Origin of the sequence: Mycobacterium sp. D16Q16, from assembly GCF_002013745.1 — a bacterium.
Classification (GTDB): Bacteria; Actinomycetota; Actinomycetes; order Mycobacteriales; family Mycobacteriaceae; genus Mycobacterium.
Genome location: NZ_MAEY01000009.1, coordinates 1 through 56,040, shown reverse-complemented (window position 1 = coordinate 56,040; position 56,040 = coordinate 1). Strand labels below are relative to the sequence as shown.

Annotated in this window: 61 protein-coding genes, 1 tRNA gene and 1 pseudogene (1 of these 63 only partly in view); 20 read left to right on the top strand and 43 right to left on the bottom strand. The window is 63.4% G+C overall.

The window, feature by feature from the left end; genetic code table 11:
- The 10 genes from B4394_RS10660 to B4394_RS10615 all read right to left on the bottom strand — a co-directional run.
- Positions 1-75: the 5' end (the start) of an SMI1/KNR4 family protein gene (locus B4394_RS10660; RefSeq protein ID WP_078314996.1), read on the bottom strand. The gene continues 1,122 nt to the left of window position 1, outside the view; the window shows 75 of its 1,197 coding nt (coding positions 1-75); its start codon is at positions 73-75; its stop codon lies off the left edge, out of view.
- 117 nt (positions 76-192) lie between these two features.
- Positions 193-657 (bottom strand): DUF805 domain-containing protein, encoded by a 465-nt coding sequence (locus B4394_RS10655; protein WP_078314995.1) that lies wholly within the window; start codon positions 655-657, stop codon positions 193-195.
- An 88-nt stretch (positions 658-745) separates the two neighbouring features.
- On the bottom strand, positions 746-1,162 hold the full coding sequence (locus tag B4394_RS10650) for a DUF2628 domain-containing protein (RefSeq protein ID WP_078314994.1): 417 nt from the start codon (positions 1,160-1,162) through the stop codon (positions 746-748).
- Between the two features lie 157 nt (positions 1,163-1,319).
- On the bottom strand, positions 1,320-1,730 hold the full coding sequence (locus B4394_RS10645) for a hypothetical protein (RefSeq protein ID WP_078314993.1): 411 nt from the start codon (positions 1,728-1,730) through the stop codon (positions 1,320-1,322).
- A complete protein-coding gene (locus B4394_RS10640; protein WP_078314992.1) occupies positions 1,720-2,325 on the bottom strand; it encodes a hypothetical protein in 606 nt (201 codons plus the stop codon). The genes B4394_RS10645 and B4394_RS10640 overlap by 11 nt, the downstream gene beginning before the upstream one ends.
- Positions 2,307-5,696 carry a methyl-accepting chemotaxis protein gene (locus tag B4394_RS10635; protein WP_286142028.1) on the bottom strand — a complete coding sequence of 1,130 codons (3,390 nt, stop codon included), beginning with the start codon at positions 5,694-5,696 and terminating at the stop codon, positions 2,307-2,309. Before B4394_RS10635 ends, B4394_RS10640 begins: the two co-directional genes overlap by 19 nt.
- Before the next feature lie 400 nt (positions 5,697-6,096).
- Entirely contained in the window at positions 6,097-8,178 is a 2,082-nt protein-coding gene (gene nrdE, locus B4394_RS10630) for a class 1b ribonucleoside-diphosphate reductase subunit alpha (protein WP_286142032.1), read from the bottom strand.
- Between the two features lie 53 nt (positions 8,179-8,231).
- Entirely contained in the window at positions 8,232-8,672 is a 441-nt protein-coding gene (gene nrdI / locus B4394_RS10625) for a class Ib ribonucleoside-diphosphate reductase assembly flavoprotein NrdI (RefSeq protein ID WP_078294033.1), read from the bottom strand.
- 28 nt (positions 8,673-8,700) lie between these two features.
- Positions 8,701-8,943, bottom strand: coding sequence for a redoxin NrdH (locus B4394_RS10620; RefSeq protein ID WP_078314991.1), 243 nt, complete (start codon positions 8,941-8,943; stop codon positions 8,701-8,703).
- Positions 8,944-9,390: 447 nt separating this feature from the next.
- Positions 9,391-10,191, bottom strand: coding sequence for an SDR family oxidoreductase (locus tag B4394_RS10615; protein WP_176138298.1), 801 nt, complete (start codon positions 10,189-10,191; stop codon positions 9,391-9,393).
- 118 nt (positions 10,192-10,309) lie between these two features.
- Here B4394_RS10615 and B4394_RS10610 point away from each other — a divergent pair, with 118 nt between their 5' ends.
- On the top strand, positions 10,310-11,626 hold the full coding sequence (locus B4394_RS10610) for an MFS transporter (protein ID WP_078314990.1): 1,317 nt from the start codon (positions 10,310-10,312) through the stop codon (positions 11,624-11,626).
- Between the two features lie 55 nt (positions 11,627-11,681).
- Here the strand turns inward: B4394_RS10610 and B4394_RS10605 are convergent, their stop codons facing one another.
- Positions 11,682-12,239: an NADPH-dependent FMN reductase gene (locus B4394_RS10605; RefSeq protein WP_078308833.1), complete on the bottom strand. Its 558-nt coding sequence runs from the start codon at positions 12,237-12,239 to the stop codon at positions 11,682-11,684.
- Positions 12,240-12,355: 116 nt separating this feature from the next.
- On the opposite strand from B4394_RS10605, the gene B4394_RS10600 reads away from it, so the two are divergent.
- Both B4394_RS10600 and nadE read left to right on the top strand, forming a co-directional pair.
- Entirely contained in the window at positions 12,356-12,970 is a 615-nt protein-coding gene (locus tag B4394_RS10600) for a TetR/AcrR family transcriptional regulator (protein WP_078308832.1), read from the top strand.
- 22 nt (positions 12,971-12,992) lie between these two features.
- Positions 12,993-13,814: an NAD(+) synthase gene (gene nadE / locus B4394_RS10595; RefSeq protein ID WP_078314989.1), complete on the top strand. Its 822-nt coding sequence runs from the start codon at positions 12,993-12,995 to the stop codon at positions 13,812-13,814.
- Here nadE and B4394_RS10590 read toward each other — a convergent pair.
- Entirely contained in the window at positions 13,811-14,695 is an 885-nt protein-coding gene (locus tag B4394_RS10590; RefSeq protein ID WP_078314988.1) for an SDR family oxidoreductase, read from the bottom strand. The genes nadE and B4394_RS10590 overlap by 4 nt on opposite strands.
- Before the next feature lie 137 nt (positions 14,696-14,832).
- On the opposite strand from B4394_RS10590, the gene B4394_RS10585 reads away from it, so the two are divergent.
- A complete protein-coding gene (locus tag B4394_RS10585) occupies positions 14,833-15,708 on the top strand; it encodes a DUF4349 domain-containing protein (protein WP_502688368.1) in 876 nt (291 codons plus the stop codon).
- Here B4394_RS10585 and B4394_RS10580 read toward each other — a convergent pair.
- Positions 15,679-16,302 carry a TetR/AcrR family transcriptional regulator gene (locus tag B4394_RS10580; RefSeq protein ID WP_078309012.1) on the bottom strand — a complete coding sequence of 208 codons (624 nt, stop codon included), beginning with the start codon at positions 16,300-16,302 and terminating at the stop codon, positions 15,679-15,681. The genes B4394_RS10585 and B4394_RS10580 overlap by 30 nt on opposite strands.
- Positions 16,303-16,418: 116 nt before the next feature.
- On the opposite strand from B4394_RS10580, the gene B4394_RS10575 reads away from it, so the two are divergent.
- Positions 16,419-17,897 carry a cytochrome P450 gene (locus B4394_RS10575; protein WP_078314987.1) on the top strand — a complete coding sequence of 493 codons (1,479 nt, stop codon included), beginning with the start codon at positions 16,419-16,421 and terminating at the stop codon, positions 17,895-17,897.
- Positions 17,898-17,907: 10 nt separating this feature from the next.
- On the opposite strand, the gene B4394_RS10570 is transcribed toward B4394_RS10575, so the two are convergent.
- The 3 genes from B4394_RS10570 to B4394_RS10560 form a co-directional block, all read right to left on the bottom strand.
- The gene (locus tag B4394_RS10570; protein ID WP_078314986.1) at positions 17,908-18,357 is read right to left on the bottom strand and encodes a 2-isopropylmalate synthase; all 450 of its coding nucleotides are present in this window, start codon (positions 18,355-18,357) and stop codon (positions 17,908-17,910) included.
- A gap of 145 nt (positions 18,358-18,502) precedes the next feature.
- Entirely contained in the window at positions 18,503-19,495 is a 993-nt protein-coding gene (locus B4394_RS10565; protein WP_078308826.1) for a CobW family GTP-binding protein, read from the bottom strand.
- Positions 19,496-19,547: 52 nt separating this feature from the next.
- A complete protein-coding gene (locus tag B4394_RS10560) occupies positions 19,548-20,357 on the bottom strand; it encodes an SDR family oxidoreductase (RefSeq protein WP_078309011.1) in 810 nt (269 codons plus the stop codon).
- A gap of 176 nt (positions 20,358-20,533) precedes the next feature.
- On the opposite strand from B4394_RS10560, the gene B4394_RS10555 reads away from it, so the two are divergent.
- Positions 20,534-21,196, top strand: a complete 663-nt coding sequence (locus tag B4394_RS10555; RefSeq protein ID WP_078308825.1) for an NAD(P)H-binding protein — start codon at positions 20,534-20,536, stop codon at positions 21,194-21,196.
- Here B4394_RS10555 and B4394_RS10550 read toward each other — a convergent pair.
- On the bottom strand, positions 21,193-22,209 hold the full coding sequence (locus B4394_RS10550; protein ID WP_078315039.1) for an LLM class flavin-dependent oxidoreductase: 1,017 nt from the start codon (positions 22,207-22,209) through the stop codon (positions 21,193-21,195). The genes B4394_RS10555 and B4394_RS10550 overlap by 4 nt on opposite strands.
- A gap of 32 nt (positions 22,210-22,241) precedes the next feature.
- On the opposite strand from B4394_RS10550, the gene B4394_RS10545 reads away from it, so the two are divergent.
- Entirely contained in the window at positions 22,242-22,733 is a 492-nt protein-coding gene (locus B4394_RS10545; RefSeq protein WP_078308824.1) for an SRPBCC family protein, read from the top strand.
- On the opposite strand, the gene sigC is transcribed toward B4394_RS10545, so the two are convergent.
- Positions 22,730-23,281, bottom strand: a complete 552-nt coding sequence (sigC, locus tag B4394_RS10540; protein ID WP_078308823.1) for an RNA polymerase sigma factor SigC — start codon at positions 23,279-23,281, stop codon at positions 22,730-22,732. The genes B4394_RS10545 and sigC overlap by 4 nt on opposite strands.
- A gap of 76 nt (positions 23,282-23,357) precedes the next feature.
- On the opposite strand from sigC, the gene B4394_RS10535 reads away from it, so the two are divergent.
- Positions 23,358-24,767 (top strand): PepSY-associated TM helix domain-containing protein, encoded by a 1,410-nt coding sequence (locus tag B4394_RS10535; RefSeq protein WP_078314985.1) that lies wholly within the window; start codon positions 23,358-23,360, stop codon positions 24,765-24,767.
- On the opposite strand, the gene B4394_RS10530 is transcribed toward B4394_RS10535, so the two are convergent.
- The 5 genes from B4394_RS10530 to B4394_RS25165 form a co-directional block, all read right to left on the bottom strand.
- On the bottom strand, positions 24,756-25,475 hold the full coding sequence (locus B4394_RS10530) for a DUF2275 domain-containing protein (protein ID WP_078294326.1): 720 nt from the start codon (positions 25,473-25,475) through the stop codon (positions 24,756-24,758). The two genes, B4394_RS10535 and B4394_RS10530, sit on opposite strands and share 12 nt — an antisense overlap.
- Positions 25,476-25,489: 14 nt before the next feature.
- A complete protein-coding gene (biuH, locus tag B4394_RS10525) occupies positions 25,490-26,212 on the bottom strand; it encodes a biuret amidohydrolase (RefSeq protein ID WP_078314984.1) in 723 nt (240 codons plus the stop codon).
- Positions 26,209-27,534 carry a cytosine permease gene (locus B4394_RS10520; protein ID WP_078314983.1) on the bottom strand — a complete coding sequence of 442 codons (1,326 nt, stop codon included), beginning with the start codon at positions 27,532-27,534 and terminating at the stop codon, positions 26,209-26,211. Before B4394_RS10520 ends, biuH begins: the two co-directional genes overlap by 4 nt.
- Positions 27,535-27,624: 90 nt before the next feature.
- Positions 27,625-28,755 carry a YeiH family protein gene (locus tag B4394_RS10515; protein WP_078314982.1) on the bottom strand — a complete coding sequence of 377 codons (1,131 nt, stop codon included), beginning with the start codon at positions 28,753-28,755 and terminating at the stop codon, positions 27,625-27,627.
- Between the two features lie 4 nt (positions 28,756-28,759).
- Positions 28,760-28,915, bottom strand: coding sequence for a hypothetical protein (locus B4394_RS25165; protein ID WP_139360106.1), 156 nt, complete (start codon positions 28,913-28,915; stop codon positions 28,760-28,762).
- Positions 28,916-29,058: 143 nt separating this feature from the next.
- On the opposite strand from B4394_RS25165, the gene B4394_RS10510 reads away from it, so the two are divergent.
- The 4 genes from B4394_RS10510 (at position 29,059) to B4394_RS10495 (ending at position 32,549) form a co-directional block, all read left to right on the top strand.
- On the top strand, positions 29,059-30,597 hold the full coding sequence (locus B4394_RS10510) for an acyl-CoA synthetase (RefSeq protein ID WP_078314981.1): 1,539 nt from the start codon (positions 29,059-29,061) through the stop codon (positions 30,595-30,597).
- A 110-nt stretch (positions 30,598-30,707) separates the two neighbouring features.
- Entirely contained in the window at positions 30,708-30,899 is a 192-nt protein-coding gene (locus B4394_RS25370) for a PASTA domain-containing protein (protein ID WP_078309009.1), read from the top strand.
- 256 nt (positions 30,900-31,155) lie between these two features.
- Positions 31,156-32,043, top strand: a complete 888-nt coding sequence (locus B4394_RS10500) for an SDR family NAD(P)-dependent oxidoreductase (RefSeq protein ID WP_078308817.1) — start codon at positions 31,156-31,158, stop codon at positions 32,041-32,043.
- A 56-nt stretch (positions 32,044-32,099) separates the two neighbouring features.
- Positions 32,100-32,549: a pyrimidine dimer DNA glycosylase/endonuclease V gene (locus tag B4394_RS10495; protein WP_078308816.1), complete on the top strand. Its 450-nt coding sequence runs from the start codon at positions 32,100-32,102 to the stop codon at positions 32,547-32,549.
- 4 nt (positions 32,550-32,553) lie between these two features.
- Here the strand turns inward: B4394_RS10495 and B4394_RS10490 are convergent, their stop codons facing one another.
- The 3 genes from B4394_RS10490 to B4394_RS10480 all read right to left on the bottom strand — a co-directional run bounded on the left by B4394_RS10490 (position 32,554) and on the right by B4394_RS10480 (position 35,330).
- Entirely contained in the window at positions 32,554-33,471 is a 918-nt protein-coding gene (locus B4394_RS10490) for an SDR family NAD(P)-dependent oxidoreductase (RefSeq protein ID WP_078308815.1), read from the bottom strand.
- 209 nt (positions 33,472-33,680) lie between these two features.
- Complete coding sequence (locus tag B4394_RS10485; RefSeq protein ID WP_078314980.1) at positions 33,681-34,553, bottom strand: P1 family peptidase; 873 nt, start codon at positions 34,551-34,553, stop codon at positions 33,681-33,683.
- Between the two features lie 27 nt (positions 34,554-34,580).
- Positions 34,581-35,330, bottom strand: coding sequence for an SIR2 family NAD-dependent protein deacylase (locus B4394_RS10480; RefSeq protein WP_078314979.1), 750 nt, complete (start codon positions 35,328-35,330; stop codon positions 34,581-34,583).
- Between the two features lie 299 nt (positions 35,331-35,629).
- On the opposite strand from B4394_RS10480, the gene B4394_RS10475 reads away from it, so the two are divergent.
- The 4 genes from B4394_RS10475 to B4394_RS10460 all read left to right on the top strand — a co-directional run bounded on the left by B4394_RS10475 (position 35,630) and on the right by B4394_RS10460 (position 38,811).
- Positions 35,630-36,673 (top strand): acyltransferase family protein, encoded by a 1,044-nt coding sequence (locus tag B4394_RS10475; RefSeq protein WP_078314978.1) that lies wholly within the window; start codon positions 35,630-35,632, stop codon positions 36,671-36,673.
- A gap of 120 nt (positions 36,674-36,793) precedes the next feature.
- Positions 36,794-37,708, top strand: a complete 915-nt coding sequence (locus tag B4394_RS10470) for an MBL fold metallo-hydrolase (protein ID WP_078314977.1) — start codon at positions 36,794-36,796, stop codon at positions 37,706-37,708.
- A gap of 51 nt (positions 37,709-37,759) precedes the next feature.
- Positions 37,760-38,128 carry a SpoIIAA family protein gene (locus tag B4394_RS10465; RefSeq protein WP_078309008.1) on the top strand — a complete coding sequence of 123 codons (369 nt, stop codon included), beginning with the start codon at positions 37,760-37,762 and terminating at the stop codon, positions 38,126-38,128.
- 158 nt (positions 38,129-38,286) lie between these two features.
- A complete protein-coding gene (locus B4394_RS10460) occupies positions 38,287-38,811 on the top strand; it encodes a hypothetical protein (RefSeq protein WP_078314976.1) in 525 nt (174 codons plus the stop codon).
- Here B4394_RS10460 and B4394_RS10455 read toward each other — a convergent pair whose 3' ends face one another.
- Positions 38,812-39,282 carry a MarR family winged helix-turn-helix transcriptional regulator gene (locus tag B4394_RS10455; RefSeq protein WP_170914899.1) on the bottom strand — a complete coding sequence of 157 codons (471 nt, stop codon included), beginning with the start codon at positions 39,280-39,282 and terminating at the stop codon, positions 38,812-38,814.
- A gap of 83 nt (positions 39,283-39,365) precedes the next feature.
- On the opposite strand from B4394_RS10455, the gene B4394_RS10450 reads away from it, so the two are divergent.
- Together B4394_RS10450 and B4394_RS25155 are read left to right on the top strand one after the other, a co-directional pair.
- Positions 39,366-40,022, top strand: a complete 657-nt coding sequence (locus tag B4394_RS10450) for an MspA family porin (protein WP_078314975.1) — start codon at positions 39,366-39,368, stop codon at positions 40,020-40,022.
- A 9-nt stretch (positions 40,023-40,031) separates the two neighbouring features.
- On the top strand, positions 40,032-40,352 hold the full coding sequence (locus B4394_RS25155; protein ID WP_139360104.1) for a hypothetical protein: 321 nt from the start codon (positions 40,032-40,034) through the stop codon (positions 40,350-40,352).
- Positions 40,353-40,377: 25 nt separating this feature from the next.
- Here the strand turns inward: B4394_RS25155 and B4394_RS10445 are convergent, their stop codons facing one another.
- The 3 genes from B4394_RS10445 to B4394_RS25365 all read right to left on the bottom strand — a co-directional run bounded on the left by B4394_RS10445 (position 40,378) and on the right by B4394_RS25365 (position 42,661).
- Positions 40,378-41,202, bottom strand: coding sequence for an N-acetylmuramoyl-L-alanine amidase-like domain-containing protein (locus B4394_RS10445; protein WP_502688521.1), 825 nt, complete (start codon positions 41,200-41,202; stop codon positions 40,378-40,380).
- Between the two features lie 169 nt (positions 41,203-41,371).
- Positions 41,372-42,418: a hypothetical protein gene (locus B4394_RS10440; RefSeq protein ID WP_139360103.1), complete on the bottom strand. Its 1,047-nt coding sequence runs from the start codon at positions 42,416-42,418 to the stop codon at positions 41,372-41,374.
- A 72-nt stretch (positions 42,419-42,490) separates the two neighbouring features.
- Positions 42,491-42,661, bottom strand: a complete 171-nt coding sequence (locus tag B4394_RS25365) for a hypothetical protein (RefSeq protein ID WP_176138297.1) — start codon at positions 42,659-42,661, stop codon at positions 42,491-42,493.
- A gap of 433 nt (positions 42,662-43,094) precedes the next feature.
- Between B4394_RS25365 and B4394_RS25150 the strand changes: the two genes are divergently transcribed.
- Positions 43,095-43,556, top strand: coding sequence for an Rv1352/Rv1906c domain-containing protein (locus tag B4394_RS25150; protein ID WP_139360102.1), 462 nt, complete (start codon positions 43,095-43,097; stop codon positions 43,554-43,556).
- A gap of 68 nt (positions 43,557-43,624) precedes the next feature.
- Here B4394_RS25150 and B4394_RS25725 read toward each other — a convergent pair whose 3' ends face one another.
- The 13 genes from B4394_RS25725 to B4394_RS10380 all read right to left on the bottom strand — a co-directional run bounded on the left by B4394_RS25725 (position 43,625) and on the right by B4394_RS10380 (position 55,379).
- Positions 43,625-44,143 (bottom strand): hypothetical protein, encoded by a 519-nt coding sequence (locus B4394_RS25725; protein WP_286142026.1) that lies wholly within the window; start codon positions 44,141-44,143, stop codon positions 43,625-43,627.
- Between the two features lie 10 nt (positions 44,144-44,153).
- Positions 44,154-44,288, bottom strand: a complete 135-nt coding sequence (locus tag B4394_RS25720) for a hypothetical protein (protein ID WP_286142025.1) — start codon at positions 44,286-44,288, stop codon at positions 44,154-44,156.
- A 275-nt stretch (positions 44,289-44,563) separates the two neighbouring features.
- Positions 44,564-45,118 (bottom strand): hypothetical protein, encoded by a 555-nt coding sequence (locus B4394_RS25715; RefSeq protein WP_286142024.1) that lies wholly within the window; start codon positions 45,116-45,118, stop codon positions 44,564-44,566.
- Positions 45,119-45,129: 11 nt separating this feature from the next.
- Positions 45,130-45,552, bottom strand: a complete 423-nt coding sequence (locus tag B4394_RS10425; protein WP_286142023.1) for a hypothetical protein — start codon at positions 45,550-45,552, stop codon at positions 45,130-45,132.
- A gap of 61 nt (positions 45,553-45,613) precedes the next feature.
- A complete protein-coding gene (locus B4394_RS10420) occupies positions 45,614-46,162 on the bottom strand; it encodes a hypothetical protein (protein WP_078314971.1) in 549 nt (182 codons plus the stop codon).
- Positions 46,159-48,306 carry a TNT domain-containing protein gene (locus B4394_RS10415; RefSeq protein ID WP_078314970.1) on the bottom strand — a complete coding sequence of 716 codons (2,148 nt, stop codon included), beginning with the start codon at positions 48,304-48,306 and terminating at the stop codon, positions 46,159-46,161. Before B4394_RS10415 ends, B4394_RS10420 begins: the two co-directional genes overlap by 4 nt.
- Positions 48,307-48,315: 9 nt before the next feature.
- A complete protein-coding gene (locus B4394_RS10410) occupies positions 48,316-48,636 on the bottom strand; it encodes a hypothetical protein (RefSeq protein ID WP_078314969.1) in 321 nt (106 codons plus the stop codon).
- A gap of 242 nt (positions 48,637-48,878) precedes the next feature.
- Positions 48,879-48,951 (bottom strand) — tRNA-Ala (locus tag B4394_RS10405).
- A 55-nt stretch (positions 48,952-49,006) separates the two neighbouring features.
- A complete protein-coding gene (locus tag B4394_RS10400; RefSeq protein WP_078308802.1) occupies positions 49,007-50,281 on the bottom strand; it encodes an MFS transporter in 1,275 nt (424 codons plus the stop codon).
- Positions 50,278-51,909: a phosphoglucomutase (alpha-D-glucose-1,6-bisphosphate-dependent) gene (gene pgm, locus B4394_RS10395; protein WP_078315037.1), complete on the bottom strand. Its 1,632-nt coding sequence runs from the start codon at positions 51,907-51,909 to the stop codon at positions 50,278-50,280. Before pgm ends, B4394_RS10400 begins: the two co-directional genes overlap by 4 nt.
- Before the next feature lie 49 nt (positions 51,910-51,958).
- On the bottom strand, positions 51,959-52,282 hold the full coding sequence (locus tag B4394_RS10390) for a YbjQ family protein (protein WP_078296386.1): 324 nt from the start codon (positions 52,280-52,282) through the stop codon (positions 51,959-51,961).
- A 26-nt stretch (positions 52,283-52,308) separates the two neighbouring features.
- On the bottom strand, positions 52,309-53,814 hold the full coding sequence (locus B4394_RS10385) for a carboxylesterase/lipase family protein (RefSeq protein WP_078314968.1): 1,506 nt from the start codon (positions 53,812-53,814) through the stop codon (positions 52,309-52,311).
- Positions 53,815-53,858: 44 nt separating this feature from the next.
- Positions 53,859-55,379: a carboxylesterase/lipase family protein gene (locus tag B4394_RS10380; RefSeq protein WP_078314967.1), complete on the bottom strand. Its 1,521-nt coding sequence runs from the start codon at positions 55,377-55,379 to the stop codon at positions 53,859-53,861.
- Positions 55,380-55,639: 260 nt separating this feature from the next.
- Here B4394_RS10380 and B4394_RS10375 point away from each other — a divergent pair.
- Positions 55,640-56,040: pseudogene (locus tag B4394_RS10375) on the top strand (DUF4185 domain-containing protein); the annotation flags it as partial.

Below are 56,040 nucleotides of genomic sequence, written 5' to 3'. Positions count from 1 at the left end.
ACTGACCTCAGCGTATCGCCGTGCTTCCACGACAAACGCATCGATCAACTCCTGCCACTGCTGCCTAGTCGCCATCGAACAATCCCCTTGCTAAGTCAAACCATTGGTCACTACTCATGTGCGTATGCAATACAGCAGGGCAGCATCCGGCGATGTCGCCAAAGCCGCTGCCACAGCCAGCACGCGCTGTCTTCAACGACGGTCGAAGCATTCTCCACGCGGCTTTGAGGGCAAGAAGCCGAAGATAATCGGCATCAGGGACCCTACGTAGGGCAAGACCGCCAGCAAGGCCATCCACCCCGAGAAGTCGGCATCGTGGAGCCTGCGGACCGTCAGTGCCCAGGCCCCGATCGCCCATACCAGAACGAATCCGATGAGCACTGTCACGCACGCAAGCGGGAGCGCGCTGTCTATGCCGAGGGCCACTCCCGACACAAGAAGGCCGGCGGCCACCATTTGCATCAGCATCACCCACCAGTACTCGCTGCGAGACGCGCGGCCAGAGAACCGGGCGTAACTACGGAAGAACCGCGATACTGCCTGGCCAAATGTTGCCCCATACAAGGGGAGAGTCAGATCGCGTGGATCGGTCGCGCCGAGGGGCTTGGAGACATGCTGGCGATTCGCCTCGGGCAGCGATGGTTCGGTGTGCGTCACGGGTGCCTCTGCTGGATTAGTCGGGGTTCATTGGACGGCATGCCCTCGTGGCGGAATCAGAATCGGCGCGGGCGAAGGCTTCCGGTTCTCACGTTGGCCGTTTCCGCCGCTTTACGCCCTCAAAGGGGTTCCATGACCGGCTGCCCTTGATCAGGTCAAGGTAGTAGGAGTAGTTCGCCGTCATCATCAGCACTCCTCCCAGTCCTGCGCTGGCGGCCTGATACATCGTCTCGGATGCATCGACCGCATATAGAACAGTGCCGATCGCCAACGTGAGTAACAGGACAGTTAAACCCTTGCGCCACATACCTTTAACAAAGAAGTAGATGGGCCCGAAGAAGAACGCCAGAATATTGCAGCCGAGCATTACTCTGGCACCGAAAGGCAGAGCCTTATATGCCGCCTGAGATTCAGGCGTAGAACCTGGGTGCCCGTACTGGTCATAAAATCCAAACCGCCACTGCCAAATCGAAACCGACTCGTCAGCTTCATCAGTCTGACTCATCTCGACCCCCTCGATCTAGACCACTGAAAATGCCACCAGCCCGATACATACAAATCCCGGGCCCTTACCGGTAGACAAACATGGGAAGAAAGCTAACCGCGCCCCCGAGCCTCCGACAGTCGAGTGCCAGCTGTTGGCGACAATCCGCAGTGGAGGACTAGTCGTTAGTAGCAACCCGCTGCGTCATTGCGATGCCATAGCTGTATGCCTCGACAGCCCTTTGCGTAGCGGCGGTTCTCTCTTCGATTTGTGGGTCATAGCCCGTTAGCCCGGTTTCGTGTTCGACAATCTTGGCGATTTCGTAGGCAGTCCGGATCACGGCATCGGGATCATCCTTGGGGCCGTAACTGATATGAATGACCACGCCATCACGGGTGTACCGGAGCTGGATACCCGTCGTGGCATCGGAGATTTCGTATCCTTCTGCCAGCGCCAAGACATCGGGTTCTTCCATGAGGTCCACTACTTGCTGGCGCAGGGTGCTCGAGGTCTTGAACGGGCGGTAGATGTTCGGATCATTCAGTCCTTGGGCGGGTTCGGTGCGCCAGAACTCGATGTCATAAGACACTAGGCATCTCCTGCTTCTGCATCTTGTTTCGCGCACCGGCCAATACGCCAACGAAAGTTGTTCGGCTGTTTCCTATCTCGCCCATAACGGCGCCCTGGCCGACGCCGGTGACAATTCCGTCGAGTTCGTAGCACGCGTTCGGCTGTATCTTGCCGAGCCCATAGGTGAAGCCGTGGATGACGTGGTTCTGGTAGCCCACGTATTTCGGATTACGCGGGATGAATAAGTGCCAGTACAGCCGTGGATCACGCTCGATCATGACATCGCCCAGGAAGGCGGCGATGTCGAACGCGACCGAGTACCACAGCCCGTCTAGCGCGCCTGCCATTTCAGGGTTCGGCTTGGGATTGGGCTCGACGTGATCAATAAACCAGTCGTTGAGCTGCTGGATCTTCTCATCGCTAGTGTCAAGCTGAAACCCGTTGAGTTCCAGCAGCCGATGCAGCTGCTCGATGCGCTGCGGCTTCTGCGCGATCCACTGGTCATAGTTCTTGCGGGCATCGGCGCGCGACAGCTGCTCGGGCAGCCCATAGACGGCAGGCTTGAAGATCTCGTAGTCACCCCAGTTGATCGAACTCATGACGCCATCCTCCACGGTATTCCTGCATTGCTCAACGCCTGGGCAAGTGCGGCATCCGGTCCGCCCTTGCCTGTGATCACACTCTTCATGAAGACCCACTCGGCACCATTGATGTCCCTGTTATTCATCAGCCAGATGTCTTTGGCAAGCTGGTCAGACACCTTGCTCAGAGACTGGGCGCCTACCTTGGACTCCACCGCAATCTTGTTGCCGGTCAAAATGTCGGCATACCGCGCCCCTGCGGGTGTATCGAAGAACACCTCGGTCTTGGCCCCTTGGTAGGACGTGCTGGCCAGCCAGTCGCGAGCAGCGTTGCCCATGGTGCGATTCGCCTGGATCTGAGACAGCCGAGCTCCAGACGCCGCAGCTGAGGCACGTGCGGTGGCCAGAGCACTGTTCATCGCCGTCTCCGCAGTCACACCACTGGCGGCGCGAGTGCCGAACAGGCGGATCAGTCCTGCGCCCCCGGAACGAAGCACCCCGCCAACGCCGGTTGCCATCATGAGCACGTCAGCTAGATCGTTGGTGGGGATCGCGCGCCCGTAGTCGGCGTTGTTGTAACCGGTAAAACCATTCTCGTTGTAGCTGAACGTCAGCAGACCCGTATCGGAGAAACCACGGTCCTGTACCGCGAGACCACTTCCGGTGCCACTGGCAGTGACTTCTCGGCTATTTCCGTTCTGATCAACAAAATTGAACGCAAACGACCCGTTGCCTTTCCATAGCACACTGCTCGGGTCGACGCTGGAATAGTCCGGAACCATTCCTAGCTCATCGAGCGCCTTGGTCAACTCGGATTGAGCGCCTTTCAGCGTGTCACTGGCCTGGTGGTACTGCTCCTGAGCAGCATCGCCGGCCTCGGTGTGGCCCTTCTTGAAATTCAGGTCAAGGCTGCGTTTCCGGGCCGCTTCAGTCTTAGCCTTGGCCTGGTCGACAGCCGATTGAGCCTGTTCGACCCGCGCATACCGCGGAGCGCGCGCCTCGTCGTTCCACTGATTGAGCTCCTGCAACGCCATCGCGCCTTCAGGCCGCGGCGGGCCACCCGAACCAGAGTCACCCCCGCTGGTCGCCGCCGCCGTGCCTGTCAGGTCATCCGTGCCCGGCACATCCTTGGGAGCGGGCCCGTTCTGGAACTCATACGGCAGCTTTTGCCCAAGGTCCGCCGGCACCTCTGTAGGACCCGAAGTTCCCATGCTGCTCACCGAATTCACCACGCCGGATACCTGGGAGATGCCGCTGGCGACCTGCCCGACACCTTCAGTGCCCTTCGACACGGTGTCATTGAGTTGCGTGAATTGCTCAGTCTGCGGTTTCAGCTGTGGGTTAGCATCGCCGACCACTTGGGCGACTTGATCAGCTTCTCCCTGCGCGGTTTTCACGATCTGACTGCCCGCGTTGATCGCGTCCGCCGTCCCCTGGATACCTTGCGAGACACCCTGAACCAAGGTGATGGCATCTTGCGGGTTCACCGCACCGGACTGCGCAGATGACGCCAGCGAAGCACCGGCCTGCGCAGCCGAGCCGAAGCCTTGAGCAGCCTGACCCGACGACTGTCCGATCTGTTGGCCGGACTGCACATAGGTCTGCACATCACCCGGAAGACCTTGCACCGCTTGGGATGCATCCTGACCGAGCGCCTGGGTATCCGGCCCCTGCTGCTGCTCGTCCTGCCTACGACGCCGCGTCGAGGCCGCACCCATCAACAGTGCGGTCAGATCATTGTCACCGGACTGCTTATCGCGGTCGTCCTGCTCGTCCTTGTCGTCCTTCTTCTTGTCCTTGGACGGGAACTTCGTCGACTGCTGTTGCTTCTGGTTCTGCTTGTTCTGCTGCAACTGCTTAGTCAGATCATCAGCACGCTGACGATCCTGACCGGACTGCTGCTGTTTCTCCTGCAACTGCCGTGTCAAATCATCGATCTTCTGCTGATCCGACGACTGGTTCGGCTGCTGATTAGGCTCCTGCCCGGTGTTGTTCTGCTGTGGCGGCTGATTCTGGGGCGCCTGCTGCGGCTGTTGCGCCGACTGATTCGGTTGACCGCCTTGCGATCCCGCATTGGTACCCGGGTTGGCCTGGCCGCCTTGGGATCCGGCGTTGTAGTCAGGGTTCGGCTTGCCCGGTCCTTGGGTATACGGCGTCGCGTTCTGATAATCCGGGATCTGAGTGCCGTGTGCGGGCTGATCCCACCCCTGCTGAGAACCCTGCTGCCCACTAGACCCGTTAGCACCGTTGTTGCTGATCGAGGGTGCCTGAGTGTTATAGATCGATATCGAGCCGTTTTGATCCATCGGCGGCTGATTAATACCGCCCTGATAATCAGGCATCTGCGGCCCACCCTGACTCGGCGGCTGAAACATCTGCCCACCCCCAGGCGGACCATCACTACCACCCGGACCACCACAATCCGGCGGGCACGCCGCCCGCGCCACCGGCACCGTCACCGGCGTAAACCACCCCAAACCCAAACCACTTGCCGAAAACATCAACACCGCAACAACACCCGCAGTCGCGCCAGCCTTCTGCGAGGCATCAGTAGCCCACTTGTAAAGCCCGCCAAGACCTTTCCACCACCCCAGATTCGAGCCGATCGCCCACAACAACACGAAGGCGATCGCGGCAATAGCGGGAAACACATCGGGGCCAGTGATCCACACATACAACCGCGGAGTGACCCCAGCAGATAGCAGCACCAACCCCAAACCACCGCCGATCAGTGCGGCTACCAGGCCCGGATGCCACAACCCTTCCGGTGCGCGGCGCTTACCGGTTGCCCGGTCACGCTCAATGAACAGACCCGAGTCAGCGAGAGCATCCTTGGCCAGGCCGGTCATATACCTGCCGCTGGTGAACAGTGCAGCGCCGGCAAGAACCGCCACCAGCATCTGGCCAATTCCCAGCGACAGCGACCACTGGCTCTCACTGGTGAGGTGCTGCCACCAGATGGCGTACCCACCGCGGAACGTCCACCACATGCCCAACGCGCCAACGATTACCGCAGCGGCCGCCATGACAGCGAGCAGCGGCTCGGACAGGCGCCCTTTCACCGCGTCAGACAGTGCGGCCGCTACCGGCCTGACGCCCCACATCGCGAGCTTGATCCCACCACCAAGCGCGGTCAAGGCCAGCAGCAACAGCCCGGCCCAGCCAATCAGCTCGGCGGCACTATCACCGCTGCGGTACAGGCGGTGCAACGCGGCCACCGAGCCAACCACCAGGGCACCTCCAGCAGCGAAAGCCGCTAGCCGACGACCGAAGCCACCTTCAACCCGGAGATGCGGTTCAAGATTCCGCGCAGGCAACTCTTGTGTAGCCGCAGCAGAATGTGCCAGATCACGGCAGTCCGTTACCGCTGTTAGCTGTTCAGTCGATCGATCGTTCCCCGCCACGCCGCCTCCGTCGAATCCCGCAAAGCCCTCAGGGACGTGACACTACGCCCCGATAGAGACACCTGTCCATGCGGATAGCAAACACTCTGCTTGCTGAAGAGAACCCATAGCGGGAAGCGAGCAGGGCCACGAAACGTGCAGATGCATCCCTCGACGCCGAGCTCGATCGGGCTCTCACCCGATCGCGTGGCCTCTACCGCACCGACACTATCGGCGACGGATACGTGCTGCGGACCGTCGAGGCTACACCCGCCGACGGCAGCCACGTATCCGGCTGATCAGGGTTAGGTGCAGGCGACCAGAGGCAGCTGGTTGAGCGGCGAAAGTAGATCGCCGTCGCCCAGATAAAGAAGCAGGCCAGGGAGCATTTCCCCTGGCCTGCAACCTATCTAGAACACTCCTACAGCATGCAGGAAACGCAGCCCTCGACCTCGGTGCCTTCCAGCGCCATCTGCCGTAGCCGGATGTAGTACAGCGTCTTGATTCCCTTGCGCCAGGCGTAAATCTGCGCCTTGTTCACGTCGCGTGTGCTGGCGGTGTCCTTGAAGAACAGCGTCAACGACAGGCCCTGATCCACGTGCTGAGTCGCCGCGGCATAGGTGTCGATGATCTTCTCGTAACCGATCTCGTACGCATCCTGGTAGTACTCCAGGTTGTCGTTGGTCAGGTACGGCGCCGGGTAGTACGCGCGCCCGATCTTGCCTTCCTTGCGGATCTCGATCTTCGAGGCCACCGGGTGGATCGATGACGTCGAGTGGTTGATGTAGGAGATCGACCCGGTCGGCGGCACCGCCTGCAGGTTCTGGTTGTAGATGCCGTGCTGCTGCACCGACTCCTTCAACCGCTGCCAATCATCCTGTGTCGGAATGCGAATCCCGGCATCGGCAAAGAGCTGCCGCACCTTGTCGGTCGCCGGTTCCCACACCTGCTCGGTGTACTTATCGAAGAACTCGCCGCTGGCGTACTTCGACCTCTCGAAGCCACCGAAGCTCTTGCCGCGCTCGATGGCAATACGATTCGACGCCTTCAGCGCGTGGTACAGCACCGTGTAGAAGTAGATGTTGGTGAAGTCCACGCCCTCTTCGGAGCCGTAGTAGATCCGCTCGCGAGCCAGGTAGCCGTGCAGGTTCATCTGCCCCAGGCCGATGGCGTGAGAGTCGTTGTTGCCCTGCTCGATCGAGGGCACCGACCAGATGTGCGTCTGATCCGACACCGCGGTCAGCGCGCGAATCGACACCTCGATGGTCTGCGCGAAATCCGGGGAGTCCATCGTCTTGGCGATGTTCAGCGAGCCTAGGTTGCACGAAATGTCCTTGCCCACCTTGGCGTACGACAAGTCATCGTTGAACAGCGAGGGCGTCGACACCTGCAGGATCTCCGAGCACAGGTTCGAATGGGTGATCTTGCCCTCGATGGGGTTGGCCCGGTTCACAGTGTCCTCGTACATGATGTACGGGTAACCCGACTCGAACTGCAGCTCGGCGAGGGTCTGGAAGAACTCGCGCGCCTTGATCTTCGTCTTGCGGATCTGGCCGTTATCGACCATCTCGTAATACTTTTCGGTGACGTTGATATCGGCGAACGGCACGCCGTACGTGCGCTCGACGTCGTACGGCGAGAACAGGTACATGTCCTCGTTCTTCTTCGCCAGCTCAAAGGTGATGTCCGGAATCACCACGCCCAGCGACAGCGTCTTGATACGGATCTTCTCATCGGCGTTCTCCCGCTTGGTATCCAAGAAACGAAAGATGTCCGGGTGATGCGCGTGCAGGTACACGGCCCCGGCGCCCTGACGAGCACCCAGCTGGTTGGCGTAAGAGAACGAGTCTTCCAGCAGTTTCATGATCGGGATGACACCCGAGCTCTGGTTCTCGATGTTCTTGATCGGCGCGCCGTGCTCGCGAATGTTGGTGAGCAGCAGGGCCACACCGCCACCGCGCTTGGACAGCTGCAGTGCCGAGTTGATGGAGCGCCCGATGGACTCCATGTTGTCTTCGATGCGCAGCAGGAAGCAGGACACCGGCTCGCCGCGCTGCTTCTTGCCCGAGTTGAGGAAGGTGGGGGTGGCCGGCTGGAAACGTCCGTCGATGATCTCGTCGACGAGCTTCTCGGCCAGCGTGGTGTCCCCCGAGGCCAGCGTCAGCGCCACCATGACCACACGGTCTTCGAAACGCTCCAGGTAGCGCTTTCCGTCAAAGGTCTTCAGCGTGTAAGAGGTGTAGTACTTGAAGGCGCCCAGGAAGGTCGGGAACCGGAACTTCTTGGCGAACGCCCGGTCCAGCAGCGACTTCACGAAGTTGCGCGAGTACTGATCAAGTACCTCGCGCTCGTAGTACTCCTTCTCGATCAGGTAGTCGAGCTTCTCGTCCTGATTGTGGAAGAAGACCGTGTTCTGGTTGACGTGCTGCAGGAAGTACTGCCGTGCCGCCGCGGCATCCATGTCGAACTGGATCTTGCCGTCTGCGTCATACAGATTGAGCATGGCGTTGAGGGCGTGATAGTCCAGCTCGCCGTGAGCCGAGCCGTGCGCAGAGGTCACAGGTTCTGCAGTTGTCGCGGTTGGCGCCACGGTGTGTCCTTCCAAAATTCGTCGAGTCCAGAGAGCACCTGCTGCACGTCTTCTACGGTGCCCATGAGTTCAAAGCGGTACAGATACGGCACGTCGCACTTGGCCGAGATGACCTTGCCGGCGTAGCAGTACTCCGCACCGAAATTGGTGTTCCCGGCCGCGATGACCCCGCGGATCAGGGACCGGTTGTGTTCGTTGTTGAGAAATTTCACGACCTGCTTGGGGACGTATCCCCCGGCCTGACCGGGAACTGGATGTCCACCGCCGTACGTCGGCACGACCAAGACATAGGGGTCGTCAACCTCGATGTCACCACGCAGCGGGATCCGGGTAGCGGGAACACCCAGCTTCTGAACGAAGCGGTGGGTGTTCTCCGACACGCTGGAGAAATAGACCAGATGGGCCATGCCCGGCTCCCGTACTACTTACTACTTATTAGGCAGAGACTGCGACTGCGCCAGCGAGCGCCTTGATGCGGTCCGGGCGGAAACCCGACCAGTGATCGTCACCGGTCACGACCACGGGCGCCTGCAGGTAGCCGAGCGCCATCACGTAATCGCGCGCCTCGGGAACCTCGGTGATGTCCACGACGCTGTACTCAATGCCCTGCTTGTCGAGGGCCTTGTACGTCGCGTTGCACTGTACGCAGGCGGGTTTGGTGTAGACGGTGATGCTCATGCGTAGCTCCTCAGCGAATCGATCGTGTACGTCTCAACAAAGTTTTCAGCAGTCCAGCACCCCGGAAAATTCCGTGTCGCCCGTGGTGGCTGAGCGCCAGGATCAGCCAGAAGATCTGGCGAGAATCCGGGCCGGGCGGCCCGGATTGATTCCCGGCCTTTCGGTGTTCCAGACACTACACCTAGTGTCCGACAATCGGAACCTATACAAGATGTTCTGAACAACATTCATGAAATTCCCTGGTCGTGAGACCTCTCACCCCTGAAATGTGGGCGTGTCGTATTCGCGGCGTGTCCGGGCCCCGGGCAGTGGCTGGACCACATGTGGTGTCCACCACCGGGCACCGATACCGGCTAGCAGATCACCCGCCACCGGGCAAACCTTGTAGCCCGGCAAGTCTGTGGAAACTGTGGAGTTCTGTGGACGAATCTGGGGACAGATTCCGATCTAGCGGAAGAGTCCCACGTTGTCGGCCACCCACCGCGCGAAAGTGGTACCCGGGTACCCGGTCAGATCGGCCACCAAGGTGTTCGCCGGCTGTTCGAAATCAGGGTCGGTCAGGGTCTCGATGTACCACTGGGCACGATCTCCCATCGTCGGCCTCAGCTCGCGTACCGCCTCTTCGGCTGAGCTGATCACGTAGCGCACATCCAGGCCCGCCACATCGGCGATGGTCTGCACCAGCTGCTGACGGGTCACCGTCTCGGGACCGGTAATCGGATACCTCTTACCCAGGTGCTCATCGCCCGAACAAAGAACCGCCGCGGCCACCCGCGCGATGTCATCCATGGCGATGGGCGATTGGGCCGCGTGGCGCTCCGGTTCGTGGACCGCGCCGGTGCGGTTGATCTGTTCGGCCCACATCGCATAGTTCTCCATGAACTCCCCCGGACCGAGCTGCGTCCAGCCGACGCCGCTGTTCTCGACGGCCGCGGCCTGCTCGGCCCACCACGACGCATCCCCCGCCAGCGCCACCACATGCCCCACCCCGGCGGCGTCCGCCAACTCCAGCACGGCCACGGCCGTGGACGGCAGCGGCGCCAAGTACATCCGTTCGACGCCGTCGAACACCCCCGCGAGACTCTCGGGATTGCCCAGATATCCGAGGACCGGCGTCACCCCCTCCGGCAGTGCCGCCTTCTCCGGCGAGGTGGTCAAGGCTCGAATATCGCCGACACCCAAGGCAACGAGATGATCCACGACCTTCCGGCCGATGTTCCCGGTGGCGCCAGTGACGAGAACGGTCATGCCCGGCAAGCTACCGGGCATGACCGACAGTCTCGCGCTCGTGAGACTCGTAGGTTCCCAGCACAACGGCAGTGCGCCCTAAGCTGCCACGCATGGAACCGAGTCAGATCGCCCCGCGATGACGTCCTCCCCCGCGGAGCCACAGCAGCACGTGACGGGCGGAGATGTCAGCCCCCGCAGAGTGTTCATGGCCAGCGCGGTCGGTTCTGCCATCGAGTTCTACGACTTCTATATCTATGGCACGGCGGCCGCACTCGTCTTCCCCGCTGTCTTCTTCCCGAATCTCAGCCATTCCCTGGCACTGTTCGCGTCCATCGCCACCTTCAGCACCGCATTTCTGGCCCGGCCGGTGGGCGCCGCCCTGTTCGGCCACTACGGGGATCGCTTCAGCCGCAAGGGCACCCTGGTGGTCACGCTGATCACCATGGGGCTCGCCACCATGGCGGTTGGCCTGGTTCCCGGCGCCGCCTCGATCGGGGCGGCCGCGCCGACGGCCATTGTCTTGCTACGACTCGTGCAAGGCATTGCGGTCGGCGGCGAATGGAGCGGAGCGGCACTGCTCTCCTCCGAGTACTCGCCAAGCCGCGTCCGCGGCCGCGCCGCGACGGCGGTGCCGATCGGGAGCTCGACCGGGCTCCTGCTCAGCAGTCTGGTCTTCCTCATCGTCAGCATCACGGTCGGGGAAGACAGCCCGGCATTCCTGTCGTGGGGATGGCGAGTGCCCTTCATCGCCAGCGGGCTCCTGGTGGCGGTCGGGCTGTACATCCGGCTCCACATCGCCGAGACACCAGAGTTCGCGCAGGCGAAAGCTCAGGACAGGCTGGTGAAATCGCCGCTGCGGCACGTGATGACGGAGAGCCCTCGCACCCTGGTGCTGACCTGCGGGACCATGCTGATCATCTTCACACTGTCCTTCATGACCAATACCTACTTCCCCGGATTCTCGAGATCGGAGTTGCACTTCTCCCGCGCGGCCATACTCACCGCCGGCGTGCTCGGGGCCGTGGTCCTCATGGTGTCCGCTGCTGTGGGCGGAATCCTCAGTGACCGACTAGGCCGGCGCCGGGTGATCTTGACCAGCATGGCGCTGATACTCCCGTGGACGCTGCTGGTCACCCCCCTGTTGGCCAGTGGCCCATTCTGGGCCTACCTGGCAGCCATGGTGCTCACCTATGTGCTGTTCGGGCTCGCATTCGGACCGATGGCGAGCTTCCTTCCAGAGTCCTATCCGGTGGGCACCCGTTACAGCGGCACCGGCGTGGCATTCAACGTGGCCGGGGTGTTCGGAGGCGCCATCCCGCCATTGATCGCCGGCCCGCTGCAGAGCACTCTGGGCAGCTGGGCCGTCGGCCTGATGCTGCTGGTGATTTGTGCCATCAGCGTCGCCTCGGTCTCTGCCATGAAAGAAACATGGGCCGGATCAACTAGCCAGTAACGAGAACGGTCATGCCCGGCAGGTGCGGGGCATGACCGTCCCTCGACCCTACAAATCAGCTGTGCGAAGCGGACGTCAACGCGTCCAGCGCCTTGGTCAGCTCGGCAACCGTCTCCGCGTGTTCCCGTGGGTGCTTGCCATCGAACGCCGAGGCCGGGACCGCGAGCTTGATGTCATCGAGGACGTTGGCCGTCGCGATGGAGGCCACCTTGCGGGTGTCGTCGATCGCCCAGATGCCGCCGTACCTACCAGCCGACGTTCCAATGACGACGGTGGGCTTGCCCTTGAACACGCTGCTGCCGAATGGGCGAGACAACCAGTCGAGTGCGTTCTTCAATGCGCTCGACACAGTGCCGTTGTTCTCGGGGCTGACCAGCAGGACCGCATCCGCACCGGCGACGGCGGCGCGCAGCGACTCCACCGGCGCGGGGGCGTTGTCGCCATCAATGTCCTCGTTGTAGTGCGGCAGTTCGGCCAGACCCTCAAAGATGTTCACGCTTACACCGGCCGGCGCGTTTTCCACGGCGGCCTCCGCGAGCTGCCGATTGAGCGATGCCTTACGCAGGCTTCCGACAATTGCCAGCACGTTCTTCTCTGCCACTTTCTCGGCCATGGGGAACACCTTTCATCAGAACGGCACGTTTGTCGCGCCTACGTCCTTCTTCTCTGTCACGTTCTACAATACGGACTGCGGTCCGTATATTTCCCCGGCGCTAGTATCGAGGTGTTATGCCTGGTCAAGAAATACCCCTGCTTTCTGTCGACCTTGCGCAGAATCCCACCCGGGAACGTGCCGTCGCCACGCGCAACCGCGTTCGCCTCTTGGAAGCCGCACGACAGATTCTCGACGAAGTCGGTCCGGACAACATGTCCATGGACGCCGTCGCCAACGCGGCAGGCGTGGGCAAGGGGACCCTCTTCCGCCGATTCGGCAGCCGCACCGGACTGCTGCTGGCACTGCTCGACCACGAAGAACACATTGAGCAGCAGGCATTCATGTTCGGGCCGGCGCCCCTGGGTCCCGATGCACCTCCGCTGACCCGGCTCATCGCATTCGGACGAGCCCGGCTCGCCTTCCTGGAACGGCACCTCGACCTGGCACGCGCCACCACCGCCGATGCCGACGCCTGGCACAACGCACCGCCCACCCTGCTCGTCCGCGCACACATCCGGATGCTGCTGGCCCAGCTCGAATGCACCGGCGACCTCGACGCACAGACCCATGCCCTGATGTCGATCATCGATCCCGGCTACGTGCACTTCGCCACCAACGCCAACGGCCAGACACTGACTGGGCTCGGCGACGCGTGGGAGGACCTGGTGTGCAAGGTGTGCGCACGCTGACCGAGCGTTCTACAGTCGGGCAATGAGCACCCTTCGCGAAGAGATCCGGTCCGCCCTCGACGTCTCTCCCACGATCGATCCGGCCGCCGAGGTGTCGCGACGGGTGGGGTTCCTCAAGGACTACCTAAGAGTCAGCGGGACAGCGGGATTCGTCCTCGGCATCTCCGGCGGACAAGACAGCGCCCTGGCCGGGCGGCTGTGCCAGCTGGCGGCGCAGGAGTCACGACTCGAAGGGACGGAGGCCGAGTTCATCGCGGTGCGGCTGCCCTACGGTGTACAGGCCGACGAGAACGATGCCCAAGTGGCCCTGAGGTTTATCGACCCCGACCGCTCCATCGTCATCAACGTCAAAGACGCCTCGGATGCCGCGGTGCATGCGGTGGCCGACGCACTCGGCGAGACACCGTCGGACTTCGTGCGCGGCAACATCAAGGCCCGGGAACGCATGGTCGTCCAATACGCCGTCGCCGGTCAGCACCGGCTGCTCGTGGTCGGCACCGACCACGCCGCCGAGGCCGTCACGGGATTCTTCACCAAGTTCGGCGATGGTGGCGTCGACGTCACCCCGCTCACGGGACTCACCAAACGTCAAGGTGCACAACTTCTTTCCCACCTGGGCGCTCCGGAGAGCATCTCACACAAGGTGCCCACCGCCGACCTGGAAGATGACCGGCCCGCGCTCCCCGACGAGGTCGCACTCGGCGTCACGTACGCACAGATCGACGATTACCTGGAGGGCAAGGCGGTCACCGTCGAGGCCGCCGACCGTATCGAACGCTGGTACCTGCAGACTCGGCACAAGCGCACCGTCCCGGTCACCCCGTTCGACGGCTGGTGGCGCTAAGAGTCCGTCGACGGCGGATTCGTCCCGGACTTCTGAAATCCGGGACGCAGCGCGTTGGTGAAGGCGTGATTGACGAGCCGCATCGCGACGCTGTACGGCCACCACAGCGTGCGTTTGAACAGATAGAGCGCGCGGATATCGACCCCCGTGTAGACGAGGTAACGGTTGTGGCGGATGCCGTGCAGGATCCGGTCGGCCACCTTCTCGGGCGAGGTGGCATGCCCCACGAACCGGTTCACCCACTTACTGACATCGGGGTTGTCGCGGTCCACGCCGGCGATGTCGACGGTGCGCACCAGCGGAGTGTTGACGGCGCCCGGCACCACCACGGTGACGCCGATCTTGTAACGAGCCAGATCGAAGCGCAGTACCTCTGAGACGCCACGCAGCCCGTACTTGCTGGCGCTGTAAGCGGCATGCCATGGCAGAGCCACCAGGCCCGCCGCCGACGACACGTTCACGATCTGACCACCGTTACGCGCCTTGATCATCGCGGGCACAAGACTCTCGATGACGTGGATGGGCCCCATCAGGTTGATATCGACCACCGAGCGCCACTGCTGATGGGAAAGCCTGTCTACGGATCCCCATACGGATATCCCCGCGATATTGAGCAGAACATCCATGCTCGGATGTGTCTCCAGGATGTCGGCCGCGAAGGCTGCGACGGCGTCATAATCGGAGATATCGAGCGCCCGGTAGGCGCTGACCGTCCCTCCGGCGGCCGTGATCTCCTCGACCACGGACTCGAGTCCGTCCGCGGCCCGATCGGTCAAAAACAGCTCGGCGCCCTCGCGCCCCAGACGCAGCGCGGTGGCCCGTCCGATCCCGCTGGCGGCCCCGGTGACGAAGCATCGCTTACCGGTGAAGTCGTATGCCATTACTGAACCGTACCGGCCGTCATTCTTAAATTTCTGCGCGGTCCAATAGCAAACGGTACCTTCGGAATATGACGATTGATAGCACGCAATCTCGCCGCGGTTGGTTACCTTGGGCAACTACAATTGCAGTAGTGCTGATAGCCGCCACGGCATGCGCGGGCGGAACCTCGTCCCGCCTTTCGCGGGGCGCAGACGACGCTCCCGCCGCCCCCGCCGCCTCCACCTACACCCAGGCTCCGGCGGCCCCCATGCGCGACTCGATGCAACAGGCCCCGCAATACGGCCCGCCGACGGAGGCCAAACGGGACATCGTCAAGACCGGGACCATGACGATCGTCGTGCCCAATCCTTCCGAAGCTGCCGACAAGGCGGCCGGGTTCGCCGAATCGGCCAATGGCCGGGTGGAGAGCCGCTCGGAGGATGCGGGATCTGGATCCGGCCGTGCACACACAGCCATCGTGCTGCGAGTACCCGCCGCCAAGCTTGACGGCGTTCTTCGCGATCTCAAGGAGCTGGGCAAGGTCAAGTCCGCCGACACCAAGAGCGATGACGTGACTGCGCAGCGGGTCGATCTGGACGCCAGAATCGCGGCGCTGCAGACCTCCGTCGACAGACTCCTGGGGATCATGCGCGATTCCAAGGACACCGAGGCCCTGATCCAGGCCGAAACCGAGTTGTCCAAGCGTCAAGCCGACCTCGATAGTCTGCGGGCACAACGCAACCAGCTCGGAGAACAAGTCGCCTACAGCTCGGTCACCGTCACGTTCCTCGCCGAAGAAGTGGGCCTGCCGCCGACACCGCCCAAGTACCAAGGGTTCTTCGGACAGATCGAGCGTGGCTGGGATGGGCTCGTCGCGGCGGGCAACAACGTGCTGTTGCTGTTCGGACTGCTACTCCCCTGGCTCGGCGTGTGCGCAGTCCTCGGCGGAATCGGTTACGGCGTTCGCCGGGTGGTGCGGCAGCGCCGATCCGAGGCGACTGAGCTATCGACCCAAAAGGCTGACACGCCATAGGGTCTCGATAACCCCAAGCGCCCGAGCGGGATCGGTGTTACGCCCGACGAATGAGCTATCGCCCGACACCGTCGACGCGGTCAACGCCACCAGTGACCGCACCAAAGCTGGCAGATCGTCTGAGATCGGTTGGGCACCACGTTCATTCACTTCGATCTCGGCGATCTTGAGGATCTTCTCGATCACAACGTCGGTGAGGTCGTCGAGCAGACCGGCGATTGTCGGATCGGTGATCCGCGCCTCCTGACACGCCTTCATCAACGGGTCGTTATGCGCGAAGGAGGCCGCGGCACTGCCCACCATGCGGTTGGCGAACTGTTCGGGAGTCTCCTCCTCGCCACGCGGCGCGAAGTAGTGCGTGAGCTCGTCGAGCTCCGCGAAGGCGTCGCCAACCATCTGCGCGAGCACCGAGTACTTGCTGTCGAAATAGAAGTAGAACCCTGATCGGCCGACGCCGGCCCGCTCACTGATCGCGCTGACGGACAGCTCGGCAAAACTGTGGTTTTCCGCGATCAGCTCGGCAACAGCCGTCATGATCGCGTCGCGCTGACGATCACCACGGGTCTGCGTGCCACTGCGCGCTGGACTGACCACCTGCACAGTTTGCACCGAAACACCGCATGAACAGAACTTGACACCCGTCAAGTTCTGCGGCGAAGATGATCTAGAGCACACCGAAGTGCTAGTCGCGAGCGAAGGAGCCACGCCCAATGGCGACGATCAGCAGCACCGATTACCTCATCGACCAGGCCAAACGACGTCTTCCCACCATGAACACCCTTCCGGGTATGGGATACATCGAGAACTACCTCAACAATCGCGACTGGCCACTGACCGAACTGGCGCCGCCGCCACCCGGAAGCGGCCTGAAGCCCGTGATGGGTGACCAGGGCCTGCCGATGCTCGGGCACATGATCGAGATGTTCCGCGGGGGAATCGACTGGGTGCTCAACATGTATCAGGAGCGCGGCCCGGTGAGCTGGTCACAGACCCCCATTGGCAAGATCGTCGCCGCGCTGGGCCCCGACGCCACCCAGGCGGTGTTCAGCAATGCGAACAAGGACTTCTCGCAGCAGGGCTGGGTCCCCGTCATCGGCCCCTTCTTCAGCCGGGGACTGATGCTGCTGGACTTCCAGGAGCATCGCGAGCACCGTCTGATCATGCAGCAGGCGTTCCTGCGCAGCCGCCTAGCCGGCTATGTGGAGCAGATCGATTCAGTGGCAACCGAGATCGTCGCCCAGTGGCCCACCAACGACCGCCGGTTCCTGTTCTACCCGGCCATCAAGGAGCTGACCCTGGATGTGGCCTCGGTGGTGTTCATGGGCAATGAGCCACATGCTCAACATGAGCGGCTCGACAAGGTCAACAAGGCGTTCGTCGCGACCACCCGTGCCGGTGGAGCCATCTTCCGCTTCGGCGTGCCTCCCTTCAAATGGTGGCAGGGACTACAGGGGCGCAAGCTGCTCGAGGAGTACTTTGCCGAACGGGTGGGTATTGCCCGCCGCAAGGAATCGGGTGCCGACATGTTGACGGCGTTGTGCCACGCCGAGACGGACGAGGGCGACGCCTTCACCGATACCGACATCGTCAACCACATGATTTTCCTGATGATGGCCGCGCACGACACCACCACGTCGACAACCACGACGATGGCCTACTACCTGGCCGCGAATCCCGAATGGCAAGAACGGGTTCGGGAGGAGTCGGACCGTCTCGGCGACGGCCCGCTGGACATCGACGCGCTCGAGAAGCTGGAGAGCCTCGATCTGGTGATGAATGAGGCGTTGCGCCTCGTCACGCCACTGCCCTTCAATATCCGCTCCGCGGTGCGCGATACCGATCTGCTCGGGTTCCACATCCCGGCCGGAACGATGATCAACATCTGGCCCGGCATGAACCACCGGCTACCCGAATTGTGGACGGACCCGGACAAGTTCGATCCCGACCGCTTCGCCGAACCGCGAAACGAGCACAAACGCCATCGGTATGCGTTCTCGCCGTTCGGCGGGGGTGCGCACAAGTGCATCGGCATGGTGTTCGGCCAGCTGGAGATCAAAGCGATCATGCACCGACTGTTGCGGCAGTACCGGTTTGAGCTGACTCATCCCAGCTACGAGGCCAAGTGGGACTATGCCGGCATGCCGCTGCCGATCGACGGCATGCCCATCGTCCTGCGCCCCTTGCACTGAGCACGCGAGGTTAGCAACCCAGACGGTTAGCGCAGGCAGTGACCGCCTTGAGCGACGAGGTCGTGGCATCGTGCGCACGGCCCATCGCCCAGGCGGTGCCAGTGCCGTTGGTGCCGCGCACAAAAGTGCACGTCTGATCGCCGTCGCGCAGCTGATGGAAGCTGAGCGTTTCCATCCGTATCCCCCGCTCGGACAGCATGGCGGTCAGCGCTGCCATGGGTCCGCACGCGGCGGCCGTCGACGATTCGATGCACTCACCGATCGCGAGCATGGCCCGGTAGATCCCGTCGGCCTCGGACCATTGGCCCAGCCTCAGGGAACCGCCGCCGCGCTCGTACGTCTGACAGAACGAGGCCCAGGACATGTCACCGGCCTCTTCGCGCAAACCGCGCGGCAGTGGGACGCCGAAGCGGTCCATGAACGGATCGATCTGCGGGAAAATTGTTGTTGAGGAATGCATGTGCCGGTCTTTCATCTGATGTGGAAAGTGACCGACAGGTAGTAGCTTCGACCCACAGCGAGGGGTCGGTCTGGATCAGACCCCGCTGCGGGTTGCTACTACGAGAAGACGCTGCACGAGAACCAACACTAGACGCGGCGTCTGATTAGCGCAAATACTTTCCCAGGACCACCATCGATCGCTCATGGTCGGGATCCGGCGGATCGTCGACGAGAGCGTGCAGACGCTCGGTGATGCTGTCGCCGTCCAGGTGCGTACCGATGAGCACGAAATTCGCCCCCTGTGGCAGCCCCGTCCGCTTGGGCGCCTTGTCGATGGTGATGTGATCGCCCACGGTGTGCACCGCGAGTGTCTTGTCACCGATCCGCGCCACCCCCTTGATCCGGTACACGCCGGCGGGCTGACTGTCCAGGAATTCGATGAGGCGCCGGGGATGCAGAGCATGCTCGGTCGCGAACTCGACCGTCTCGTAGTGGTGATGCGCATGCTGATGGTGGCTGTGATCCTCGCGGATGAGGTCCTCCAGTGAGAGCTGACCTATCGGCGCCGGGCGCTCCTTCTTGTCGAACAGCAGCCGGGGGTCGACATCGGCACCGCTGGTCTCCACGATCGACGCGCGCGGGTTGCGTTCCTTGACGACGGCGCGCAGGTGGGTGCGATCCGCGGCGTCGGCCAGGTCAATCTTGTTGAGAACCACCAGATCCGCCAGGGTCAGATGCTGGGCGATCTCCGGATGCCGTTCCGCGACGTCCTCGTACTGGGCGGTGTCGACGACGGTGACCAGTCCCCCGTAGCCGATCCGGTTGTCCTCGGCCGCCGCCGCCAGCACCATGCGCACCAGCGGCAACGGCTCAGCCAGGCCGCTCGCCTCGATGACAATGGCGTCGATATCGCGGCCCGCGAGAGCGGTCAGCATGCCACCGAGTTCATCGTCGTCAGCGGTGCAGCACAGGCATCCGTTGGACATCGTCATGGTCGAGTCAACCTGACCGGCGACCAGCATGGCGTCGATGTTGATGGCCCCGAAGTCGTTGACTACTACACCGATTCGCACACCCAGGGTGTTGCGCAACAGGTTGTTCAGCAGCGTCGTCTTACCGGCGCCCAGGAAACCGGAGACGATGGTGACCGGGATCAAGCTGGGTCCTCGACACTTCTCCGCACGCCACCAGTGTAGGTAAGGCCGGCGACTAGTTGATGGTGGAGATGATGCCGCCGTTGACGAAGATGGTCTGGGCGGTCGTCCACCCCGATTCCGGAAGAACCAGCAGCCTGGCCACTGGCAGAATGTCGTCGCCGCGACCGATCTTGCCGTTGATGCTCATCGATTCCAGCCAGGCGATGTTGTCATCGGACTCCGCCGGATAGAAGAAGCTCGTTTGCAGAGGCCCAGGCGCGATGCAGTTGACCGTTATTCCGCGGCCGCCAACCTCTTTGGCGAGCGCCTTGGTGAAGTGCTCCACGGGGGCCTTGGATCCGGCATAGGCGCTATAGGTGGGCGCCAGCGCCCCCACCATGGTGGTGACGAAGCTCAGAATCCGGCCGTCGTCGGCCATCCGGCGCGCTGCCTCACGCATCATGAAGAACACCGTCTTGGCGTTGGCGTTGAACACGCCGTCGTATTCGTCCTCGGTGATATCCGCCAAAGGTTTCCGCACGATCATGCCCGCGGTGTTGATCAGGATGTCCCAGCGCCCGAATGCCGCGAAAGTGGCGTCGGCGAGCTTGGTGCAGTTCTCGGGAACCGCAAGGTCGGCCTGGAAGCTGACCGCCTCGCCGCCGGCCTCCTCGATCTGCCGAACGACCTCGGCCGCCTGCTCCGCCTTGTTATCGCTGCGGTAGTGCACCACGATCCGGGCGCCATCATGGGCCAGCGTCCGGGCAAGTGCCGCACCCATGTTCGCCGACGCCCCGGTGATCACAGCCACCTTCCCCGCCAGCGGCCATTCCTGCGGACGATACGGTTGGACCGGATCAATTGCCCCGGGGATCTCGACCATGTCCACTCCCTCTAGAAGTCAGCCAGCAAAGACCGAGCGTAGCGAGATATCAGACGGTCCGGCCAACAAGAGATTGTTGACAGCTAACAAGCATCTTTTGTGAGAAGTCCCCTGAGCGGGAATGTCCGCACTACCGCCACCGTTATCGGTCGTGGGCTTACGAGAAGGAACACACCATGCCGCAGAAAGTCGTCGTCGCCGGTGGCCACGGGCAGATCGCCGCGCACCTGATCCGTCTGCTCGCGGCGCGTGGTGATGACGCCGTCGCCCTGATTCGCAATCCCGACCATGCGGACGATGTTCGGGCATGGGGCGGGCAACCACGGGTTCTCGACCTGGAATCTGCCGACGTGAGAACGGTCGCCGGCGCCCTGGAGGGGGCCGATGCCGCCGTCTTCGCGGCGGGAGCGGGACCGGGCAGCGGGCCGGCGCGCAAGGACACCGTGGACCGTGCCGCCGCCGTCCTGCTCGCCGACGCCGCGGAACAGGCACGGGTGCGCCGGTTCATTCAGATCAGTGCCTTCGGCGCCGGTGAACCCGTACCAACGGACGGGGACGAGTCGTGGATCGCCTACGTGATCGCCAAGACGGCCGCCGAGGAGGACCTGCGTGCTCGCGGCGGCCTGGATTGGACCATTCTGCGTCCCGGTCTACTCACCGACCAGGATCCGACCGGATTGGTTGCCTTGTCGGCCAGCAGGATTGAACGGGGATCAGTTCCCCGTGCCGATGTCGCGGCAGTGACTGCCGAACTACTCACCGCGCCGAACACGGTGCACGACATCCTGTTCCTCACCGAGGGCGCCACCCCGATCACCAGCGCGGTACGCGTGCTCTAGAGCAGAGCGAAGAGACGATCGAGCGCGCGTAGCTGCTCGTCGAATGGGGTGTCGAGCTTGACCAGCAGCGTCGAGATCCCCGCGGCGCGATAGCGTTCCAGCCGCTCACCGATCATCTCATCGGTTCCGACGAGGTTGGTGAGGCGCCCCAGATCGTCGGGCACGGCCCCGCGGGCGGCGTCACGATCTCCTGTGCGCCACAAGGATTCAACCGCGCGGACACCATCGCCGTAGCCGAGTCGGGTGAACGCCTCGTTGTAGAAGTTTCGCCCAGAGATCCCCATGGCGCCAATGGTGAACGCGTATCCAGCGGCATGGCGCCTGATTGCGGCAGCGGCATCGGTTGCAGTGTCGGCGAATTCGAGAGCAACCGGCGCCACCAGGTCAATGTCCTCCAGCTTCCGTCCGGCGGCCACGGCGGCGTCACGGATGGGGCCGAGGAACACTTCGGCCAGCTCCGGGATGAAGGAGTTGCCGAGCCAGCCGTCCGCGAGCTCACCGGCGAGCGCCAGGTTCGCCGGCCCCATGGCCGCGACGTAGATGGGCACATTTTGCGGCGCCACCATGGGCCGCAAGGGTTTTCCTGCGCTCCCCGGCAACGGCAGCGTGTATACCTCGCCCTCGTACTGGAGCCGCTCCCCACGTGCCACCATCCGGACGATGTCGATGGTCTCCCGCGTGGTCCGCACCGGCTTACTGAAGCGCACACCATGCCACCCCTCCATCACCTGCGGTCCGGAGGCTCCCACACCCAGGATGAAGCGTCCGCCGGAGAGCTGTTGAATGCTCAGCGCCGACGTCGCCAGCATCGCCGGCGATCGCGACCCCAGCTGAACCACGAAGGTTCCCAGCCCAATGGTCTCGGTACGGGCGGCCAGGTAGGCAAGGCCCGTGAGGGCGTCGTACCCCCACACCTCGGGCACCCAGAGCGAGGCGACACCCAGCCGCTCCGCGCGGCGCGCGAAGTCGGCGGCGCCCGGCAACCTCGGCTCGATCGTCACACCAATACGCATCCGGCCCTCCATCACCTCAGTAGGATCAGCCTATGCGATACCGCGACTGCCCCACTATCGAAGTGTCCCAACGCATGTCGGGGACTGTGCCGGAAGCCTGGGCTCTCGTGACCGATATCGCCTTTCCCACCTACTGCACGGGCGAGCTCATCAACGTCCAGTGGCTGGACGGCGCCGACAAAGTTGCGGTCGGCGCGCGATTCAAGGGCACCAACGGCGGGGACGGCAGCCAGTGGGACACGGTATCGGTGATTACCGAGGTCGAGCCCGAGTCTCGCTGGGTGTGGAATGTGCTCTCCGAGGGCGGCACCTACGCGGCGAGTTGGGGTTTCGAGGTGGAGCCGGCGAGCGACGGAGTGATCGTCCGGCAGTGGGGCCGGCTCGGTCCTGGCCCGTCGGGACTGACACCGGCCATCGAAGCCATGCCCGACAAGGAAGCACGCATCGTGTCGCGCCGCCTGCAGGACTGGCGCGTGGGGATGGAGGCCAACCTCCAGGAGATCGCCGAGCGCTTGTCGCGCTAGCCGGTCAGATTCTCGGGCTCGGCCCAGCCGATGAGCTCGTCGCGGGCCCGGGCCACACGGGACCGGATAGTGCCGATGGCACAGCCACACACGTCGGCCGTCTCCGCGTAGGACAAGCCAACAACTTGGGTCAGCACCAGCGCCTCGCGCCGATCATCGTCGAGCGCGGCCAGAAGTGCCTTGAGCTCTACCAACTCCTCGAACCGGTGCGTCGGGCGTCGCAGCGAGGCTTCTTCCAGATCGGCCCCGTGCGCGATACGCGGCCGGGACTTCAGGTGGCGAATATGGTCGGCCACCACGCGGCGGGCGATCGACAGCAGCCAGGTGCGCACCGTCGAGCGCCCGGCGAAGCGCGGGAGCGCACCGAGTGCCCTCAGGTACGTCTCCTGGGTGAGGTCGTCAGCGACACCGGTATCGGCCAGGTAGGCGACGAATCGCCACACATCGGATTGGGTCGCCTTCACCAGAGATTCGAGGGCGGATTTGTCGCCACGACCGGCGGACAGCGCAATCTCAAGCAGCTGCTCGTCGTCGGTGCCGGTGGCCACGACTCCTACTCTATGTCGTAGACCTTCGGAGGTGAACAGCGGGAACTCTTTAGCCGGTTCATCCGACCAATATCCCGTGACATATACCGAGGATCGGCCCGAGGCTCGTGAGTCCCAGCCCGACACCGTGTGGGGACGATTCGCACCGATCGTACTGCGTCTGCACTTCTATGCGGGGCTCCTCGTCGGGCCATTCCTCCTGGTCGCAGCGCTGACCGGGCTCGCCTATGCGCTGGTGGGGCAGGTCGATTCCGCCGTGTACCGGCACGAGCTCAAGGTCGATTCCGTCGGATCCCAGCAGTTGCCGATGTCGCAACAGGTGGCGGCGGCGACGGCGGCACAGCCGGCAGGCACGGTGACGTCCATCCGCCCGCCAGCACTCCCCGACGACACCACCCGGGTGGTGCTGGCCGTCCCCGACGACCCCGATGTTCCCGCCGACTACTCGCGCACGGTGTTCGTCGACCCCTACAACGGGGAGATCCGCGGAACGTTGACCACGTACGGTGAGTGGCTGCCGGTGCGCGCCTGGTTCGACGAACTTCACCGGAACCTGCATCTGGGCGAATTCGGGCGCAACTACAGCGAGCTTGCCGCCAGCTGGTTGTGGGTGGTCGCGCTCGGCGGACTGTTCCTGTGGATCGGCTATCGCCGACGCACCGGGCGGCTCAGCAGGATCGCCGTCCCCGATCGCGATGCCACCCCACGCCGCCGCAGATTGACCTGGCATGGCGCCGTCGGCGTCTGGATAGTCGTTGGGCTGCTGGCACTTTCGGTGACCGGGCTCACCTGGTCACGGTATGCCGGCACCAACATCGGCAACATCACCCAGGCGATCCGGCCGGCACTGTCCACGGAACTCGACCCGACAGCGGCCAAGCCGATGACCGGCCACGAACACCACGGCGCCGCCCCCGCCTCGGCAGGGGACCCGCTCGCCGGCGTCAACACGGTGCTGCAGGCGGTGCGCGAAGCCGGGCTGCGCGGCCCGCTGTGGATGACCCCACCTCCGGAGGCCAACACGGCCTGGCTGGTGTCGGAGCGCAAGCGCAGCATCCCGACGTACCTTGACGCCGTCACGGTGAATCCATCCAACGGGGAGATCACCGGGCGCAGCAATTTCTCGGACTGGTCACTGCTGCAGAAGTCGACCGAATGGGCGATCGACGGCCATATGGGCATCCTGTTCGGAATCCCGAACCAGATACTGGTGGCGCTCATCGTGATTGGGCTCATCACCGTCATCACGCGTGGCTACCTGATGTGGTGGCGCAGGCGCCCGACCAAGGGTGGTCGCTGGCCGGTGCTGCCGCGACGCGGTGGTCTGCTGGCCCTCAAGCCGCTGGAGCTGATAGCACTGGCCGTGGTGGTCATCGGGATTGGTTGGTTCACACCGCTGCTGGGAATCTCGCTGGGGGTGTTCCTCGCCATCGACCTCGTATGGGGGTTCGTGGCCGGCCGCCAGTCCGGGGTATCAGGCGGCTGAGTTATCCGCGGAGCGCAGATGCCGCTCCCCCGGAGCCACTTCGTCAAGGAACACGGCGCGGTGCTGATTGGGCGGAGTACGTCCAGCCCGGTAGTCACGCAGGACCAGTAGCGCGAAGATCAATCCGAGGAGCACCGGCGAGTGGCTGACGATGCGCGCCAGGGTGACCTGATCATTGACGGCGTCGTTGATGACGTATCCGGTGAGCACGAGCGCGAAGGCGCCCAACACCGTTGCCATACCGGCCGCCGCGGCGGGACGGACACCGGCGATCACCATCGCGACCCCAAGGGCCACCACCCAGGCGGTGGATTCATTCATGAGGTGCGCACCGGTCATCGCGCCGTGGTGATGCGAGGACACCATTCCGAAGTCGATTCCGGCGACCTGCATGCCGGCTACACCCAGCTGGAGCAGCCCGATGAGCACCAGTGCACACCGGTTGATGTTGTGACGGGCCCAGTGCGCGTAGCGGGCCGTACGGGTCAGGGGTTCGACGGCCGCAGCAGCCAGGATCTGTCCGGCCAGGTCGTGGGTCGGAGCCGAACGCGCGTAGGCGAACTGACGGTCCAGCCCCCGCGCCCGCCCCAGCCATTCCCGACAGGAAGCGCAGGAGAGCACATGCTCATCCAGACGCTTGCGCGCGACGCTCGCCTGCTCACCGTCGACCCACGCCGACAGCTGCTCGCGCACTTCCTGACAGTTCACCCCTCCATCGTCGCCTATCGCGTGAAGTTGGGTGTAAAGACCCCCTGATCTGCAGGCGCCTGCAGCGCCTCGAGCAGCTGATTCGAGTCCGCAACCGCACCGAACACCCCACCCTGCATGGTCACCATCTTCAGCGCGGCCGCGTGATTTCCGGTATCGGTCGCACCGGTGCAGTCGGACAGGATGAGGCATTCGAAACCCCGGTCATTCGCCTCGCGCATGGTGGTGTGCACGCAGACATCTGTCGTGATACCCGTCAGCACGATGTACCGAATGCCGCGGGTGCGCAACACCAAATCCAGATCAGTCGCATAGAAGGCACCCTTGCCGGGTTTGTCGATGACGGGTTCACCTGGCAGCGGGGCGACCTCCGGCACAATCTGCCAGCCCGGTTCCCCCTGCACCAGGATTCGCCCACAGGGCCCCGCCACACCTATCTCCGCACCAATCCGGGCAGACCGCCACCGTTTGTTGGCCGGGAGGTCTGAGAGATCCGGCCGATGGCCCTCACGGGTGTGGATGATGGTCATCCCGGCTGGGCGCGCCGCCGCGAGCACGCGGGCCGTCGGTTCCAGACCCGCGCGCGTCAATGACAGGTCATATCCCATGGTGTCGACGTACCCACCGGGACCGCAGAAGTCGACCTGCCAGTCGATGCACAACACAGCGGTGTGTGCGGGATCCACGGGACCGTCAAACGGCCATTGGTACGGCTGCGCGTCAACCTGCCCCGTCATGCCGCCTCTCCCCGCTGAGCGATACGGCGTGCCGCGAGATAGACGAGCGCGGCGCTCACCATTCCCACGAGAGCATCCGAAAGCTGGGGCGCCCATAGGTGGGCGGCCAGCGCCGACACCGCGCCCGCCGCCCATGCCCCGAAGGACTCCCCACGAATCGCCGATTCGCGGGCACCGACGCCGAATCGCGGCAATACCAACTGATCAATGATCAGCACAGTCCCTATCGGCGGAACCACCACGCCCAACAGGGTCAGCCACTGCTCGAACTGCGACCACACCCCGAGCACCGCCAACAGCACTCCCACCGACCCCAAGAGGACGGCAAGCAACCGCATCCTGCGGCCGGTGAGCTGACTCCAGCCGACTGCCCCGTTGTACAGACAATGGGTGCAGACCGATCCGAGGTTGACGAAGACGAACACGATGGATACCGGCACCAGCCAGCCGCCGGCATCGATCAGCGCGCCCAGGAAATTGCCACCGTCCGTCGCGGGTGAATGTGCGGCGCCCAGGGCGACGATCACTCCACCGATCACCATGGCAATGCCGTTGCCCACCGGAAAGGCCGCACACGATGCCCAAAATCCTTGTCGGCCACTACGAGACCATCGCGTGAAGTCAGCTGTCATGGTCCCGGAGTCGATGAAGCAGGCAACCACCAGCGTCACCGCGGCACCCATACTCATCGCGGTCGCACCCGCTCCTCCGCTGTAGTCGAAGGCATCCGAGAACGTCGAATGACGCAGAGCCAGAACAATTGCCACCCCACCCAGCAGCAGATACAGCGGGGCGGCGATGAGGCCGATCACCGAGAGCGCACGGATACCGAGCAGCGTTACCGCCACGTAGCCGATGCCCGCGGCCAGGGCGGTCCACCGCGCGTCCCATCCGGCACTGCCGGCCAGCACCGAACCGGTGAGACCCGTCTGGAACGCGAACCAGCCGATCACCACGGTGGCCAAGAACGCAGAAACCACACGATATCCACGGTGGCCGAACGTCCCGATGGCGGTGAGCGCGAAGTTCTTTCCCGTCTTACCAGCCAGGTAGCTCAATGCGCCGACGTAGCCGGTCAGAACCGCGTTGCCGAAGGCAATCGCGAGCATCCCGCGCCAGAAACCCAGCGAGTAGACAATGAGCCCACCAAACACGGCGCAGGTGAGGATCATCGGGAATCCGAGCCACACTGCGGCGACAGACATCAGGCTCCGCCGCGCGCGTGGTGGAACCGGCCCGTTCTCGTACTCGGCGGCTCCTGATTCGGGGGCACCTGTGCGAACTAGGTCGACATCTGCTGGATCAGCGACTTCTGCGGGCATCGACGCACAGGATGCTGACGCAATGTTGCCTGTGCAGTCCGCACCGGTTACGTGCGCGTGACAACGCCCCGCGCGCCGGTACCTCCGGATCTATACGTGCGCTCCCCACCCGAACACCCGTGAGGTCAACAGAACCAGGCCCAGAGATACCGCCGCCACGACCACGAGACCGATCACCGCGACCACGAGCGGGCGCCAGCCGCTGCGGGCGATCTCGCGGAAGTTGGTGTTCAGTCCCACCCCGGCGAAGGTCAACAGGAAGGCCCACTTCGAGACGTTCACGAGGTTGTTGACTTGGCCCTTGGTCAGCCATCCGAGGGTGACCACGGTGGATACCGCCAGGAAGCCCAGCACGAACTTCGGGAACTTGTCCCATACGAACGCGGCCTTGGCCTTGATCCCCGGCGCGAGCGTGTCTGCCTCACCACGAGCCGCCCAGTACAGCGCGAACCCGAGCACCACGAATCCGATGAGCGCGTTGCGCGTGGACTTGACCACCGTCGCGATGTCACCGGCATGCTCGGAGTAGATACGTCCGGTGGCGACGGTCTCAGCGGTGTTGTCGACGGCCAGGCCGGCCCACAGACCGAACTCGTAATCGGTCAGGCCGAGCCCGTGGCCGATCGCCGGCAGAGTGAACAGCGCCACCGCGCCGAGCGCGAGAATGGCGGCGATGGCATAGCTGACGTCCGAATTGCGCGCCCGGATGGCGCCTTTGGCCGCGATGATGGCCGACACCCCGCAGATCGAGGTTCCGATGGACAGCAGCGATCCCAGCTTGCCGCTCAGCCCAAACCATTTGGCCGCCAGCAGAATAATGGTGCCCGCCACCGTCATGTCGATCAGGATCTGCACCAGGCTGGTACCGCCCAGTTTGAGAACATCACCCAGAACGAATCGTGCACCCAGCGCGACGATGCCGATCTTGAGCCAGAACTCGTACGTCTGTACGCCGGGCCGGAAGATGCGGTGCAACCCGATGGTATTGGTGATCAGCAGGCCAATCACGATGGCCCACAACACGTATTCAATGTCTGGGACGGTCCAATGCTGCGCCTTCGCCAGGTCTTTCCACCAGATCTGCGCATACTTGCCCAGCAGGCCCACGCCGATGAGCAGCAGGATGCCGGGTATGTAGTCGAGAGGACGGCTGGAGGTGAAGCTCGCCTCGGGGTTTTCGTACGCCTCGTCGGCGGACTGCGTCTCGGTCTTTGAAGTCATCGGGTCACCACGGAATCTTGGGCAGCACATTGGCCGCCGCGAGTAGGGCGATCACACCGGCGATGATGGTTGCCCACCAGTCGACGCCGATGCGCACGATGAGAGAGGTTGCGGGCTGGCCATCAGCAGGTGCCGTGGCGCCGGACTGTTCGTCGGTCACGGACCAGAATCTTCGTGGGGCGCCACCAGGCTCACAAGACATCCGCTCGTATTGAGTCGAGGCGGGGCGCGGCATCAAACTTGACACCCTGTCAAGTACAGTCGACGACGCCCGCAGACAACGCCGTCGGAAGGTCCTCGTCCGTGTATCCAGGTACCCATGCCGCCCAGTTCCCCGACAAGCCCGCCGTCGTGATGGCAGGCTCCGGACTCACGCTCACCTACGGAGACTTGGACGAGCAGTCCCGGCGGCTTGCCCGGCATTGGTATGACAGCGGGCTGCGCACGGGCGATCATGTCGCTCTGCTCAGTGACAACGTCCCCGAGGTGTTCGTCGTGTATTGGGCGGCCCTGCGGTCGGGCCTCTACATCACCGCGGTGAATCATCATCTGGCCCCCGCGGAAATCAGCTACATCATCAACGACTCCGGATCCACAGCACTCGTCGCCTCCGCTGGTGTGCGGGAACAGGCGGCAGCGCTTCTCGGGGATATCCCGGCAGTGAGGCTGCGTCTCGCTTTCGGCGGAGAAGTGACCGGCTACGACTCGTACGAAGACGCCCTCGCCGGCGCCGCTCCCGAACCGTTGCCCTCCCAGCCCGCGGGATCGGACATGTTGTATTCCTCGGGAACCACTGGGCGCCCTAAGGGAATCAAGATGCCGCTGACGGACCGGCAAGTCGACGAGCCCAGCCCGCTGTCCATGCTCTTCGCACACCTGTACGGCTTCGACACCGACACGGTCTACCTGTCCCCCGCTCCCGCGTATCACGCCGCCCCCCTGCGCTTCTCCGGTTTCGTGCAATCGATGGGCGGCACCGTGGTGGTGATGGAGCGTTTCGATCCCGAGGCCGCCCTGGCCGCGATCGGGCGATACCGCATCACCCACAGCCAGTGGGTGCCCACGATGTTCGTGCGGATGCTTAAGTTGCCCAAGGAAATCCGTGATCAGTACGACGTCTCCACCCTGAAGGTCGCAATCCACGCCGCCGCGCCATGCCCGGTCGAGGTCAAGCATTCGATGATCGACTGGTGGGGACCGATCCTCTACGAGTACTACTCGTCGACCGAAGGCAACGGCGTCACATTTATCGACTGCGAGAACTGGCTCAAACGCCCGGGTTCGGTCGGCAGCCCCGCGCTCGGAGTGCTGCACATCTGCGACGAAGAGGGTGCCGAACTGCCCACCAGCGAGGCCGGGCTGGTGTACTTCGAACGCGAGGAGCTGCCGTTCGCGTATCACAATGACGACGAAAAGACCCGTAGCGCTTGCCATCCCAAGCACAGCACCTGGACGACGACGGGCGATATCGGGTACGTCGACGAGGACGGATTCCTGTATCTCACCGACCGCAAGGCGTTCATGATCATCTCCGGGGGCGTCAACATCTACCCCCAGGAGATCGAGAATTCCCTGGCACTACACCCTGAGGTGTTGGATGTCGCCGTCATCGGGGTGCCCGATGCCGAGATGGGTGAATCGGTCAAGGCTGTCGTACAGCCCGCCGACTCGTCAGCAGATCAGGACGCTCTCGCCGCCGAGCTCACCGAGTTCCTGCGCGAACGCGTCGCCCGATACAAGGTGCCCCGCAGCTTTGACTTCACCGATACCCTTCCGCGCACCCCCACCGGTAAGCTGGCCAAAGGACTGCTGCGCCAGAAGTATTGGGAAGGGGCTCGATGAGAATAGTGGCCGCGATCTGCATCGCCGGGGGGCTGCTCGCAGGATGCTCGACACCCGCCACTCAGGAAGGACCATCGAGTACCACCGCCCCATCGATTCAACCGGGCATCATGCCCCAGCTGGTCGGGTTGCAGTGGACCGACGTGAACCCGATTTTGCGCAAGTTGGGCAGAGTGAGCGTCGCGACCAAAGAGGTTCCGGTCAACGACGCCAATCAGAAATCCCGGATCGTCACGCAAGATCCCGCGGCCGGAGCTCACCTTGAGCCGGGCGCCAAGATCACTCTGACCTTCGGAATCTAACGCACGGCAACACTATTCACGTGTTGCCTCCCTCGCCGCCCCTGGCGGGCGCGAGAATGACATGCATTGCCCGGCGGTCTGTTGTCTGACCATTCGACCCCTCACGGCGAGCTACTGACGGAGTCCCGGGCCCGCGCGAGTAGCTCCCCCGTGGGTCCATCGGCGCCCTTGACATGGCAGCACCCAGTTGTAATGCTCACAGCATTCGCATGCTGCATGTATCTGAATGTGATGAGTTCACTCAATGAGGAGGGTCATGAGCACGTATCCAGATCGCCCCATCGCCGGTTCGCGGATCGTCATCACCGGTGCGACCAATGGGATTGGGAAGGAGATTGCCCGTGCACTGGTGCGGCGCGGTGCGCTGCTGACGCTCCTTGCCAGAGACCCCGACAAGGCCGCCCAAACCGTCCGTGAACTGGCGGCCGAGAACGGCGCGATCACGGCGCCGGAGTACATCCAGGCCGATCTTGCCGACCTCGATTCGGTGCGCGCGGCAGCCCGCGAAATCGCCGAGACACACCCCCGAATCAACACGCTGGTGAACAACGCCGGCATGCACTCCCTATCGGGCAAGCCCAGCGTGGACGGCTTTGACCTGATGACGGCAACCAACCACCTTGGGCCGTTTCTGTTGACCAACCTGCTGCTCGAGCCAATCATCGCCACAGGTCAGGCGCGCATTGTCATCACCGCGTCCGAGGCGCACCGATCGTGGCCACGCATCGACCTGGACCGATTCGCAGAGCCACGCCGCTACCACGCGGTCGGCTCCGAGGTCCGGTACGGGCAGTCCAAGCTGATGAATATCTTGTTCACCCAGGAACTCGCGCGGCGGCTGGAGGGCACCGGCGTGACGGCCAATTGCTTTTGCCCGGGCATGGTCTCGAGCGGCCTGGTTCGGGACAGTCGCATCCTCACTACGGCGGCAAGCCTGGCCTCCCGTACACCGTTCGTGCGCCGCCCCGATCAGGGAGCCCGGATGGGCATCCGGTTGGTGCTCGATGATGACCTCGCGACGGTCAGCGGAAAGTTCTTCACATCGACCCCCGGCCTCGGCGTGCTGCCCGCCGTCCGGATCCGTTCGAACCAGCAGACACAAGAAGAGCTGTGGCGACGGTCGCGCGAGTTGGTGAATCTGTAGAACCGCCACCTCAATACTGTGTGGCCCGCCCAGCCGTCTTCGGGTACAGAGAAGGCATGCGACTGTGGTCTCTCCATCCATGCAACCTCGATGCCAAGGGGCTGGTCGCGTGCTGGCGGGAAACACTCCTGGCCCAAAAGGTGTTGCAAGGACGCACGCGCGGATACCGTAACCACCCGCAGCTGCACCGGTTCAGATCGCTGGAACAGCCGCTCGACGGAATCGGCGCATACCTGGTCGGCCTCGTCGATGAGGCCGACCGGCGCGGTTATCGGTTTAACCGGGAATTGATCGGTGTGCCCGCCGCCGCGCTCGAACCGTTGATCAATGTTCATCGCGGACAGCTGGACTACGAACGATGGCTTCTGGATATCAAACTGACGCAACGTGATCCGTCCTTCCTCGCGGTCGACAACCCGTCGAGGCTGTGCCCCCATCCCATCTTCCGGGCAGTACGTGGTGAGATCGAAAGTTGGGAGAAGGTCCTGCCCTCCTACCCCGCGTGAGGTGTTACGTCGCGGAAAGGTTTGCCGCATAGAGCGCGAGTTCGTCACCGACGTTGGCGATGGTGACGGCTCCATCCGTTTCCATCGCCGCCTTGAATGTGTCGCGCACCTTTTCGATGGTGAGCTGCGCTGAGGTAACCCCCTGCGCTTCACCGAGGAAGACCCGCGCGAATCTCCCGCCGCCGGCACTGAAGCTAATACCGGAACAGGGCACATCTTCGGACACCAGAAAGACCGCGACCGGTGCGACGGCTCCTGCGGGAAACGTCTCGCGAAGCCAGCTGAGCGCCGGTTCGGGCATGTTCTCCACCATCCGCGTGAATCCGACCGGAAGCAGTGCGTTCACCTTGATGCCGTACGCCGGTCCTGCCAGCCCGAGATTGGTAGTCATACCAACCATTCCGGCCTTGGCGGTGGGATAGGTGCAGGCCTCGCCCTGCCCGAACATGCTGCCGGAGGAGATGTTCAGGATCCGTCCGTATCCCTGAGCGACCATCGCCTTCCACGCCGGACGCAACACGTTGAACGGTCCAAGCAGCTGAACGCCGAGCACGGTGTCGACGTCCTCGTCGGTGAGCTCGGCGAATGTCTTGATGGGCCCAATGATTCCCGCGTTATTGATGACGATGTCGACTCGCCCCCACGCGTCCAGCGCGGTACCCACGATGGCGCGTCCACCATCTCCTGTGGCGACGGTGTTCGTGTCCGCGATCGCTTCACCGCCAAGCGCGTGAATCTCGGCGACCACCGAACTGGCAGGGGTATCAGAGTTACCCGTGCCGAGAAGCTCGTCGGGCGTTCCGATGTCGTTGACCACGACCTTGGCCCCCCGGCCCGCCAGCAGCAGCGCGTATTCGCGCCCGAGCCCGCCGCCCGCACCGGTCACGATCGCCACCCGCCCGTCGAATCGGATGTCATTCATTGACTGCTCCATTCATCGCGACGTTGAGCCGAATCACCGCCTCGGCAGTTACGTTATCTGAAATAACGTAACCCATGCAAGGGCGAGCTTGGGCGCGCGGAGGTCTGGGGCGCGACTGCGGTAGACCACCGGCTAATGCCCGACTATGAGCGACAAGCTTGCCTCGAAGCTTCGGCCTGTCGCTCGTAGCCGGGCACCTATGTGCGCGTTTAGCCCGAACGAATCGCGCGCGCCACTGCGTCGAGGGCCATCAACCGCACCACATCGACATGGGCCGGCACCTGCCCGGTCGCGGCGACCACGAAGGCGTCACCGTCAAATCGCGTGTGCGGCGGCGTGATCGCACGCGATAGCCCGTCGTGTGCGCCCTGGCTGACGATATGGCAGCTCACCTTGTCGAGCTGGGCGTTGGTGATGACCACGCCAATTGTGGTGTGCTGACGTGAGTCGCCAAACCCGAAAACCTCGGACAGGGCGGCCACCGGATCCAGCGATACGTCCTGCCCACCCAGGTCGATGTCACCGTAGGCGTTCACGGCCACCAGCGCGCCGACGATCACCCCCTGTGCGGCAACCTCCGCGTACCGGATGCCGCCATGCCGGCGCCCGTCTGGGCCGCGCCAGTGCGAGGTGTAGGCACCGGTACCCGCGCCGACCCGCCCGACCTGGAAGTGCTGCCCCTCGACCGAGTTTCGTGCCGCCGCGTATCCGTCGTCCGCGGACGGCCGAACGGATGACGCTCCAACCGCCAGATCGAACAACGCGAGCGTGGGGATCACCGGGACAAGCCCGCCGGGTGTCGGCACTCCCCTGCCCGACTCCTCGAAGAACCGCATGGCGCCGTCGGCGGCCGCGAGCCCGAAGGCGGAACCGCCCGTCAGTACCACCGCGTCGATCGCGACGACCGACTTGTCGGGAGCCAACGCGGCCAGCTCGCGGGAGGCGGGCGCACCGCCGCGCACCTCACAGGACGCGCACGTACCCGGCGGCAGGGATATGACGGTACAGCCGGTCTCGGCCGCCTCATTGGTCCAGTGCCCCACACCTACCCGAGGGATGCCGATGCTTCGCGTGTTTCCCATACAGCCCAACGGTACTCAGCCCGTCCGCTACAACGAAAGCGCCTCCACCAGAGCCGGCAGCGCAGTGGCAGCCGTGGCCCGCCAGACGAGATCCGCACGGTCGGACAGGTCGGTCTCCTGTGGGTTGATCTCGACAACCGTCGCCCCGCGACTCAGCGCCAGCTGCGGCAGCCCAGCCGCCGGATACACGATGCCGGAGGTCCCGATGAGCAGCATCAATTCACAGTTCTGCGCATGCGCGACGGCATGGCCGAACTCGACCTCCGGCAGCATCTCACCGAACCACACGATGCTCGGCCGGACTTTTCCGCCGCAGTCACACTCGGGTGGTGCTACTCGCTCGGATTCGGGAGCAGCGATGCTCACGTCGAAACCGGTCAGGCAGATGTCGCAATGTGATTTGAGCAGGCTGCCGTGAACGTGGGTGACCTCCGCGCTGCCCGCGCGCTCGTGAAGGTCATCGACGTTCTGGGTGACGATCCGGACGTCGCGATGAGATCCCCACTGCGCCAGCGCGCGGTGACCGTCGTTGGGCTGCACCGCCATCAGCTGAATACGCCGATTCTGGTACCACGCCCATACCAGCCCGGCGTCCTCGTTCCACGCTTCCGGCGTTGCCAGAGTCATCGGGTCGTACTTCGACCACAGTCCTGTCTGGGCATCGCGGAACGTCGGCAACCCACTCTCCGCGGACATGCCTGCGCCGGTGAGCACCGTGACGGTGCGCGCTTTCGTCGCTGCCGCCAACAGTGCGTCGGGGACCTGTACCTGTCTCATCGAACAAATTCTCGCCCATATCGACTATTCGGATCAAAAATGGGCATTTTCCAATTATCTGGCCCCGAAATCGACATCCGTGATCTTGATTGGGCGTATGGTGCGCTCATCACGATCACGAGGGGGCCTACATGGCTGCACCAGGTTGGTATGCCGGTCCGCCAGGAAGATTCGTAGCGATCCACGCCAGACGCTAGATCACGACGGGTCCGGGCCACCACAACGGGCGCGAGCATCCACCACATAGTTCGATAACGCCACTCTTCTGGGTAAGCAGCTAGGTCTACGCAGGGGGTCTCATGACTCTCGGACAAGCATTCGATCCTCGACAGAACGCGCTCAACGCGTGGCGACTCGCGTTGGCGACGACTGTCATCTTGTGGCATTCCTGGCCGCTGACGGGACACCGACTGCCCTTCCCCGCGTACGAAGGGCTGCTCGCGCAGGTAGGAGTCGACGGCTTTTTTGCGTTGTCGGGGTTCCTCATCACCGCGAGCTGGATGCGACATCCCAGTCCGCGTGACTACTTCGTCGCCCGCGCGTTGCGTATCTTCCCCGGATTGTGGGTATGCCTGGCGATTACCGCGTTCATCATCGCGCCCATGAGCGTCGCCATCCAGGGCGGCTCCGCAGCGAGATTGATGGGTTCCCTTAAACCGCTTGAGTACTTCCTCAACAACGCCGTACTGAATGTGTTCTACGGCGGTATCGATGGAACACCACGCGACATCCCGTGGCCGGGCATTTGGAACGGGTCTATCTGGACACTCATCTTCGAATTCGTCTGCTACATAGCGGTAGCCGTCTTGGGAGTGCTGGGGATGCTCAAGCGGCGCTGGGTCATTCCCGCCGCGTTTATGTTGTTCCTCTGCGCCGCAGCATATCTGTCGTACCCGGTCTTCGCGATGGAGACCATTCCGCAGATGGTGGCACGGTTTGCGCTGATGTTCGCGGCAGGGGCACTGTTGTACCAGTATCGAGACGTCCTCCCCGCCCGATGGCCTCTCGTCGCGATATGTGTTGGCGTTCTTGCACTCTCCGGGCTGACCCACAACTATCGAGTCATTGGCGCGCTGCCGCTGGCATACGTGGTGATCGCCTCCGGCGCCCTCATTCACGACAGAAGGCTCAACCTACGTAACGACCTGTCCTACGGCGTCTACATCTACGCCTTTCCCATCCAGCAGCTGTTGGCCGTCGCGGGACTCGCAGTGCTACCGCCATTCCTGTTCTTCTTGATTGCCACTGCGGTGACTCTGCCGCTGGCGGCGCTGAGCTGGTTCGCCGTCGAAAAACATGCGATGGCACTTAAGGCTCGGTTCAGGCGCACGCCCGTGCCCTGACGGAAGCAGCTGTCGTAGGGGCCGATCACGGACTACGGACTTCCAAGGGTTCGCATCGACGTCCGGGCCGCAAAGCTGATCTTGATCGGAACCCAGCCCACACAGCCAGCAGGAGAAGACATGACCTTGGACAACACCACACACCTCGGCGGCCTCGGGGTGGACGAGTTGGTTCCCTCGCGGTACGCGGTAGACGTCGGCGATATCGAGGTGCTGGTGATCAGCGATGGAGTGCTGCCGATTACCGCCTCGACATTGGCCACCAATGCCGACCCGGCCGAGCTGGCAGGCTGGCTCGATGGCATGTTCCTGCCGCCCGAGGTCGTGGACTGGCCACTCAATGTTGTCATGGTGCGTAGCGGCGACCAGACCATTCTCGTCGACGCCGGGCTGGGTCTCGAATTCCCGGACTTCCCGCGAGCGGGGCAGACGGTCGCGCGATTGGAGGCCGCCGGCGTCGATCTGGCGTCCGTGACTGACGTGGTGCTCACCCATATGCACATGGACCACGTCGGTGGGCTGCTCACAGAGGGTCTGAAGCAACGGCTGCGTCCGAACCTACGGGTCCACGCGGCGACCGCAGAAGCCGAGTTCTGGGTGGCACCCGATTTCTCGCGCGTCACCATGCCGGAGCCGATTCCGGACGTGTTGCGCAGGGTCGCCACGCAGTTCTTGGACCGCTATCACGGCCAGCTGCAGACGTTTGAGACGGAGCACGAGGTGGCCCCGGGAGTGCTCATCTCCCGCACTGGTGGTCACACCCCCGGGCACAGCCTGGTCCGTCTGGAGTCACGCGGGCATAAGCTGACGTTCGCGGGAGATGCCGTGTTTGCACCCGGGTTCGATAACCCGGAGTGGCACAACGGCTTTGAGCATGATCCCGAGGAGGCCGCCCGGGTGCGAGTGCACCTCTTGCGGGAGCTGGCATCGACCGGCGAGGCGATGGTGGCCACCCATCTGCCCTTCCCATCCGTGTGTCATGTGGCCACTGCGGGCGACGCGTTCCGCTGCATACCGGCCACCTGGGATTACTGACCCGTTACCGACGGCCCTTGCGTGGCTCTCAAAGATTGGCACGATGGAACGGTGATCGAAACATTGACCGATATGCCCGAGGGCGTAGTCGGATTCCGCGTCTCCGGCAAGTTGGCCGGCGGCGAGCTACGCGAGTTCGCACCGACTATCGAACAATCACTGACATCCGACGAGCTACGGATCGTTGAGGTCATCGCGAGCGACTACGAAGGCTTTGGCCCCGGTGGGCTCGCCGAAGACCTGAAGCTGGGCTTCGGGATGCTTTTCCAGCATCATTCGGCCTTCAAGAAGATCGCGGTGGTGACCGACAAGGAATGGGTAGCGCACACCTTGCACGCGCTCGCGTGGATGGTTCCCGGTGAGATCGCGTTGTTCGGCCTCGACGAGCTGGATCGCGCGAAAACGTGGGCCGCACGCTGACACCACAAGCCGAAATCGGGTAGTGCACTACTCGCGCCCACAGCCTCCCTGAGTCCATACCGTCGCATCACCAACGTTCGGCCGGAAACGAGACCAGATCTGCAGCAACGGCCCTGCGCTGGAAGGACATTCATCCAGTGACGGAAGGCGTGTGCACCATGGTCCTCATTCCGAACTTCGAAAGTCAGTCGCACTTCTTTACTCCGGCGGCGCTGGCGGTCAACGAACAACAGCCGGCCTCGATCGCCGATCAGCGCTTCGTCTTCCAGACAAACGGCGTGGCCATCGTCAACATGCCCGGACAAAGCAGCGTCGACTGGTCGCGGAACCAAGCGTTGATCTCCCCGAACATGAGCGATGCGTTCAAGGCGATCACGACGCGGCACAACATCCCCATTCCGGCAGGGGCCTTCCCATGGTTCCAGGTGGACAGCGCCATTCCCTTCGCGACCCTGAGTTCGATCTTCGATCGGCATCAGGCGATAGACGCGGGATTCGCCGTCGACCGTTGGCGTTTCCGGACACGGACCGGCATCGGACTGCAAGCCGGGCAGACGCTCCAAAGTCTGTTCGACGGCCTGCTCGTAGATTTGGCCGTCCGCGACAGCGACGCGGTGATCCACCGAATCAGCTACCACATCACGGTGCAGGGCAGAATCCGGTTCGTCACCGGCCTCACCTGATCAATCCCCGTCGACCCCGGCGTCCCCGGACTCCGCCAGGAAAGCCTTTTCGAGCAGGACGAACAGTTCACATCGCTGCGTTGGACTCAAGGCGGATAGCACCCGGGCCTCTGCCCCCCTGAGCGCCTCGACTATCTCGGCGTACCGGCGCTTTCCGAGCGGAGTCATGACCACATCGTGGCGGCGGCGGTCCTCCGGGGACCGCTGCCGCTCGATGAAGCCAACAGCTTCCAGATCGTTCAGAAGCCCGACCATCGTGGTCTTGTCTACCCGCAAGGCGTCGGCGAGGTCCGCCTGCGACTGCTTACCGGCCGCGTCCAAGACGTTGAGCACACCCATATGCAGTAGCCGCAGTGCGTGCTCACCCAGTACGGCAGCCACTTCGACATGCATACGACGCAGAAGGATCTCGAACAGTGGGCCGAACAACCCCGCTGGCCTGGGGTGATCCTCCGGCGGGAACTCGGTCATGGCCCAACAGTACATCAATCTTGATCATCTGCTTTAATCAAATCGTTAGTCTTAATCAAACGATTTGATGAAAGGTAGCCATCATGGATGGATCGAAGCGCTCCGGTTGGATCGCCGGGGCGACCGCGGTGGCGATCGGGTGCGCCCTCGCGACATCGGCATCCGGCTGGGCCGCGCCTGTCGAGATGGCCCCGCAATCCAGCCAGCGGACAACCTTCGACGGCTGGAACCTGTCAGTTGCTCTCTCGGGCGAGGTGATCAACGCGGTCGCGAACCTTGCCGGTGCGCAGAACTCTCGCGAGGCGTTCATGACACTGTCCGCGCAGGCGAACATCGGCGGCCATGGCAGCAATCCCGTCACCGCGGCCAACTTCGTCGCGGGTTACCAAGTCGGCTGCCAGATCGACGTGTCACAGGGTCTTCAGATTGGCGGCACGGGGCAGTTGGCGGGATCGGTCGGGGCCACCATCAGCGGCCAGCCGGGAGTGCAGGTGGGCGGCACGGGGGCGATCGGCGGCTTTGTGCAGACCGACCTGCAGCCAGGCGTGATCACCACCGTCGCGATGGGCACCATGCCGGTGACGGCAGGTGTAGGGCGACTGGATATGCAAGACGTCCACCTGAAAGTGGATGCCTGCGGCGGGCCAGTGACAGTGCGCTCCTATGCGACGTTCGCGGTCGCGAGTGCGGTTCAACAAACACAACTGTCCGTCTACGGCGACCCCTACGTCCTGAACTAGGAGCGATAGATGTTTCTGTTCAACACAATTCCCCGGCATGGCAGTGCCACCTTGCTCGTGGTCACCGCATTGCTGTCGTTCACGGGTTCGGGCACCGCACACGCCGACCCCGGCCCGATAACGCCCCCACCCCCACCAGTGATCGGGGCGTTGCAGTACGGGCCACCGGGATACCCTGCGGCGATCGGAGTTCCGCTGCTACCTCCAGGACGCTCGGGAGTATCCGTATCGGCGGACACCCTGAACCCCGCAGCACCGGCCCCGGCCAACGCCGCTCGCGGGATCTCTGGAGTACAGACGTCGGCCGATTCCCTGAGCCCCACTCCTTAGTCAGGGGCGAGCGCCGGTGCACACCTCATCGAGTCGGCCGCAGCACAACAATTCCCGGGACCGTACCCAGATACTCCCGCAGCGGCGTATCGACGACTTGGTTGTTGGCCCGCAAGGACGAGGCGTTGCGCAATACCGGCCCACCCGGTGTGTGCAGGAAGATTCCTACATGCGTGACGTCGAGCCCGCCGGCCGTCGCGTAGGCACCGAGGTAGTCACCGTCGTGAAGATTGGCGATGACACCATCGGACACACGGGCACTCGGCAAGTAGGCGACCGTGCGCGGCCGTGGCGGAAGCCCCGGTAGATAACTGCCGCCGGAATCCTTCAGGTTGAGCGTCTTGGCGACTTGCTCCGCAGGCGCCCCGAGGCTTGCCGTCACATCGGTGGCGTTAACGGGCGCATCGGCAGCCCAATCGGTGAAGAAGTGACGGCGCTGCGCGAAGCTGACATCGCCTCCGCGATAACGGATCTGCGTCAGCTGGGCGATGAAATCGGCGCTGTTACCGGACCGCTTCAGTGCTTCGACATAGTCGGCATATGTGAAGCAGTCCACGCGAGTGAGTTCTACGACCAACTGCTCAGGGACGGAGGCTGATCCGATCAGGGTGTCGGCGCCGTACGGCACATGCAGAAAAAGGGCCGACACCGCGGCACTCAGCCCCGCGGGATTCTGGGCCGCAAGGCGGTTGCGCTCAGCGAGCAGCCCTTGGAGTCGGCGTTCGTTCTCCGGGCTGATATGCACGGCGTCGGCCGAGGCAGCAGGTGCGCACAGCGCACATATCAGTGCGAGTAATACGAACAAGCTGTAACCACGTCGTAGTGGAGTTCGTCGCATTGTCGAGGTCACGACCTGATGCCCTTCATCTCCAAGTCCCGGACAATCCAGCTAACACATCACCGTGCAGAGCCGAACCAGCCTGGTCACCGACCTCACCTGGCGCACTTTACGCAATGCGCGCGCACTTTTGGGCTCCTACGAGGCGAATGGACACTGAGTGTCCGCTGCTGCTGCGCGCCTAGCAGCGCAGGGGCCGGAGCATCAGTTGGTCGAGTTCGGTGCCGAGGTCTGCGATGTCGATATCGTTTTCGAAGAGCACCGCCACCTGACCGATTTCTAGATCCGGTGAGGTACAGAGGGCGGTGTCGCCCCCGTTGGTGGTCAGCCACAGCATGTCGGTGGAGGCGATGACATCGGGACGGTCCCAGTCAGGGATGCCGGTGGGCCAGCCCGCCCAGGCCGCGAAAGTGGACATGTACGAGGGTTGGGCCAAGCCAAACGATTCCCCATCGAGGACGGTAAACCCGGGATGCACATCACGGAGAAACTCACGCGCTGGCATCGGCAAGGTCTGCCACAACGGCGGCGGCGACCCGATGAAGGTTCGTGGATCCCAGCCAACCCAAATCACTACGTCACCGTCGGCGGCCTCAACGAAGTAGAGCAGCGCCGGGCCTTCCTCGCGCCAATAGCACACTTGCACATCGCGGAGGCGGCTCTGGAGTGCGTCGGCAAACTGCGGGAGCATCTCCAGAAAGCCCGGATTCCACCGTGCCAACGCCAGCTGTACACGCTGCTCCGGATCAGCCGATGCCGCCACCTCAGCGAACGGTCCAGCCATATCGGCAACCGGTGAATCCACGACCGCGACAGGACCTCGCCCGCCGCCACACAGTTCTTCGAGTTTGGCTAAGCCCGAAGCCGGTGGCGGCGCCCCAAACTTCAGTTCGTCAAGCAACCGATCGTCGCCAGCGGCAGCTGCCGCGATGACATGACGCAACTTGACGCGCACCCTGTCCTCTAACTGCACCTGCTCGGTCTGGTACTCGCCACTGACCCCCCGCAGCGTTGCGGCGCTGCGGCCCCGCTGCATCCAATACACAGGCCGAGAGACCCACTGAAGATTCATCGGTGTGAACGCCACCTGCGGGGTCTGCTCCATCGTGAGATCGGCGAACCCGGGCATCATCACAATCTCAGCCAACGGAATGATCCTCGCAGCCACCACAGCCGCCTCGAACTTGCCTCGACCAATCGTCGCGGGAATCACAGGCTCATCATGCATCGAGACATTCTCCAGTCCGGTGGCATATCGGGGTGCGCGCTCGATCACGTGTAGCTGAATGCTGCAGAGCCGCTAGCGGTCTTCGACGGGGCCTTGCAGGCGTTTGAGTTCATGCTGCAGTGTCGCTTCCAGCGCGGTGGGCCCAGGATCAGGTGCGCCGCGGCTGGCGAGCACCTCCCGCACCGTTCTCAACAGAGATAGCTCGGACTCGATGTCATCAGCGCCGCGGTGGACCGTCTGCACGCACCCCTCGTACGCGCAGCAGCCGTCGCACTCGTGCGCCGCGAACCTCTCCCAACCCCGGGCAACCCACAACGCGAATTGATCTCGGTCAGGATGGGACTGTCCGTGCACACAAATACGGTCCAGAACACCGTTTGACCGCCACCGTTGCGGCCAGTCGAGCATGTGATGGCCGCTGGGGTTATGGATAACGCAAACCATGCCGACGCAATCATCGGGCGGATGCCCAGCAGCAAACCCATTCACGCAGCCATGATGAACGCACTCACCTAGACTCAGCAAGTGCGGACACATGCATAACCAAAATATGCCACTACACCTGTCGTGGCCCAGCCGCAGACCTGCGACACAGTCGACAACAACGCTTGTCCCGTTAGCTGTAGGAGTTGTACGCTGCCGTCACGGTTGGGGGCAACCACCATGTAAGGGAAACATGAGCGACAACCGTGCCGCCAAATCGCCGTTTACCGGCTGGATCATCGTTGCCGGCGGCATCTTCCTAATACTCGCGGTCGCCAACTCCACAAGCTGGGGCGCAGAGGAAGAACGCCCCCGGCCTACAGATGCGGTAACCGAATCAGCGAACCCTGCAGGGGCAGAAGCAAGCTCACTGCACTGCCAGCAGCAACAGCTGGAGCCCCAGTGCGACGGCACCTTCCGTGTAGCCGGTGACAATTCCCCCACCGGCATCCCCCCTGGCTGGATCCACACCGAAGGTCCACACCCCGGGAGTCACCAGCACTGCTTATGGATACGACTGTCCGGTCAGGAAATGACGATGGAAAACACCCTCGCCACCGGCAAGGTGACAGAAGGCCCCGCCACGGTGCAGATCAAGCCGAGCGACTACGCCTTCGCAACCTACGGCTGCCAATCCTGGCAGAAAGTCGGATAGTCGATAATCGAGGTCTGTTCCTCGAAACTGAGGCACCCCAATAGGTCGCAGTGGTCCACCTCGCATAGTCACCTTCCCTGTTGAGTGGCGCAAAAGAGTCGCTGCAGCAATGGACCATGTTCAATGACAAACCCGACAAAAGAGATTCCGAGACCGACCAACGCCAAACGGATATCACTCAACTTGATCAAGTTATCGTCGTTGACCAGTTTGGCCAGCGCAGCGTCGATCGCACTGTCTACCTGACTGACCGCGTCATCGATTCGCTTTACAGTTTTCTCGGCTTTCTTAACCCGGCTACGCAAGCGTTCCGACTCTTCCTCGAGCCGTTTGAGTCGCCTTTCCAGACTGTCTGGCTCAACCGTTATCTCCGGCGAGTGCCCCACAACAGTTATGACCGCCCCCTTCGGGGTGATCACGTTGTCGCCATCGCCCTTCTTGGAGCGCCTAAGCAGGCCGCCGAGAAATTCACCAATACCCTTGCGCCACTGAATCGACCGATCCGATATCCGATTCCAAGCCACCATGAGCCCCACCGCTGCAAACAGGGCGCCAAACACCTGTATCAGGAAACCTGCTAGCTCCATGAACGTCCCCTTACCCGTCCAGTCGGTTGACAGTCTGCGCGTCGATGGCCAGTGCCTGTGGCGTTTCGATAATGGTGTTCAACTGCCACCTGACCCACAACGTCATCATCAGTACCGACGGAGAGACCGAGACCCGGGTTGCCATTTGGGCTCTGAGTACAAAAAATCCCAGGTCATTGACCTGGGATTATTGTGGAGCTAAGGGGACTCGAACCCCTGACCCCACAATCGCAAAAATGTGGACTAGCAGAGACAGTCGCAGGCAATCAAGGGCAATCGAAAAATGGCCATTTACCTGCGGATACTCTCGATTTTAGACAGTCAATGACAGTCGAACGCAGTTGCGAACAGCTGCCACGTCGTGCGAATTAGTGATGACTTAGTGATGACCATCCTGGCGGATGCCGGGGGCGCTACAGCTCACCTGCGATGGCTTGCTGAACGGCTGTCGCGGCTTCGCTGTGTGCTCGCCCACGGGCCATGTAGAAGCGCTGAGTCATGGACGGATCGGCGCGCCCTAGGACATCTGCAGCAATGCGTGCGGACGGATCCGGCGCCATCGAGAATGGTGGCCACGGCCTTTCGGAAGCTGTGTGCCGTGATGTTGTCTGGCAGTCCGAGCGCCGACCGCACGCGGCGCCACTGTGCCGCGATGTTGTTCGGGTCGCGAGGCGTCCAGTTCTCTGAGGGGAACACCAGATCTTCGCAGTTGTCCGGGGCCGGGCGTGGATCGAGTAGCCGGCGTTCGGCTAGGCGACGCTTCCGAATCTTGAACGCGTCAATGGCGAACTGCGGCAACGTAATATTATTATCCGAGCCCTTGGCGTCATCCTCGATGGAGGCGAGCACTAGCCCCTCCCCCTTCACGCGGATCAGCTTCCGCGATGGGCGCAACACGCCTGCCTTGAGGTCCAGCTCCGGCCAAACCGTCGCGAGCGACTGACCGCGACGATGGCTGGTGGCGATCAGCATCACAATCCAGTCAACTATATCGGCATCCGCGCAGAGCTCGTAAACCGTTGGCGACGTTTAACTTTCGATACCGTTCTCACGCTCTGCCTTGGCCAGAATGCGCGGGCACGGTAGGTCGGAGGTCCGTAGTCGTTTCCGGTGACAAGGGCGCGGTATGCCGCCGCGATGGCAGCACCCGCTGGGAGCCACTGGTTGTAGTTGCCGATGAACGGGATATCCTTCGCTACGTCCGCCACCTCATGCAGGACATCTTCTGCTGCAACAAGACTGAGTACCATCGCTGGCTCGAAGAGCAGTTGCATGCCGACATCCCCGCCGACAGTGCCCTTCCTGATTGCGCGCTCCGCGATCTGGCGCCCCCGCTTACTCAGAAGCGGTGAGGACTGGTCATACAGGGCAGACAGACGCGGCTTGATGGCACCGTTGAGGTCGGCCATCTGCTCCGTGGAGAACCGCGTGATATCTACCGGCCCTTGGTTGTTACGCGTATCGTCCGACTCATTTGTCGACCGACTCGGGGATGCCCTCCAGGAGTACCGCATCCAACTCGTCGTAGGTTAGGGGCAACAGTCGATTCTCCGGTTTGATCCCGCCGGAGTACATCTCAAAATAGATTTCGGGACGAGCCTTCAGTCTGTACCGTGCAATTCCTTCGGATACTTCGATCTTCTCTACGCGAGAATCAAGCCCCGCAGCTCGCCATACTTGGCTGATAGAAGGCAGGTTGAGCGCCACCCGCACGCCGACCGCTGATTTCCAGATGATGAACTTCCCGGCTTCTTCAATTGTTGAGAAGTATCCCGCCACACCCTCATGCGGTTCGTTTCGACGTTCGGTGCTCGCGCTCAGGACGTTGTAACCCGCTCCCTTGGGTTCGAGAATGTAGGCAGTCCAGCCGTCGTACGGGTATCCGTCACGGAAGATCAGTCGATTCTCTTCCCGCACGGGCTCGTTCGGGGCAGGTTGATCGGCGGCCGAGTAGATGTGCCGCCATTTCTCGTGATGACGGATTAGTTCCGCGGCTCCGGGGTCATGCGGAAACGTCATCGGTTCCCCTTAGCTGGTCCCAACAATCCCTCGTCCAGAAGATCTTTAACGGGCACTTCGTTGCCGGTCGTTTTGTCGATGACAACCCATTGATTCGCGCCCCCTGGCTGCCCGAATGCTGGAGCCGCCGGTCCATGACGTACCTCCCAGTTTAGGTCTTCTGGAATACGTTGCCCAGTACCTACATACTGATTGTATTGGCTGGCCACGCCTGGGGGCATGCTGCGCGTAGAGAGCGGTGCACCATCATCAGCCAAGAATGCGCCCTTCTCCCACCCCAGACGGTCAAGCGCGTAGTCCTTCGGAATGTGGTCGGTGACGGTTGGGCTCCCGGCGAATCCACTATTAGGCGCCTGGTTATCCCAATCCCATCTCAGGCCGCCGTCAGATCTGGGCACAGTGAACTCCTGTTGAAACTGGTCGACAGTACGTCCGGCTAGCTGCTCGTAACCATCCGTGATATGCGAGGGGACACCGCCTTGATGGAGACGCGCTAAGTCGTCAGCAGGATTCTGGACGTGCTCAAAAGCGCTCGACGGCGTTAATCCGAAGTCGTGGCCCGCCACCGGGGCATCGCTCGGGCCAAGGTGCCCCGCGCTAGGTGCCGGGCCGCTTGATGAGCCGTGACCCGTTGAGGCCCCTTGGTCGCTGATGGCGGGGTGCTCGACCTGTGGAGTCGAGTGGTGGCCTGGCGCAGCATCTTCGAGCCCGTGTGTGAGTGCGCGCGCTTCCGGTCCTGCGGCGGCGCCGAGGTCGCCGAGTAGTCCGCGAGTTCCGGCTGCCACTTCGCCGCCAACTACGCCGCCGGCGAGGGCTTCGGTGCCGTGGATGATGTTCTTGCCGATGAACTCCGAGGGGCTGTTGATGAAGTCCTTGGCTTGTTCAATACCCATTTTGGGTGCGGCCAGGGGGTCGGTCGTGAGTTCGTGGGCCTGTCTGGCGGCGCCCATGCCGAGTTCTTTCCAGGCTTCGGCGACACCAGGTGCGCCTGGACCGGCTTGCCCGGTAAGGATTTTGCCCTGCTCTATCTGGCCATCGACGGTTCTGGTGGCCGCGTCGCTGATTCCGTTGGTGAATTTGTTGAACTGTTCCCCGAAATCCCTACTGACATGTTCCGAGGGCGTGGCCGAGGGTGCGTTGGGGTCGGCGAACTTGACCGCATACCGATCCTGTCCACCGGCCTTGAGGGCCTCTTGGACCTTGGCTTCGACCTGCGCAGGCGGCAAGCCCTTGGACTGGTACATGCCACGCAAACCGTCGATAGCGGCTTTCCCGGCAGGGCTATTGGGGTCAACGGCCTGGCCCGGAGTCTTCTCCACATGTGATTGCCGTGCCGCCATCGTGGGGTCGATCCTGAGCAGATTGTCGGTCAACGACCCCACCCTCGGAGCGCTGGCCGCCGGATCAGTCGCAGCCGCAGGCGTTTTCGGGTACAGCTTCTTGTAGTCGACCGACTCAGTCCCGCCAGCACCGGCCGGATCAGTACCGGCCGGGGTGGTCTTCTTGGGGTAGAGCTCCTTGTAGTTGATCGCGGTGGCGGTGACCGTGGTTGGGCCCTGGCCGGGTGCGGCGGTGTCGCGCAGGATCTTGCGCCCGTCGGCGAAAGCTGTCTTGGGGTTGATGCAACCGGTGATCTTCTGGGCCGCAGTATCGGCCTGACCCTTGAGGGTTTGACATCCCTTCTCCCACTTGGCGACGTACTCCTTGATCTGTCGCTCAGCATCGGCGACGTGATCGCGGTTCCTCTGCGCCGTCTCTTCGCTCATGCCCTCCGGTGGGGTGTAACTCATGGTGAAGCTCTGATCGATCGAGACGCCCTGATCCTTGGCACGCAAAGCGTTTTCGATCATCGTCTTACCGTTGTTCAGCGGCGGTAGTACCTCATGGGTGATGGTGGCCGAGGCCAACGTCACGATGTCCTCAGCGGCGTCATCGGCGTTATCGGAGCCGTGACAATCAATAGCCGCCCGCTCATAGGCCGCGTTCGCGGTGCGCCCCGTCCACTCCGTGCCAGCAGGGCTGCCAGCCCAACGCTTGTAGTCGTCGAACGCTTCCTTGAACTGCGTGGTCTGCGGACGCCAGGTATCCACCACAGCCATATAGGCATTGGGGTTGACCGCCATGAACTCATCGAGCGTCGTCACGATGAGCTTCTAGGTCTGGATAGGCGGCTGATAGATGCTCGGCAGGCTACGCAAACCTGTCTCCAGCCCACCAGCAGTGACCGCGATGACGTGCCGGGCCTCGTCACTGAAGTCAGCGACCGTGTCCAACCGGGCAGCCCCGACCCGCTTCACATCCGCAATAGCCTTCGACACCCCATGCAGCGCCGCCAACCCCGGATCAGCACCAGAAGGCGCCGAACCACCGGCCGCAATGCTGTCCCTGAGCTGACCGGCAAGGGTCCGCAGATGCGGACCGAGCTTGCCCAACGCCGCAAGATCAACCTTGAGCACGTTCTCATCGCCCGCCATCCGCACCCCCGTTCGGCAAACACCCCCGTGATTCACAGCACACTACAACAGCTGTAGTGCTACCGCATCGACATGGCCGTGAACCAAGGTAGCTGCTGCTTCGCGACGCAATCCGGCTGGCCGTGCTTGGCGCCAGGCCATGTATCCACCACGTCAAGCGAATTAGTGTCCATTTAATGTCCACTTCGGGTGTTCCTGACCCCGGATACAAAAAATCCCAGGTCATTGACCTGGGATTATTGTGGAGCTAAGGGGACTCGAACCCCTGACCCCCACACTGCCAGTGTGGTGCGCTACCAGCTGCGCCATAGCCCCATGTTTAGTTGTGTGCTCGGACGAAGTTACACCACGGCGACGGGCTCTCAAAATCTCAGCGCTCCGGCCCACCAACATCCTCTGCTACTTCCTGCATACTCCTAACCTGCGGTGACGCAAGTCTCCCCAGCGTCTCGGGTGCAAAGATCCACGCCACCGCCGCGATCAGCGGCATCGCGCCACCCACCACGAACGCCCACCCATAGGACGCGTGCTCGACGATCACCCCAGCGACCACGGGCCCGATCACCAGCCCGATATCGGAGGTCATCTGGAAGGTGGCCAGCGCTGTCCCTGCCCTGCCCCTGCTGCCCACCACATCGGCCACGGCGGCCTGCTGCGGGGAGGCATACAGCCCCGCACCAATCCCCCCGATGAGCGAGAGCACGATGAGCAGCGGCAGCGACGACACAAAGCCCATCGCGACCACGGTCGACCCGCACACCACGAGCCCCGCGACCACCAGCGGCTTACGCCCGATGTCATCGGACCACGAGCCTGCCAGGAAGGCCGTGGACACGTCCCCCGCCGCGAATGCCGCGAACACCAGTCCGGCAGCGCCCGGTCGCTGATGCAGCGCCTCGATCACAAACAGTGGCAACAGCGCACCACGGATCCCAAAGATCGCCCAGCCCGCACTGAAATTCGACATCAGGGCAGCCAAGAACGTCCGATGGTGCAATGCGGACTTCAACGTCACCGGAGTGCCGTGATGTTCGTCGGCGACCTCCAAAAGGGTGGAACGCCGCAGCCCAAAGTAGACCAGCACGACGACAACCACCAGCGCCGCCGCATAGATGATGAAAGGCGCCGAAAGACTCAGCCCCACAACGGCACTGCCCAAGGCCGGCCCGGCCACCATGCCGAGCAGAAAACTCGACCCATACAACCCCTGGGCACGTCCGCGAATCTCTTCGGGCGCGATGCGCACCAGCAGCGCGGCTGCCGACACGGTGAACATCGTGGAGCCCACACCACCGAGCGACCGGAACACCAAGAGCTGCCAATAGCTATGCACGAAGGCGCAGATGCCGGTCGATACCGCGACGATCAGCAGTCCACTCATGTAGATCCAGCGCTCCCCCAGCCGCTGCACCAGTGCTCCGGCGGCGGGTGCGAACACCAACCGGAATGCGGCGAACGAGCTCACCACCGCGGTCGCCGCGGTCACGCTCACTCCGAAGCTACGGGCATACTGCGGCAGCGCGGGCGCCACCACACCGAACCCGAGCGCGATCACCAGGCTCGCGACAACCAGAACCCATATCTCCCACGGCAGGCGCGGTTTTACCGCTGCGACATCTGCGTTGTAGTCGGGACAGCCACTCAACCGATGACCGCCGAGACAACCTCCCGTGCGGCATCTTGTACCTGGCTCAAGTGCTCGGCACCCTTGAATGATTCTGCATAGATCTTGTATACATCCTCGGTGCCCGATGGCCGCGCCGCGAACCAGGCGTTTTCGGTGACAACCTTGAGCCCGCCGATCGGTGCCCCATTGCCGGGCGCGTTGGTCAGCTTGGCGACGATGGGCTCACCGGCCAGCTCGGTGGCGCTCACCTGCTCGGGCGAGAGCTTGCCCAGTATCGACTTCTGTTCGCGACTCGCGGGCGCATCCACGCGGGCATACGTTGGGGCGCCGTACTTCTCGGTCAGCACGGCGTACCGCTGCGATGGTGTGGCTCCGGTGACCGCCAGGATCTCCGAGGCGAGCAGTGCGGCGATGATGCCGTCCTTGTCGGTGGTCCACACCGACCCGTCGCGGCGCAAGAAGGAGGCCCCGGCACTCTCCTCACCGCCGAAACCTATTGTCCCGCCTATCAACCCGTCCACAAACCACTTGAATCCGACCGGCACTTCGAGCAACGTACGGTCCAATCCCGCCACCACCCGATCGATGATCGACGAGCTCACCAGAGTCTTGCCCACCGCGGTCTCGGCGGCCCAGCCATCACGGTGACTGAACAGGTAGTCGATGGCCACCGCCAGGTAGTGGTTGGGGTTCATCAGGCCCGCATCGGGAGTCACGATGCCGTGGCGATCCGAATCCGCGTCGTTCCCCGTCGCGATCTGGTACTTGTCCCGCGAGGCCACCAGCGAGGCCATCGCGTCCGGCGAAGAGCAGTCCATCCGGATCTTGCCGTCGTGGTCCAGGGTCATGAACCTCCAGGTGGCGTCCACCAGCGGGTTCACCACGGTCAGCTCCAGCGACCAGCGGTCGGCGATCGCGGCCCAGTAGTCGACGCTGGCCCCGCCCAGTGGGTCCGCACCTATCCGGATTCCGGCGTTCTTGATGACGTCGAGGTCGACGACATTGATCAGATCGTCCACATAGGTCTGCTGAAAGTCGTACCGCTGCGCCGATTTCAGCGCCTGCGCTAACGAAACCCGCTTCACCGAGCGCCATCCCGAGCGCAGAATCTCGTTGGCGCGGGCAGCAATCGCGCCCGTGGCATCGGTGTCGGCAGGCCCGCCATGCGGCGGGTTGTACTTGAATCCGCCGTCCCGGGGAGGGTTATGCGATGGGGTGACGACGATCCCGTCGGCCAACCCGGTCGTCTTACCGTGGTTGTGCCGCAGGATGGCATGACTCACCGCCGGGGTCGGCGTGTATCGGTCTCGCGAATCCACAGCCACCACAACACCGTTGGCGTCCAGCACCTCTAGCGCGCTCGTCCACGCAGGCTCGGAGAGCGCATGGGTATCGCGGCCGATGAATAGCGGCCCGGTGATGCCCTGCGAGGCCCGGTACTCGACGATCGCCGCGGTGGTGGCGACGATATGCGCCTCGTTGAAGGCGCCGTCAAGGCTGGACCCGCGGTGCCCCGAGGTCCCGAAGGCGACCTGCTGTGCGACGTTCGCCGGGTCGGGCTCTATCGCGTAGTACGCGGTCACCACATGGGCGATGTCGATGAGGTCTTCCGGCTGGGCCGGCTGTCCGGCGCGCGCATTGCTCACCCGCACGATTCTGCCCGGAGCAGGTGAACCGTGTCTTACCGAACGGCCGCTATTGGAGGGGCTGAATGCCGACGGCGGTCCCGTACGCACACACCTCGACACCCGTGTTGGCGTACTCGGTGGTCTCGAATCGGAACGCGACCACGGCGTTGGCGCCGCGTGACTCTGCCTCGGCGGCCAGCCGCGACAGCGCCTCACGACGGCTCTCGTGCAGCAGCGCAGTGATGCCTTTGAGCTCCCCCCCGGCGATGGATTTGAAGGAGGCGGCAAGGTTCGAACCGATGTGCCGCGACCGCACCGTCAGGCCGAAGACCTCGCCAAATACCGCGGCGATCTTGTATCCGGGGATGTCATTGCTCGTCACGATGATCATGAGCTCAACGTACCGCCGTACGCGCGCTAGGCGATGGAGGCGACGTCCTGCCAGAGCGGGCGCCGATCACCATCGGGGTCGCTCTCCACCCGTGAGGGGCTGTCGATGATCAGCACCTGGCGGTCCGGCACCGTATAGGTCGGCCAGCCCTCACCGGGCGCCCCGGTACGCGCGAAGGTGAGCCAATGCCTTTGCATCTCGTCACTGACGGCGCGTGCCTGGGCGCGATCACCGCGTCCCGCCAGAAACGGCGCCGCCACGGTTCGATAGGTACCGAAGACGGCGAGCAACTCGATGGCGTGGGTGGGTCCCAGCCCGTAACGACGCAGCGCGCGCGTGGCGTAGTCGTACCGATAGAAGTAGACCGGCGCATGGCTGCCGTGCGCTTCGGCGACGCGCCAGGCCGCCGACCCGAACGCCAGGTCACCGGCGAGCTGCAGGAGCGCCTTCTCCGACGGGTAGCCGTCGTAACCGCTGACGATCCGCTGCACATACTCGGGACCGCCCTTGGACAGGGAATGCTCGAGCGCCTTCGAGGTGATCGGCAGAATCTTGAGCATCTTGGTGAAGAGGGTGGCCTCCTCGGCGTTGTACCCGATGATGAGCGGAACACGATGTGCCTCACCGCGTTCCATCGCCTCGTTCGGGTCCCACGGCAGCACATCGCCGTCGACGCTCGGCCCGAACCGCAGTGATAGTCCGGGAACATGCTTGGCCGTTCCCATCAACCTGAACAGCGCCTTGACCAGCTCACGCGGCTTGGCGCTCAACACGGTTTCGGCGGCATTGGAGTCGCTCGCACCCAGGTACGCCGCGAACTGGCGCGCATTGACGGCGGCGTCCTCGGGACGGACCACGAGACCGGTGGCAGTGCTCTGACAGATGGCACGGTGGAAAAGACCCGCCGCCGAGGGCACCGCAAGCAGGGTGTTCACCGCGTGTGACCCGGCGCTCTCCCCGAAGATCGTCACATTGTTCGGGTCTCCCCCGAACGCCCCGATGTTGTCGTGCACCCACCGCAGCGCCAGCACTAAGTCACGCAGGTACAGATTGCTGTCAATGGCGTGCTTCTCATCGGACAGCGACGAAAGATCCAGCGCGCCTAGAGCGCCCAGCCGATAGTTGACCGAGACGTACACGCATCCCTGCCGTGCCAGGCTCGCCCCGTCGTAGAGCGGGGTGGCCGAGCTCCCCAGGAAGTACCCGCCGCCATGGATGAAGAACATGACGGGCAGCGGCCCGCTGATCGGCCCCTCCGGAGCTACCACGTTGAGGGTCAGGCAATCCTCGCTGAGCTTCTGGGGCTTGCCCGGCAGGATGATGGCGTAGCGATGCTGCTGAATGGAGGCGGCACCCCACGTGCGGCACTTGCGCACCCCGGTCCACGGCTCGGCCGGGCGCGGCGCACGCAGGCGCAGCGGACCCACCGGCGGCTCCGCATAGGGAATCCCGCGGAAGCGGTGCACGCCGCCCCGGGTGAATCCTTCGACAGTGCCGTTGACGGTGTTGATGCGGATGGGCTTCTTTGCCATCGGCACATCCTAGGTAACCAACCGGTTGGCCCACAATGCCTGGTTCAGAGAGTGAGACTGAAGCCTTCCCACGCCGCGCGCCTGGTGACCTCCGGGTCCAGCTCCACCCGGGTGGCATGGTCGAACACCATCACCGCGCGATCCGGAGGTTCGTAGGTGGGCCAGCCGTCGCCGGGAATCCCACTGCGTGCGAACGCAAGCCAGCGTCGCTGCACATCGTTGCTAACCCGTACGGCATCACGGCGACCGATGGCCCCGGCCATCACAGTGCCCATCGCCCCGCGGTAACTATCGAACACCGCGAGCAGTTCTGTGGCATGCGTGGCGCCCATACCGGCCATCCGTAGCGCCCCGGGGGCGTAGTCGTACCGGTAGAAGTACACCGGCGCGTACCGATGGTGGGCTTCGGCCATTTGCCAGGCCGCCGTGGAGAAGTTCATGTCGCCGGCGAGCTTGACGCGCGCGGAACGTGCCGGGTACCCCGGGTACGCCGCCACGATGCGATCACGATGGACGGGCCCGCCGCGCATCAGCATTCCCTCCAGTGCGGGCTCGGACAGCGGCATCATCTTGAGGACCCGGGTGAACAGTTTCGCTTCATCGGCATTGTGGCCAACGATCAGCGGAACACGATGCGCCTCACCGTGTTCCATTGCCTCGATGGGGTGCCGGGGCAGGTAATGGCCGTCGATGCACGGACCGATTGCGAACGATCCGCCGGGCATGTTCGCCACGATATCGGCGATGAGGGTGTTGAGCGCCGCCCCGAGTTCGGCGGGCGTTGTCTGCAACACGGTCTGCGCGGCCGTTTCCGGTGTGGCACCGAGGATGTGTGCGAACTTCTGCGCATACAGCGCGGCCGACTCGGCGGGCACTGCCATGCCGCTGGCGGTGCTCTGGCAGATCGCACGGTGAAACAGGCCCCCGGCGGCGGGGGTCGCCATCAGGGTCTCCACGCAGTGCGCGCCCGCGCTTTCCCCGAAGATCGTCACGTTGTCCGGATCGCCGCCGAATGCGGTGATGTTGTCGCGCACCCACTGCAGTGCCAGCACGACGTCACGCAGGAACAAGTTGCCATCGATGGTGTGGGCGGTGTTCGACAACGAGGACAGGTCGAGGGCACCCAGCGCGCCCACCCGATAGTTCACCGACACGTAGACACACCCGCGCCGGGTCAGCGAGCCGCCGTCGTACAGCGGGGTCGCCGAGCTGCCCAGCAGATAGCCGCCGCCGTAGATGAAGAACATGACCGGCAGCGGCTCATTGGACGGACGGTCCGGGGTGACGACGTTGACCGTCAAGCAGTCCTCGCTGGCCCGCTGGACGCGTCCGGGTCCCAGCACCCGGTAGCGGCGCTGCTGCGGGGCCGCCGCGCCGAATTCCGTGCAGTCGCGCACGCCATCCCACGGCAGAGCCGGTTGCGGTGCGCGCAGGCGCAGCAATCCGATCGGGGGGCGGGCGTAGGGAATGGACCGGAAGCGCCGCACACCTCCCCGCACGAGGCCTTCAACGACTCCGTTGGGAGTGCGCACGCGGACAGTGGGCGTCTTCGACCCTGAAGCCATGGCAGTCAAGATAGCTGTCCGCGACCTCAATCGCGCTGCCAGCGGGGGAAATCCAGGTAATTCGTGAGCAGCGGCACCCCCGGCATCAGATAACTGATCGCGGTCTTCAGAAATCGGCGGGCGTCGACTCGATGGATTTCGGACCGGTCACGGGAACATACCTATCGATGCACCAATAGCAACATTGGCCCCACCTGCCACTATCGTCACGAGAGTCGAGTACTGACGTCGAAACGGCGTCCTGCCCCGGAAGGTCTGACATGTCGAGGCGTCGCCGAATCTCCGTGGTCTTGTTGACCTCGGCCGTTATCGGATCAAGCGTCGCGATCGATGTCGCGCCCTTGGCCGTCGCCGACCCGTGCACCGGCCCCGCCGCGGGGCTCCAGCCGCCGACCCCGGTCCCCGACGACGGCATACCCGGCCAGGCTCCCCCCATCGGACGCCGACCCGCTGGCGCCAATGACAAGGCACCCCTGCCAGAACTGGGCAAGCTGCCCCTGGCCATCCTCAAGCAGGTGCTGCCCCAACAGAGCGCCAAGAAGAAGCCGGGGTGGGCCCAAGAGCTGGCGCGCCCCGCCCTGCCCAATCCGCCCGAGCCCTCACCGAACAATCTTCAAGACCAGCAGGCCGCTGCCGTCGCACCGGCCCCGGCCCCGGCGCC

Excerpts from the sequence above, each read along its gene's own strand:
- B4394_RS10650 (WP_078314994.1), bottom strand. The coding sequence starts at position 1,162 with ATGAGTCAGACTGATGAAGCTGACGAGTCGGTTTCGATTTGGCAGTGG.
- nrdE (WP_286142032.1), bottom strand. The coding sequence starts at position 8,178 with ATGCTCAATCTGTATGACGCAGACGGCAAGATCCAGTTCGACATGGAT.
- nrdI (WP_078294033.1), bottom strand. The coding sequence starts at position 8,672 with ATGGCCCATCTGGTCTATTTCTCCAGCGTGTCGGAGAACACCCACCGC.
- B4394_RS10620 (WP_078314991.1), bottom strand. The coding sequence starts at position 8,943 with ATGAGCATCACCGTCTACACCAAACCCGCCTGCGTACAGTGCAACGCG.
- B4394_RS10615 (WP_176138298.1), bottom strand. The coding sequence starts at position 10,191 with ATGACCGTTCTCGTCACTGGCGCCACCGGGAACATCGGCCGGAAGGTC.
- B4394_RS10610 (WP_078314990.1), top strand. The coding sequence starts at position 10,310 with ATGACGTCCTCCCCCGCGGAGCCACAGCAGCACGTGACGGGCGGAGAT.
- B4394_RS10605 (WP_078308833.1), bottom strand. The coding sequence starts at position 12,239 with ATGGCCGAGAAAGTGGCAGAGAAGAACGTGCTGGCAATTGTCGGAAGC.
- B4394_RS10600 (WP_078308832.1), top strand. The coding sequence starts at position 12,356 with ATGCCTGGTCAAGAAATACCCCTGCTTTCTGTCGACCTTGCGCAGAAT.
- nadE (WP_078314989.1), top strand. The coding sequence starts at position 12,993 with ATGAGCACCCTTCGCGAAGAGATCCGGTCCGCCCTCGACGTCTCTCCC.
- B4394_RS10590 (WP_078314988.1), bottom strand. The coding sequence starts at position 14,695 with ATGGCATACGACTTCACCGGTAAGCGATGCTTCGTCACCGGGGCCGCC.
- B4394_RS10575 (WP_078314987.1), top strand. The coding sequence starts at position 16,419 with ATGGCGACGATCAGCAGCACCGATTACCTCATCGACCAGGCCAAACGA.
- B4394_RS10570 (WP_078314986.1), bottom strand. The coding sequence starts at position 18,357 with ATGCATTCCTCAACAACAATTTTCCCGCAGATCGATCCGTTCATGGAC.
- B4394_RS10560 (WP_078309011.1), bottom strand. The coding sequence starts at position 20,357 with ATGGTCGAGATCCCCGGGGCAATTGATCCGGTCCAACCGTATCGTCCG.
- B4394_RS10555 (WP_078308825.1), top strand. The coding sequence starts at position 20,534 with ATGCCGCAGAAAGTCGTCGTCGCCGGTGGCCACGGGCAGATCGCCGCG.
- B4394_RS10550 (WP_078315039.1), bottom strand. The coding sequence starts at position 22,209 with ATGCGTATTGGTGTGACGATCGAGCCGAGGTTGCCGGGCGCCGCCGAC.
- B4394_RS10545 (WP_078308824.1), top strand. The coding sequence starts at position 22,242 with ATGCGATACCGCGACTGCCCCACTATCGAAGTGTCCCAACGCATGTCG.
- biuH (WP_078314984.1), bottom strand. The coding sequence starts at position 26,212 with ATGACGGGGCAGGTTGACGCGCAGCCGTACCAATGGCCGTTTGACGGT.
- B4394_RS10520 (WP_078314983.1), bottom strand. The coding sequence starts at position 27,534 with ATGCCCGCAGAAGTCGCTGATCCAGCAGATGTCGACCTAGTTCGCACA.
- B4394_RS10515 (WP_078314982.1), bottom strand. The coding sequence starts at position 28,755 with ATGACTTCAAAGACCGAGACGCAGTCCGCCGACGAGGCGTACGAAAAC.
- B4394_RS25370 (WP_078309009.1), top strand. The coding sequence starts at position 30,708 with ATGCCCCAGCTGGTCGGGTTGCAGTGGACCGACGTGAACCCGATTTTG.
- B4394_RS10500 (WP_078308817.1), top strand. The coding sequence starts at position 31,156 with ATGAGCACGTATCCAGATCGCCCCATCGCCGGTTCGCGGATCGTCATC.
- B4394_RS10495 (WP_078308816.1), top strand. The coding sequence starts at position 32,100 with ATGCGACTGTGGTCTCTCCATCCATGCAACCTCGATGCCAAGGGGCTG.
- B4394_RS10490 (WP_078308815.1), bottom strand. The coding sequence starts at position 33,471 with ATGAATGACATCCGATTCGACGGGCGGGTGGCGATCGTGACCGGTGCG.
- B4394_RS10485 (WP_078314980.1), bottom strand. The coding sequence starts at position 34,553 with ATGGGAAACACGCGAAGCATCGGCATCCCTCGGGTAGGTGTGGGGCAC.
- B4394_RS10480 (WP_078314979.1), bottom strand. The coding sequence starts at position 35,330 with ATGAGACAGGTACAGGTCCCCGACGCACTGTTGGCGGCAGCGACGAAA.
- B4394_RS10475 (WP_078314978.1), top strand. The coding sequence starts at position 35,630 with ATGACTCTCGGACAAGCATTCGATCCTCGACAGAACGCGCTCAACGCG.
- B4394_RS10470 (WP_078314977.1), top strand. The coding sequence starts at position 36,794 with ATGACCTTGGACAACACCACACACCTCGGCGGCCTCGGGGTGGACGAG.
- B4394_RS10460 (WP_078314976.1), top strand. The coding sequence starts at position 38,287 with ATGGTCCTCATTCCGAACTTCGAAAGTCAGTCGCACTTCTTTACTCCG.
- B4394_RS10455 (WP_170914899.1), bottom strand. The coding sequence starts at position 39,282 with ATGACCGAGTTCCCGCCGGAGGATCACCCCAGGCCAGCGGGGTTGTTC.
- B4394_RS10450 (WP_078314975.1), top strand. The coding sequence starts at position 39,366 with ATGGATGGATCGAAGCGCTCCGGTTGGATCGCCGGGGCGACCGCGGTG.
- B4394_RS25155 (WP_139360104.1), top strand. The coding sequence starts at position 40,032 with ATGTTTCTGTTCAACACAATTCCCCGGCATGGCAGTGCCACCTTGCTC.
- B4394_RS10440 (WP_139360103.1), bottom strand. The coding sequence starts at position 42,418 with ATGCATGATGAGCCTGTGATTCCCGCGACGATTGGTCGAGGCAAGTTC.
- B4394_RS25150 (WP_139360102.1), top strand. The coding sequence starts at position 43,095 with ATGAGCGACAACCGTGCCGCCAAATCGCCGTTTACCGGCTGGATCATC.
- B4394_RS25725 (WP_286142026.1), bottom strand. The coding sequence starts at position 44,143 with ATGGAGCTAGCAGGTTTCCTGATACAGGTGTTTGGCGCCCTGTTTGCA.
- B4394_RS25720 (WP_286142025.1), bottom strand. The coding sequence starts at position 44,288 with ATGGCAACCCGGGTCTCGGTCTCTCCGTCGGTACTGATGATGACGTTG.
- B4394_RS10425 (WP_286142023.1), bottom strand. The coding sequence starts at position 45,552 with ATGGCCGACCTCAACGGTGCCATCAAGCCGCGTCTGTCTGCCCTGTAT.
- B4394_RS10420 (WP_078314971.1), bottom strand. The coding sequence starts at position 46,162 with ATGACGTTTCCGCATGACCCCGGAGCCGCGGAACTAATCCGTCATCAC.
- B4394_RS10410 (WP_078314969.1), bottom strand. The coding sequence starts at position 48,636 with ATGGCGGGCGATGAGAACGTGCTCAAGGTTGATCTTGCGGCGTTGGGC.
- B4394_RS10390 (WP_078296386.1), bottom strand. The coding sequence starts at position 52,282 with ATGATCATCGTGACGAGCAATGACATCCCCGGATACAAGATCGCCGCG.
- B4394_RS10385 (WP_078314968.1), bottom strand. The coding sequence starts at position 53,814 with ATGGCAAAGAAGCCCATCCGCATCAACACCGTCAACGGCACTGTCGAA.
- B4394_RS10380 (WP_078314967.1), bottom strand. The coding sequence starts at position 55,379 with ATGGCTTCAGGGTCGAAGACGCCCACTGTCCGCGTGCGCACTCCCAAC.